This is a genomic window from Tolypothrix tenuis PCC 7101, assembly GCF_963874875.1.
In the GTDB taxonomy this organism is placed as follows: domain Bacteria; phylum Cyanobacteriota; class Cyanobacteriia; order Cyanobacteriales; family Nostocaceae; genus Aulosira; species Aulosira tenue.
Window position 1 is genome coordinate 4066794 of record NZ_CAWNJS010000001.1, and the last position, 57671, is coordinate 4124464.

Here is a 57671-nt window from a genome sequence, read left to right on the forward strand (position 1 = left end):
AGGCTAGCTTGGACTTTTGACTTTTGACCCTTGACAGCCCTAACGACAGAATATTTGATCTAGGCGCGTATCAGCTTATCAATTAATTTTCTTAACTGTAACTGTATTTGGATATAGGCGATCGCCCCAGAGAAATAGGTTTCAATCCCCTTTAGAGGAAGATACCTTTTCGCTTTACTTAAGAGCATTGCTAACTAAATTTACTCTTTGCTATCGTTACTCTGCCTGTATGCAAAGGATGGAAATTAATCAAAACACCGTATGGAACCTATTTTTGTTTATATTACCTGTAAAGACCGTGCCGAGGCTTTACAGGTGGGCAAAGCCCTAGTTGAAGAACGCCTCGCCGCCTGTGCCAACGTGATTGATGGGATGGAAAGCATTTATTGGTGGAAAGGTCAATTGGAAGTGGGTAAGGAAGCGGTTTTAATTCTCAAATCCCGCAATGATTTGCTGGAGGAGCTAACAAAAAAAGTTAAATTAGAGCATAGCTACGAAGTGCCTTGTGTGGTAGCTTTGCCCATCAAAGGTGGGAATCAGGACTATCTGAATTGGCTGCTAGGGGAAACAAAGAAAGAATAGGCTTTAAACCCCAATAAAGTTTAGATAAGCCTTTTTCTCTCCCTCTGCTGGCATAGCGTAAAGCCTACGGCATAGCTACGCTGAACGCGTAGCGTCCCGCAGGGATGGAATATTTTTTTAGTTGGAAGTTCCTTACTCTCTGCTTTCTGCCTCATCTGTCGAGTAAAACTGTTGGGCGTAAAAACGGGCATAGCGTCCTTCTTGAGACAGGAGGAAAGTGTGGGTACCAGCTTCCACTACCTGCCCTTGTTCTAGTACAAGAATGCAGTCAGCTCGCCGCACGCTGCTTAAGCGATGGGCGATAATAAACACGGTGCGGTTCTGCATAACTCGCTCCAGCGCTTCTTGGACAAGTGCTTCTGATTCTGAATCTAAGGCAGATGTGGCTTCATCTAGGATGAGAATTCGTGGATCGTTGACAATTGCGCGGGCGATCGCTAATCTTTGGCGCTGTCCTCCAGATAGATTAACCCCACGTTCGCCTACCCAGCTATGGTAACCTTGGGAAAACTGGCTGATAAACGAGTGAGCATTAGCAATTTTCGCTGCTGCTTCTATGGCGGATAAATCTAATTCTTCCTGACCGTAACCAATATTTTCGGCGATGGTTCCAGAAAAAAGAGTAATATCTTGGGGAACAATGCCAATTTGACGACGCAAGCTAGTGAGTGTGACATCGCGGATATCGATATCATCAATGAGAATTTCGCCTGCTTGCGGGTCATAAAAGCGAAGTAACAAATTAATTAAAGTCGATTTGCCCGCCCCAGAAGCACCAACTAAGGCAATGACATTACCTGGTGCAGCGTGTAGATTGAGATCCTTGAGGACTGGCTGACCGGGATTGTAGGCGAAATTGACATGACGATACTCTATCTTGCCAGCAATTCGCGGTAGTTCCTTAGCATTCGGTTTTTCGCTGAAACTGGGCTGCTGCGCCATCAATTCAAATATGCGTTCTACAGAAGCCTCGGTCTGTTTGTACTCGTTGTAATTGCTAATCAAGAGGTCGATGGGCTGAATCAGTATAGCTACAGCAGCTAAGAAACTGATAAAGCCTTGAGGTGTCAATTGATTTTGCGAAATCTGCCATCCGCCCAACAGAAACAGCAGCATAATGCTAACTGCTTCTAAAAAACCCACAACGGGAAACTGCAGCGATTTGAGTTGTAGAGCGCGATACTTAGCTTGGCGATGTTGTTCGGCTTCTTGATTGAATCGTTTGACCTCATACCCTTGGGCGGCAAAAGCCTGAACCACGCGAATCCCGCTAAATACTTCCGTTAGCAGCGCCGACAAATTAGAAACCTGATTTTGACTTTGGCGAGATAGCACGAGTAATCGCTGACCAAATGCGCCAATCAACCAAGCCATCAAGGGAGCTAAAATCAAACCAGCAAGGGTGAGTTGCCAATTCAAGTAAATCATGTAAATGGGAATGACAATTAACTGCAACAGATTGGAAAGAAACTGATGCGATAACTTGTCTACAATCTCACCGACGCGATCGATATCTTCAGTTAACCGATAAGTGAGGTCTCCTGTCTGTGTAGTTTCAAAGTAATCTAATCCGAGTTTGTGCAAATGTGCATAGACCTGCTTACGCAGATTTAAAACCATATTAAGAGCAGCCGCAATCATAAAGACATTCTGCCCGTACTGGCAAAGCCCTCGCAGCAAAAATACCAAAGTAGCTAGCCCCAGCCAGTAGGCAATCTGGTTAACATTACCCTGACCGACAAAAAAAGCCACCTGACCTGCTAGATAGGGCAGTGCTAGAGTGAGCAACACAAATCCTAAGATGCAAGCGAATCCCCGAACTAACAGCAGCCATTGGGGCCACAGATAAGGTAACAGATGCCAGTAGCTAGAGCGGACTTTCATAGTTTAATTTTTGATTGTTATCCTTATCTTGATGATTGAAGTTTGCCAGCATCAGCAATTTTGTCAGGGGCTGGTCATAAATCTCAAATTCGGTCACAATCTCCTGACAATTGATACCTTCTGCCCTCTGCCCGCTGCCTCCTGCCTTCTTGAATCAATTTCTCCTAGAGAGTTGAGCAAAAAGCGGGCTATTCTTTCAGATGCGCCGGGAGTGCCAAATCGCTCAGGGCCATTTTTTTGACATTTAGCGAGATAGTCTGCATCTTGTAAAGTCTCTACTACACGTTGAGCCGCTTGTTTGAGTGTCTCTGGAGTTGCTGGCCCAGTGCCAATGGTTTGAGCAGAAATGCCCAATAGCCGCGTTTGCGCTTCTGCAAATTGATAGGTAAATTGCGGCCCTTCGCCGGGAATTTGAATAATCGGTTTGCCGATCGCCACTGCTAAATCCACTGCCAAACCTGCCATACCAATGACGAGATTAGAGTGATATAAGATATCACTAAAAGCATCTGAGTAACATCTAACTTCTACCAACGGTAATTCCTCAGCAGAACTTCCTGACAGAGAATAGGTAAGTCTGCCTTGGGATAGTTGCCAACCTTGACTTTGAGCAATATTTTCTAGTTCACCCATCAAATTAGGAACCAACGCAGCGCGAAACTGCAATCCAGATTCAGGCATCACCTGGGCAATTTCTTTCACCAGTTGCAACTGCAAACAAAAATTTCTGGCGGCTTCTGGCATTCGTGATCCAGGGAGGAGTGCGATCGCAGGGATGTTTGGTTTGAGGTGCAAGTCTTTGCCAGCCGGAACGAGGCGATCTAAGGCCGGAATACCACCAAACTTAGCTTTAGCTATACCTTGCCGTTGCAGATCGAACGTTGTATGGGCATCTCTGGTAAAAACTGCCAAACAGCGAGCAGAATTCAAATCGTGCCACAACAAAGGATTGATCCGCAATCGCCCTTCATACAAGGCAGAAAGACAAGAAATAAATGACACGAAAGGGCGCTTTGTTAAATAAGCAAATGTTTGGGAGACAAAATCCCCAGTAGCCATAATCAAATCGCAGTTAGGAGCATACTGCAAAACCGCTTGTAACTGTCGCCACGTTAACCCAACTAATCCCGATTGGAAATCTTTGAGTAAATAGAGGCGCTTCATGTAAAAGAATCCGCCAGAGGGCATAGTTTGTGTTGGGCCAATAATCGGAATCTTCAGGCTGCGGTAAGCTGTTCCTTCCCCTACAATCGGCATTGCTGCCATCTCAATAGAAGGAGATAATTGCCGCAGGGTTTGAATAACATGAGAAGTGTGGTTATCCTCTCCGTGCCCGTTACTAATAAACAAGATTCGTTTAGAAGGCATCTTGGTATTTGGATAAATCTGTTCTTTTTTGGCAATCCTGCTAGGTCTCATGAGAGCAAACTAAACAGGAACCTCAATTGATCGAGAAAGCATTGCTGGTTTTGAAGATTATTGTAGTTAGCTGATTGATAGGGGCTTTCTCACATTTTTATTCAAAAAGAATCATACGATAAATTTGTAATTCATCGCATCAAGCGGATAGCAGCTCCATGAGGAATGAAGACCCAGCCGCAAGAACGTCAACCTAACACAACATTACAGGTATAGAGAATACCTTACACCAACTGAGGTGCGATCGCTTCTCCAAATATTTCTGCTCTGTAAGAGTTACAGCCGTTTTTATACTGCATGACTGGGTTAATTAATTTACACAGCAATTACCTCATTTTGGCTAATTATTTTGGCTCTTATAATATATTTTTTAATATTTTTATAATGGTTTTATTGTTAAGTATCGCTGTAAATTTAATAACAACAAAATGTTAATATGAGCATGAAAACTAATTAAAATCCCCGACTGATGATCTTATCAGGGATTCCTCAGCCAGGGATTAACTGTTAACTGTAATATCTGTCCGTTGGAAGTTAGCGCTCGTTCGTTAGGACAGCAGTTAACAGTTAAATAAATTATAGTTTCTTTGATTAAAACTAAGTATAAATACCAACAAACACACTACTGGCTATGAATGGTTGGTAGTAGGATGTGTTAGCAGCGAGATTACAACATCCGCGCCAAAGCTTTTCTTGCGTTACAGCTTACTGAAATTTGTTCAGAATAGGACTTACGCAAGTGTCACATTTTTCTCGTTTAGGCTGTCAAGAGTCAAGAGTCAAAAGTCCAAAAAACCTGAATTTTTGACACTTGACCCTTGACTGTTGACTCTTAAACCAGAAGTTTGGTGTACCAGTTGCGTAAGTCCTGCAGAAATCAAATCAGATTCCTATATTTTGAATTAGTGTTACGAGATTATTTGCAGTTTCAATCCCCTTGCGGGGTTGTAAAATGTTGAATTGCTATTTCAATCACAACTGAATTACATAATTTTGAATTCACACTGCTACTATTATGTCAAAAAACTAATTGTTAACTATTCTATGTTTAACCTAACATAATATTACAAATCTACAATGATGACTGAAGATGTTGGAAATGAAGCTAAAATAGTTTCTTCAGATTTATTTTAATTCCTTATGAAAGAAATATTACATCGAATTGAAAATTGGTTGAAAAATAATTTTTCTGAATTATTAGACACCTTAAATCCGGGAGCAACTGCAGAAGAAATTCAAGCGTTAGAAAAGCAAATACAAAGCGAGTTACCTTCATCATTTAAAGAATTATATAAGTGGCATAATGGACAGAGAAGCGGAACTTATCCAGGATTATTTTACGGCTTAGAATTCTTATCCTTGCTAGAAGTATCTGCAAATTGGCAAGTGTGGGCGCAACTTGTGGATGATGATATCAATAAGCATATTCTCTGCCAATCTTATAGTCCGGGAAAAGTTAAAGAAATATATGCTAACAAGAAGTGGGTGCCTTTTGCTTTCGATTGGGGTGGTAACCATTTAGGAATAGATTTAGATCCAGGAGAGCAAGGGATTAGGGGACAAGTTATCAATTTTGGCAGAGATGAAGAAGTTAAATTTATTTTCGGAGATAATTTAGAATCATTTTTAAATTGGTTTATTACTCAACTAGAATCAGGAAATTACATTCTCAGTGCTGAGGAAGATACAAAGAGTTTTAGTACTAAAAACCCTCAGATGATCCATTTTCTTGATTATTGGAAAGTGATTACTCAGGGCAAGCTTTAATCAATTGACATCTCAAGAATTTTAAATACTAGTATTTTTTAGATTTGTCAATGGAATGTAACATAAATTACGATGAAAAGGCGATCGCATGATTTATATTGCGTCGCCAACCCTATCAAATTATGGTGAGGTTTGATACTCCTCACCATCTGCATTCTTTGAAGACTGTATTGCAATCCAAATTATTTCTTGGCTGTCAACCCCCTAGATTGCTCTACTAGGCGAATAAACTCATCTCGATAACCTTCCTGGTCTTCGCCCTTACCTTGAGTTGCCAATTTCATCACCAAATCATAGTTTGCATTTCCCTTATACTCAGAGTCACGTAGCAACATCCCAAAGGTAGCTACCGCAGCAGCAAATTTCAGGTTCGTGGAAGTTAGCTGTTCAACGCTGACATCATTATCTTGGATGGTTTGGGTAATTAATTGACTGGTATTTTCTTGGGGTAATTTATATCGCAGTTTCACCTGCATCAACTCATTGCTAGCAGTATCTGCTGGTTTGATAGCAGAAGGCTGATATCGCAAGGGGTCTACTGTTGGCAGTTTAACATCGCTGTTAATGCCAGTAGGAATGATTTCATACAGCGCTGTCACAGAATGACCCGCCCCAATATCACCTGCATCTTTCTTATCGTCATTGAAATCTTGGTTTTGCAGTAGGCGGTTTTCGTAGCCAATCAAGCGATAAGCCTGAACTTTCGCTGGATTAAATTCCACCTGAATTTTCACATCCTTGGCAATGGTAAATAGAGTGCCCCTGAGATCGTTAACTAAAACTTTTTTGGCTTCCAATAGAGTATCGATGTAGGCGTAGTTACCGTTACCCTTATCAGCCAGTTGTTCCATTTTTGAATCTTTATAATTGCCCGTGCCAAATCCCAACACAGTCAGAAAAATACCTTGCTCTCGCTTCTGTTCAATTAATCTTGTCAGTTCGGCATCACTAGAAACCCCGACATTAAAATCTCCATCGGTAGCTAAAATAACTCTATTATTACCAGACTTAATCAAGTTTTGTTTAGCTATTTTGTAGGCGAGTTCAATGCCCTCACCACCAGCCGTTGAGCCTCCAGCCTCTAAACGGTCAATTGCTGCCAAAATTTTTGATTTCTGACTACCAGGCGTAGCAGGTAACACTAATCCCGCATTCCCTGCATAGACTACCAAACTCACCCGGTCTTCAGGACGTAGTTTCTCTACTAGCAATTTGAGGGACTGTTGCACCAAGGGTAATTTGTTGGGTTCACCCATAGAACCGGAGACATCAATCAAAAATACTAGGTTGCTAGGTGGTAAAGTTTGACTTTCTAAACGTTTACCTTGCAAACCTACCTGTACCAATTTGTGTTGCGAATTCCAGGGAGCAACCGCAACTTCTGTAGTAACAGAAAAAGGGCGTTGGCTCTGCCCGCCGTAGGCATCGCCTTTTGGTTGTGGATAATTGTAAGTAAAGTAGTTAATCAATTCTTCAATTCGCACTGCATCCTTGGGCGGTAATTCTCCCTGAGTAATAAACCGTCGCACGTTGCTGTAGGATGCTGTATCTACATCAATGGAAAAGGTGGAAAGAGGATCATTACTGACGCGGTGAAAGGGATTGTCATCAATCCGGTTGTAGTTTTCTGTGTTGAATCTACCCGTTTGTGGTTCAGGTGCAACCCTTCCTACATTCCTAACTGCTGAAAGTTTAGGGCTGGCGGGGCGGTTAACAACTTGCTCTTGAGCAGTTGCGCCAGAGGGAATCGTAGGGAGTGGAGGTATCAGTGTGGGTAAAGGTTGAGTCTTGCGATTGTCTTCAGCAGGATTGGTGTTACTAGCAGCATTCAATTCCTCTGTTTGTTGTTTCAGGGTTGCTAACTCTGGGGCGAATTCGGATTGCAAGCGTTGTAGGGTTTTGAGATCCGCTGGCGCAACTGTACTGGGATTAGTGGCTATTAGCTCATTACTCCGATTCACACAAGCATTTAAGACAGTGGCAAACTCAGTCCGAGTTATAGGCCGAGTGCCAAAGTTTTGGATGGAAACAACGCAACTATACTTTTGTACCAATGCTTGAAGTGATTGGTAGTCGGGGTTATTGGGTGGAATAGAGGCTGAATTTTGAGGAGTCTGATTAGCTGGAATCGCAACCGTAGGAGGCTGACGTAAAATTGCAATTCCCACTGATGGTATCAACAATAATATTGTTGCAATGCTGATTCGCTGCCAGATTTTGGATGGAATCGGGTAAGACATGGCTAACTTCTCACACTAATTCTGGTAATGCCGCAAAACTTCATAGAATGATGGCAACCCTGTTGAAATACACAGGATTGCTATTATCTAAAGTTTTTATTTATACCAATTAAAATGATGTTTGCAACAGATAGATCATTCGGAGGGCAAAGCAATGCCTTGCTCCTACAATCTGTCGCATTCTTTTTTAAAATGGTAATACCTAGAATAATCTGAAACCCCTGAGGATTTGCTCACCGTTACAGTTTTGGTAACTATAAAATTGCGATAAATTGCGATCGCCAGTCATTATAAAGTTACTCTGAGATCGCGCCTTAACGGCCAAGAAGGGAAGAGGTTTTTCAACTCGGGGATAATACAATCTTGAAAAGTGATGTTCTGGAAACTATTGATTACTGGTTATGACCCTTCAAGTCTACGGGATTCCCAACTGCGGCACTTGCAAAAAAGCTGTGACATGGCTGCAAGCCAACAGCATTGACTATGAATTTAATAACACTAAAGAAAATCCACCCACCCGCAAGCAGATCCAAAGCTGGGTAAAGTCTTTGGGTTCTGCTCCCATGCGGAATACCTCCGGTCAATCCTACCGTGCTTTAGGTGATGACAAGAAGACCTGGACAGATGAACAATGGATTGAGGCTTTTACTCAAGATGCAATGCTGCTTAAACGTCCGATTTTTGTCAAAGATGGAACAGCCTTAGCGGTAGGTTTCAAAGATGAAAAACTCATTCGCGAAAAATTAGGGTTTTAATCTCCATTGATCGGCGATGAATTTTTTCTAATCTAACGCACTATTTTAGTCTAGACACGCCAGTAGGTTGGGTTAAGCACAGCGCAACCCAACATTTGAACGCTTAAGCTAGATTTCGATGTTGGGTTTCCTTCTATCAAACCAACCGACAACTCTGGTGATAAATTCGGGTTATGATTTTTTCCCACAAATTATTACTCATGTTTTTTAGTATCTTTTGACAACCACAGTAATAGTTATCTTTAAAAAGCCTACAATTGCTAACAAGACTAGTAATTTTATGCTAATCAACCTTGAGCTAATAAATCTTTTAAAGTCAGGTATTATAAGTATTTTTTCTTATTTCAGGCTTCACTCAATATAACTTAATATTATTATTAGCAAAATTTTGATATTTTCATTTTTAGTTAACTGAATTAAACAATTAACTCTCAGCATCCTAAATTAATTGTGAAAAATATTCTTCAAATCGAACTAGAGAGCCGCAAAAAACATAGAGAGATGAGAAATATATACTTACACAATTGGTAGGGTTGCTTCATTTGTATACTTAGCAGAAATTTGTTATGAAAAAGAGACAACAGGTTTTTGGTGGTATTATCTTGTGGGTAGTACTGGCATTCTTAGGTGTCGCTCTCCAATATTTCTACAACGTTTTACAATATATTTTCTTTCTCCGAGTACCTATCATTGTTGGCTTAATGCTGTTTTTCTTGCCCAAGGTTGCTGTTGACACTGGTTTATCACCAATGTTGAAAAACTTGTTTGTCCTGCGTGCTAATAATCAATTAATTTTAGTAATTGGAGGTGCAGTTTTAGCAGGACTTTCGACAATTCAAGTTTTGGATGTAATTTGGTATAACTCCCAGATTCGTTTTGATGTACCTCGGTTACCAGAAATTACAGCAATTCCAGAAATTATCCAGTATTTATGCGCTATCATCTTGAGTCTTCCTATTATCATCAAAGCGATTCAGCTTTCTAAAAAAGAAATAGAAACAGGAGATAAAAGCCAGGAATTTTGGGGAATTATACTCGGCATAGGTTTAGGTATTTTAGTGATAGTCACAGACTACTTTGCTAAGATTTTCTTTAAATCCAATCAATCTTTAAAACAGGTATTATTGGCATTAATCGATTTTTTACCGAAAAGGATACAAAAAGGTTATATAGATGAAGCTGGGGGTTTATCTTACGGTATTGCTGAAATGGTAGGGTTTTCCTTACTGATACTAATGATTTATGGCTTTGGTTATATTATCTTTAAACCTCGTCCAATTACTAACAGATTAGAAATACCTGCGCTTTTTTATATCACTCTAATTTTGTCATTGATGGTTGTATGGCTAGGAGGAATTTCCTTCTTTAATGATGTGTCTCGCATTCCCACATTCTTATTATTCTGTGTTATTTCATCTGCATCTTATAAAATTTTTCAAGTAGACCATTTTTACAAAATCTACCCATTAAAAAATAAATTGCCAAAACCGACAGATGAAAAATGGATTGATATTATCCATAAACGGCTAGAAAATCAACAAAGTGATGAGAAAACTTTAGTAGTAGTTTGTGCAAGTGGCGGTGGTATTCAAGCCTCTGGATGGACAACTCAAGTTTTGACAGGTTTACAAGAAGCAATTGGAAATAAATTTACCAAAGCAATTGGTTGGATCAGTGCAGTTTCTGGTGGTTCTGTGGGCACAATGTTTTATTTGGATAGATTTGGAGCGCAAGGTTATCCAGATAAATGTGAATTAGCAAACATTTTTAAAAGCGCTACAGAAGATAGTTTGGATGCTACAGGATGGGGGTTAGCTTATCCCGATTTACTTCGTTTTATTGGATTACCTTTTGTTGTGCCAAAAGAAAAGGATAAGAATGATCATGCCGAAACTGAGCAAGATCGAGGTACAGCTATCGAAATAGACTGGAAAGGAGAAATGGAAAATCCCGATGAAAGTTTAGGTAGCTGGAGAGAGAAAATTGACGAAGGAATCATTCCTATTCCTATTTTTAATGCCACCTTAGTTGAAGATGGACGGCGTTTTTTAGTTAGTCCATTGACTTTTAGTAAAGAAAGTCAGCAAGAAAATCGCACCTCTATAGACTTTAACAAGCTCTATCCAGAATATGACATTGATGTGACTACAGCTGCTCGATTATCTGCTACTTTTCCTTATATTTCTCCTGTGTGCTGTCCTAGTAAAGAAACCAATTGGAATTATCATGTAGCTGATGGTGGCTACTTCGACAATTTTGGTATAGTTACTAGTATTGAATTACTGGATCAACTTTTAGAGTCATCTCACAATAGCCAAATCAAAAAAGTTATTTTATTACAAATAAATGCCTTTCCTGATAATGAGTTACCAAAACAAGAAGAAGGCGCTCCTGGATGGCAGATGGAAGTTATTGGTTCATTACTTGCTTTATTGAACGTACGTAGTTCTACACAAAATGGCAGTAATTCATTAAATATCAAACTTTTGAAAGATAAATATGAATGTGGTTACAATCATGCTGATAACGAAATAAGGCTGCAATTTTTGAAGGAAAAATCTTGTAAAAAAGGGATAGAAATTAACCACGTTAACATTACATTTCCGCCTGGCAAGATTAGTCCTCCACTTTCTTGGCAGCTAACTCAAGAACAAAAAGAAGCTATTCAAAATTCTTGGAAAGAGTGGGAGAAAAATAACTGTGATGTAATTACAAAAATCAATGAAGCTATCCCACCTGTAAAAGATATTCATTTAGAACATGATTTAGAATCATCTACAAACTGATTGTGGTCAGCTGTTACCGAACAAAGGCAGAGGGCAAGAGGAAAAACATTTTTGCCTTCTGCCATCGGTTTTAAAGCCCACGGCAGTTGACAGCAATAGTTGGGTTTATTCCAGCGACTTACTTAGCTTTCAAGATAGATGTTGGGTTGCGCTGCGCTTAACCCAACCTACATCTGCTATGTGTGCAGCTTGTGAGAAATACAGGTGATAAATTCGTAATTGAAAAGGTCAAATTTGCTCATCAAATCGGCTGCGAAAGCCTCCGTATTTTATCCAATATTGTTTCAAATTGTGGCAAGGTGTATGTAAACTGGCTCTTGCCTGATAAAGAATCACTTGACGATGAGCGCCCATCCAAATTTTGTCAATTGGCTCAACCGAAATCACAGTACCTCCTAATGCTCCTACACATTGGGAAAAGCGTTCGATAGCACTATAATCTACAGTTGCAAAAACAAAGAAATTACCCGAACAAATTAAATGCCGACTGCGAATCCAGCACTGCATTTTCTTCTGTGCTTCTGGAGGTAGCATATTTGCTTTTAGAGGCAGATTCGGCAGGGAAAAATCATAGGATATTTGGGATTTCATCTGCAAAACTCTCCCGCTTTTCAAACCGTAATGGCCCAAAGGTAGATCCCCAAACTTGTTGGTGTGTATTCACATCCATACCTTTATCTAGGCTTACCCACGTGGTTTCTGTAATTTCAACGTAACTATCTAGATAGGTCTGGCAGCCATTTTTCTCAATTAAGCATAGGTTTCCAGGTTCAACACCGCCGATAAATTTATCTCCCTCGCGTTTAAAAATCATCGAGCAATGATATCGGCGTTCAATACAATTTGGGGTAATAGTTTTGAGAATATTTAAGTCTCGTGCTGCACCTGCGTAATACAGTGCTTGTTTTAAGCTGTAATTTTCGATATAAATTTCATCGCCCTGATCGATAAGACGATGGACTCCCTGGCGATAAGGTCGCCACAAATCATAATCATATACTTGTTCCGAATAAAGCCCAATTCCTGAGAAGAATTCAAACGGTAATGGGCGAAAGAAAACATGAATATGGGCGTAATCTTTAGAATTTTCAAATGCCTGTTTATAGTTGCTGAAATCACCTGCCATCCAACGAGCCAGGGTGATTAAATTAGGCGATACAGTGTCAGAAATTTTTGGTAATGAAGAGGTCATAACTAGATGAGGATAAATAAACAATCCCAAAATCTTCTTGTCAAGTTGCTCCTCTTGGACAAAGCCCAAGACTATACTTTCGGCAAAATTCAAAATGATGACCTGAATACCAATTATCTAAAATTGAACAACAGATCCAAACTCATCAATGCTTTGGCTATGGCTTCCTAATTGTGAATTGCCATAACCTATGCACCAGTGTTTATGAAAAAATGGCATGGCAAAGCTAACGCGATCGCGTTTATATATAGACTGCACGCACTGAGGTTGTATCTATATGACTTGAAATATGGTCAGATATAGTTTATTTCTGAATATCCTGGCGGATTTCTGAAGAAAATGAAGCAGTAACAACTCCTGAACCAGCACTAGTTTTAATTAGGGAAACCCGACAACGAACATTGGGGTTAACAAACCAGATTTTCTCTTCAGCAGCGGCGCGATCGTAAGCGGTGACTAACACAAATGTGCCATCTTCCGTAAAGTAATAGTCGCCAGCAGCGGCGATTGTTTCTGCATAGCCTTGATCGCGTAGGAGTTTACCGCGATGGGGACGATCTGGATCGGGGATGGGAACTAAGACACAGGTGCCTTTGATTTCACTATCATCCCAATCTGATTGGCCTTCCCAAGTCATGCGAAATGGGGAAACCACAGTTTGAGGATCGATATTATAGCTTTTACATAAGTCAATCACTGCTGGATCGTCATCTGGAAGAGCAATGATATCTATCTCAGACTGTACAGCTTCAAAGTGACCGAATGCTAAATGATGGGCACTACGTTGCGATCGCCAATGCCCTATAGAATTTGCCACAAACTTTGTAATATTCATCAACACTTTGGTTTCCATTTTTAGCTATTTGCTTTGGGATAGGAGAAGGTTCCCATTGACCCCTAAAGATTTATCCAGTTCAGTTAAGGACATTTAGTGGGTTAGGCAGGGAATGCAGGGGGAGAAACAGAAGCTTATCTGAACTGTATTGCCATAGCTTGACTATTGACAAAATGTTAGAGGTGAGGAACTTCTCCATTGCTAGCGTTAAGCTATTTCCGCAATACTAATAATCTTGCCTCCTGTTTTCTGGATACTTTGAATTTTCTGGGATAGCTGATTGTATCCCACTTCAAAGGTAGCTACGCTCTTGGTCACCCTAGCACCAAAATTGGCTTTGGATACAGAGATTCGGAACCTCTTACCTGTATTGCTAGCAGCACCAGAACCAGCAGCGGGAGCAACAATTTTGGTGGCAAGATTAGAGCCAATATCGCTAATCAATTTTGCCGATTTACCTAGATCGTTGGCAGCAAATCCCCGCATTAACGCGAAGGTACGGTTAAAACCGACATTCTTAATCCCGGCTTGGGTACGATTACCACGAGCAGAGGGCACAATATGGTCGCCAAAACTCCTGATATATTCATCACTATCAATGTAGGAGTTGATTTCTGCTGCGTAACCTTGTGTGTTGTAAATTTGCACGTGTTCTGCAATTTCCGCTTGATCTTGCGGGGCGCGACCGAGCAAATGTTTAAAGTTCAATTCAATAAAACGATAGGGAGAAGAAGTTTCAAAAAACAATGAACGATATAGGTCTGATTGAGCCACTGCTCTGACGAAACCGGAAACAGTAATATCACCATTCCGCAATTGAGACTCAGCACTGGTCAGCCGTTGATTTTCAAATATATGAGCATTGCCCAAAACCTGGCGATATACGGCTCTGATCGTTGCTTGTAGATCCTCTTCGGTGGCGTTGGGGCGTAATTCAACGGACTCGGTTTCTATCCAAAGTGCCATATCAAATGCCTCCTAAATTTAGGATTTTTGTGGGTGTTTTTGAAAAATTGCAAATTAAAAAAGTTAATCATCATTACGAATTACTAATTCGTAATTCGTAATTCGTAATTCGTAATTCATAATTCGTAATTAAACTGAGGGTTTGAGTCCCTGACTTCTATAAATCTTGCTGTTACAGGTGGGATTTAAATTCCCATCCATAATGTAATTACGAATTAGTAACTACGAATTACGAGTTGTTAATACTAATCAGTTCAACATTTAGAACAGACCAGTATTGATGCCCACCTTGTTAAAGGTTAAACAATTTCAGTAATGCTGACGATTTTGCCAGAAGTACGATTAATCCGCTGAATTTGTGGAGTCATCTTACTAGCTGGAACAATGTACTCAGTGGTACTGATGCGTCGGGGACTGTCGAATTTGGAACCTTGCACCAAGATTTTGAATCGTTTTTCAGTTCCGGAGCCAATGACGGTGGATGAAGAAGCTTTAATCGCGTTGGCACTGTTAGTAGCAACAGCATAGACCAATTGAGCAGATTTAACTGCACTATCAATTTGGGCAGGGCCGCGATCGAGAGCAAATATGCGGTTGTAGCCGACTTGCTTGGAGTTGGCTTCGCTACTTCTACCACGATAGTAAGGTACTACGTTTTCACCAAAGGCTGCTTGATATTCACTGCTATCGATATAGGAGTCAATTTCCGCATCGTAGCCTTCAGCTACAGTCCGAACGATGTGTTCGGAAACTTCTCTTTGATCCTGGGGTGCGCGACCAAGCAAATGCAAGAAGTTAAGTTCTACAAATCTGTAGGGAGCGCAGGATTGGAAGTAGCGGTTGCGATAAAAATCAGACTTGGCAACGCTGCGGACAAATTCCCGCACGGTGATGGAGCGATCGCATAATTGTGATTCTGCTGTCACCAACCGCTCACTCTCCATAACATGAGGGTTGCCTAAAACTTGTTTGTAAACTGCACGGATAATAGTTTGAACTTCCTCTAAGCTACTAGAGGGCCAAAGTTCAAGAATTGTTTGGGATGCCATTAAAATTTCTGCTCCTCAATTTTTTAAGTTTGCACCTAATTTATACAGGAGTGATACTTGCGATCACGCCGCCTTGCTGGTGAATCCGTTGATACTCTTGAGAGAGCTTTTCGTAGGGCACCAGAAAGACTTGGTTAGAACGGCGAAACTTGGAAATATTATTGAAGGTTTTGGCACGATAACCTGTAACTTCAATGCGGTAAACTTTGCCACCAGCACTAGCATCGACTCCAAGACGGGTACGCGCACCAGTAGGTGGTGTAGAGAAGGTTGCTCCAGCGCTAGCAGGTGAAATTACTGCTGTTGGTGTGCTTTGAATCACTAATGCATTTAGCTTAGGAGCCTTGCCAGATAAGTCACCCTTTAGGCTGCTGCTAGAAGCACCTCGTACCAGTTGGAAAGTATGAGTAAATTGCACCATGCTCTGAAGCGCTTCGGTTTTATAGCCTCGGATGTAAGGCACAATGTTCTCACCAAAAGTAGATTGATACTCATCACTATCGATATAAGAATCAATCTCAGCTTCAAACCCTTGAGTATCAAGGATTGTGCTGTGGGAGCGCATTTCTTCCAAATCTAGTGGTGGACGACCCAATAGATGGCGGAAGTTGAGTTCAATGGCTCGGTAGCGCGCACAACTGGTGAAAAAGCGAGAACGATATAGTTCAGATTTAGCCACTGCTCTGACAAACTCGCGGACGCTCAACTCACCCCGCTTAAACTGGGATTCAGGCACAGCAAGCCGCTCACTTTCCATCACATAGGCATTACCTAATACTTGCCGATAGACTGCCCGAATGATTGTTTCTGCTTCTTCTTGTGAGCGACCTGGTACCCACTCAACGGGAGGAGTTTCATCAAATAGGCTGACTCCCAAGCGTGAAGCTGGTCCAAATGGCATTAATTGTTTCTCCTGTTAACGAAAGTTTAAGAAAAGTGTTTCGATTTGTAAATAAATTTCAGATTGCTCACCCAGGCTCATCAATTCTCTGGATTGATTTATGACAACCCAAATTATCAGCTTCCATAAGCATGAAAGCTGTGATTTCCTAGATGCTCAAGGTTTTAGGCGTTTTATACGCTTTGTTATGATCATTTTCTTATGAGCGCGGAAAGATGTACATCAAGATTTGTAAATCTTGATGAAATGAGAGGATTTTGCACTCAGTTTGCACAAACGATTTGTATTGGGCATGGGGCATGGGGCATTGGGCATTGGGTAATTGGTAATTGGTAATTGGTAATTGGTAATGGTTATTTCCCCTAGTCCCCAGTCCCCAGTCCCCAATCCCCAGTCCCCAGTCCCTAATCCCCAATCCCCAATCCCCAATCCCCACTTCACTCTGTCGCCCCTGCTTTGATTAATAAATCTACGGCTTGAGCAGATCTAAATGAATTACGGGCTTCACTCAATGCTGTCGCACTCCAGCGATTCTTGGGGCGGAAGTCTGCGCCATGTGCTAATAAAATCGTCATAGTTTCTAAATCGCCTCTGGCTGCTGCCATCATCAGAGGAGTCCAACCACCGATGTTGGCAGTATTGACCTCAGCACCCAGTTCAATCAATGCTTTGACTGTATAGGTATGCCCATTATCGGCTGCTAAGTATAATGCTGTGTCACCAATTTTATTGATGGCATTTATCTCAGCACCCATCGTCACTAGACGTTGCACAATATCTGTTTGACCACGCCGCGCCATTGTCATTAGCACAGTCTCTTCGTAGGAATTGCGATCGCCTATATCAGCACCACTATCGAGCAGCAAGGAAACAATTTGCGAGCGATCGCTTTCTGCAGCGAACATTAAAGCTGTGTAACCTGCGGGATTTTTCACATTCACATCAGCATTATGAGCTAGCAGTAATTCCACGATATCAAAATAACCCTCTGTAGCAGCCCACATCAATGCTGTATTACTGGCTCCCAAGGCTGTAACACCCCCGGTAGTATTAGCGTCTGCGCCCTGGGCTAGTAAGCTTTTGACAGCAGTAGTGTCACCTTTAACGATCGCGCGGATCAAATCTTCGTTGAGAGAAGCCATTGTTTAAGTAATTCGTAATTGATAATTCTTAATACCCTGCGAGTTCTCCGAAGGAGTACCCGCAGAGTAGACGCGTAGCGTCTACGTAGTTACAACGTTACCTGATTGTGCAGTTCAAGAAGCACTACTAAATCTTTGCTATCTTTGCTCGGTAGGTTGTTTGTACTAATTTTAATTACGAATTACGATTATTTTCTCAAGCTGTCTTTATTTCAACTTTGAATACACTGTCTGCAGGTTTCTGAGCAATAGTACTATCCCAAGCTATTTTCTGCAAAAATGCCTCACCAGAGGGAGTTTCTACTACATCTACACCCCAGTTTCCTGGTTGCAGGGCATCAGGAGAATCGCTAGTGGGAGGAGTGGTTTTTATACCACCTAAAACCAAAATTTCTGGGTTATTGTCTGCACTTAATTGATGCGATCGCCGTTTTTCTGCTAGAGCCTTAGCGCAGAGTTCACCAACTTGCTGCGGCGAAAATTCATCGGTAGGGAATAAAATTTCTACAGTCCAATGAGGATGATTCACCAACCTGCATTGTAGTTGTTCATAGACACTCAAGCTCGATTTAAATACTTCAGCAAATTCTTCCCGACTGAGGGCTGGTACTGTGTCAGGAATAACATCAAAGTTATGAGAGAGCAGCATTCGCCCTTGAAATTGATTCAACATTTGGATTCAGCATAATTACAGCTAGGGTTTCAGTGGCTTGAGACTTAGTAGCTAGTTTTGAGGATGGGTATTACATTTTGCTATGGAGAACTTTGTAGAACACTCAAGCCATTGCTATTTTCTAACCATAGTAGAATTAATCACCTAAAGAGGATTCGTTAAGTTTATTAACTAAATCAGCGCTGAACCCAAAACCTCAAATTTGCACCGTTAAGAAACAAGCCTCAAGCCCAACAAACCTGCAACAATTAAGCCAATACAAAAAAAGCGCTTCATCTCAGCAGGTTCTCCAAACAAAACTACACCCAGCAAAGCCGTACCTACTGCTCCGATACCTGTCCAAATTGCATAAGCGGTACCCACTGGTAAAGTACGGAGTGCTTTTGATAGCAACAAAAAACTCAGTATCATACAAGCAACAGTAACGACGCTAGGAGCTAGCTTGGTAAATCCTTGTGTATACTTCAGACCGATTGCCCATCCCATCTCTAGCAAACCAGCAATCAGAAGGTAAATCCAAGCCATTGTTTTTTCCCTTACCCACCCAAATGAGACACAATTTTATTCTGCTTGAATTATTACAGGGAAGAGGTAATCAGCCTGTCTTTCATAAGGAAGAATATTTTCTGTTATCCTAAACTCAAGTTTTTAGCAGCTATTTTTTAGCCAATCAAGACTAAAGTAACCCCGACTCGTAATTATCATCTCAAAGGATTTATCATATATAGCAATACAGTTCAGTGAAGCTCATTAGCGATTGATTTGTTACTTATGAAAGAAGCCAGATCATTTGGGGGATTCTCCCCCAAACCCCCGATTGGGTGACGGTTGCGTCCCCCAAACCCCCTCCAAAAATATTGTTCTGTTTTTTGTTGAGTAACTAGTAATCCATTTAAGATAATAGGGAATAGCACGGTATCGTAAGGGCACGGCATCCACAATCTTCTGGTATATACAATAATCGTACTGGTGCCGTGCCCCTACAGATAATTATTGTGTTGCGAATATAATTTTAATTGGTATTATTTAAACTTTGGCTATGGAATTAGTGGTTTACATTACCATAAACTTTCATAGGTAAGCTCTGGATTGTTCCAATGAGTTTCTGCTAAAAATTCGCTAAATGTAGTCAAAAGTCCGGGAAATTCTTGCCTTAATTGCTGAACATCAGCTTGATAACCTTGATGGCGATACCACTGAATTAAATTGAATAGTTCTTTTTGCCAAAGTAACAAGAAAATCCAAGCGGGTGTTTCTTTATGGATAACTTTTATTCCCTGCGCTTGCGAGAAAGCCTCAGCCATTTGTTTAGGTGTTAGCACATCACCAGCTAACTCAATTTCTCGCCCAATATATTGAGCAGGATGTTGAATTACATAAGCTGCTACACGCCCCATATCTTTAGTAGTAATTAAATGTAGCGGTTTGTCAGGCTGAATGGAAAATGGGAAAGTTCCCTTGAGGATAGAAGGACGGGTGTATTTTTTCCAAAACTCTTCCATAAATAAGCAAGCCCGCAACATGGTTGTGGGTAAACCAGCAGCTTTGAGAATTTGCTCGACTTGATACTTTTGCTCGATATGGGGAATACCAGAATTTCTTTCCGCCCCACCTGCAGAGTTGTAGACAAAATGTTGGATATTAGCTTGTTTTGCGGCTTGTGCAACTTGCTTTGCTCTTTCAACTTCTTGAGGATCGGCTTTGCTACTATCTCCAGATGTGGCGTGACAGTAAACAGCAGCAACTCCTGTAAAGGCTGCGGTAAGGGAATCTACATTATCTAAGTTAGCTTCTACTAACTCAACTCCCGCATTATTCAATTTTGCTAGAGAAGGACGGTTCAGGTCAATTTTCCTAGTAATGGCACGCAGGTTTGTTATACCCTGTTCCAGAAAGCCTTTGACAACATTTCCACCAGTTCCACCAGTAACGCCGATGAACAATATTTTATCGGACATTTTTTTACCTAGAGTTTAGTAATTTAAAAATATGCCTGATATAGAAGTTGTAGCAAATATTCAAGATTTGGTGTTCAATCTTGAGTCAGTACTTGCTGTACGCATAATGGTAGATATTAATAGAGCAGATAGATTTCAAAAAACGGCGTTAGGAAATTTTATTTCAAGCTCAGGATGTAATAATTGTCCAATCTTCTATCTGTAAATTAGGAGCTTTGGCAAAATCTTTACTATTGCGTGTAACTAAAATACCGTTTATAGATAATGCGATAGCTGCAATACGTAAATCTCTTGTGCCGATCCGAACTTTGTGGTTAATTAATTCTCGATAATAATTGTAAGCAGATTGATCAAAATCTAAAACTCTGAGCTTGTTAAGGTATTCAATACAATCCCTTAACCCTTTGTAAGCCATAATTAAATTTTCCGATTGTGGAGATTTATCATTATATTTATTAATGACATTTAGCCATCCTTTCATTTGCTCTTCTAGTGTGACAACTGTAATGGCTAGATTTTCAGGATTTATTTGATTAATCCGCTGTTGTAGAAGTGGATGTCCCCTTTGGAGAAGTGATAAATGGTCTGTATCTAGCACCCATACAAATGTCACTTGAGTTAAATCCTATATATTAATTTGATTCTAATCTTTTTCCTGTTCTGCGCTAATTATGTGGCGTTCGGCTTCTATTTCAGCTAACACTTCATCAAAAAGAGGATTATCTTTATACATTCCTGCTACTTTTATCCAAGGATTTTCAGTTTTAAGAGATTGTATTTGTAGAGTAACAAGTTTTGAATTACTCAAACGCGCTTGTAACATATCTTGTAAATTTTCTACAGCTTCTTTTTCCGTTTGACCTATACTTTTACAATCTGATAAGCCTATGAGGGTGGCGCTAAATGTACCATCTTGATTTTTTTCAATTAGCGCATTATAGCTATCATATGAAGCATTGATCAAAGAGTTAAAACTAACCATATCTTTTTACTTACATCGATATGTTTTCATGATAAACTATCTGGCTTCCTAATTTTGCTCAAAATCATTGAGCGAAAATGGCAGCTACAGCAATGCTTTCATGTCAGATTACAACAAAGATGCTTGTTGCGATCGCTCATGAAATGTTGGATCGGTGGCTAGTCTGGGTTGAAGAAGCTGAACCTGTACCAGAAAATGCACGCGAAGCCTTAGCCAATCGGGATTTATGGCTGCGTCGTAGCAGTGCAGAACGCGATCCAGATAACCAAATCGCTGTGCAGATGTTTGGTGAAGAATTAACAGATAAACTTGTGCGATCGCTCTGGGGTGCTGATCGTATTCTTAAAGGTGGTAGTTAAAATTTCCACCCCATAATCAGCATGACAGCCCACACTGATAATATAAACTCATACCGAGCTTTGGCACTGCAAGTTACTTGCCATGCAGTTAATCAAGCAAGCGATCGCACTGAAGCTCGTGCTTTAATGCAAGCTACTATTAACCGCTTGGCACAACAAATTGCTGCGAGTATTGCTTTTATCGGTTTTGACTGTCGGTTAATTGTTTTACCTGAATATTTTCTCACAGGTTTCCCTTTGGGTGAATCTTTGGCAGTGTGGTCAGAAAAAGCCTGTTTGGAAATGAACGGTGCTGAGTATGAATCTCTGGGTAAAATTGCTCAAAAGCATCGGATATTTTTAGCTGGTAACGCCTACGAAATCGACCCCAATTTTCCCGGGTTATACTTTCAAACCTGCTTTGTCATTGACCCTTCGGGCACAATTGTATTGCGTTATCGGCGGTTAAATTCGATGTTTGCGCCGACTCCCCATGATGTTTGGGATAAATATCTCGATTGCTACGGATTAGAAGGCGTTTTCCCCGTCGCCAAAACTGCGATCGGCAATTTAGCCGCTTTAGCATCAGAAGAAATATTGTATCCAGAAGTAGCGCGATGTTTAGCAATGCGCGGCGCAGAAATTTTTCTCCACTCCACATCCGAAGTTTATAGCAAAGCACTCACACCCAAAGACGCAGCTAAAATTACCCGTGCCGTAGAAAATCAAGCTTACGTAGTATCTGCTAATACCGCAGGTACCGCTAATAGCCCCATCCCCTTTGCTTCTGTTGATGGCGGTTCCAAAATTATCGATCATCGCGGCATAGTATTAGCAGAGACAACCACAGGCGAAAGCATGGCAGCATTTGCAGAGATAGACCTAGCAGCATTACGCCGCGATCGCCGCAGACCAGGGTTAAATAATTTACTTTCCCGCCAGCGATTTGAACTCTACGCCCAGAGTTATCTGCAGTCACAATTTTACCCACCAAACACTATGCTGGAAACAGAAGTAGACCGCAAACACTTTCTGCAAACCCAGCAAGCAACCATAGCGCGGCTAGCTGAATTAGGGGTGATTTGAGGGATTGGGGACTTGGGAAGGCAGAGGGGCAGGGGGCAGGGAGCAGGGGGAAATTGTTAATTCCAATTACCAATTACCCATTACCAATTACCCATTACCAAATGACAAATGACAAATAACAAATAACAAATGACCAAATCAATAGATGTTCGTAATCCTCGGACGGGAAAATTTGATTATGTGATTATACCGCCGCCGCCGAAGTTGCTGGCGCAGTTGTGTAATCGGTTGCGGCGATCGCAAGTTCGTTGGCAACAGATAGGTATTGAAGGGAGAGTAGAAGCCTTACAGGAATGGAAACAAGCGATATTAGCAGGACGCGATCGCTTGACTGAGGCTTTGGTGAATGATACAGGAAGATTATCTGTCTCGGAATTAGAAATTGACTCGTTTATTTCTAATATTGACCGTTGGTGTCGGTTAGCACCAGAACTATTACAGGAAACTGCTAAAAATACATCGATCCCGTTTATCGCTCTGCAACAAACATCTGTTCCTTATCCCCTTGTAGGGATAATCAGCCCCTGGAATTTGCCATTATTGCTGTCTACGATTGATGCTATTCCTGCATTGCTAGCAGGTTGTGCTGTTGTCGTCAAACCTAGTAAAAATGCTCCCCGCTTTGTCGCGCCATTAATATCAACCATTAATGCTGTGCCACAATTGCGCGATGTGTTTACTTTTGTAGAAGGATCTGGGGAAACAGGAACAGCTTTAATTGATCATGTCGATTTAATCTGCTTTACAGGTAGTACCAATACAGGACGCAAAATTGGCGAACTTGCAGCCAAAAAGTTTATTCCGGCTTTATTAGAATTAGGGGGAAAAGACCCGGCAATTGTTTTAGGATCGGCTAATTTAGATTTAGCAACTTCAGCAATTTTATGGGGTTCAGTTGTTAATACCGGACAGTCTTGCCTTTCCCTTGAGCGCATTTACGTTGCCGAATCTATATTTGAGAAATTTGTCGCCCAGTTAGTAGCTAAAGCCCAAAAAGTAAAATTAGCTCATCCCACATTAGAAAGTGGAGAAATCGGGCCGATTATTTCCGAAAAACAAGCAGCAGCAATTAGCGATCATCTTTTAGATGCAATCGAAAAAGGTGCTGTAATTCACTGTGGTGGTAAAGTTGAAGAATTGGGCGGGGGCTGGTGGTGTCGCCCTACAGTGTTAACTCGGGTGAATCATTCCATGAAAGTGATGACTGAAGAAACCTTTGGCCCCATTATGCCTGTAATGCCATTTTCTAACATTGAGGAAGCAATTGAATTAGCCAATGACTCTATATATGGATTAAGTGCGGCTGTATTTGCACAACCAGAAGAATTAGCCATAGAAGTTGCCCAGCGAATTGATGCAGGCGCTATTAGTATTAATGATGCAGGCCTGACCTCAATCATGTACGAAGGAGAAAAAAATTCTTTCAAATTATCTGGTTTAGGTGGCTCACGCATGGGTGCAGCAGGTTTAAAAAGATTTATGAGGAAAAAAGCCTTTTTAATCAAAACCAATTCTGCAAATGACCCTTGGTGGTTCGAGAATAGTTAAGAAAAAATTCAAATGTGGTAATTTAACATTCAAACCTGATAAGTGATATCAAGTCCGGTTAATTAATTATGATGCAGGCATCTATGCGAAAACAGTGGTATCAACTTAACGTGAATTGCAAGGTTTCGCCCTCACCCCCAGCCCCTCTCCCACAGGGAGAGGGGAGCAAGAGATTGAGTTCCCCTTCTCCCGGGGGAGAAGGGGTTAGGGGATGAGGGCGCGATGTATTTGTACAACGCCCACCCTATATAGCTTTTAGCTTAAGTTGACACTAATGATTGAAAATAGGGTAACTCTCAATACTTGTCGGTTAAGAGCAAAAGGGGAAGGGGAAAAGGGGTAAGAAAAAACCTTTAACCCTTACCCTTTCACCTTTTCCCCAAACAAAATTAAGAGTTGAAAATCCTTAACCGAGCAGTATTGGGGTAACTCTCTTTTCCCCTGCCCCTGCGGTCTTCATTATAAGTTTTTAACCGAACACAATATGATTCCTAGCAGCTAATTTCAAGGAGCTTTGTATGTCTACAATCCGAGAAGGAATGCCCGTGCTTGTCCGTCACGAAGGAGATTGGGTAGGCACGTATACAATAGTAGATAATGCGGGGAATATTCTCGATAAGCATGAATCTCACCTCAGCTGCCAGTTTCCAGAAGATTCCACCTATCCTTACTACCAAATTAATCGCTATAAATGGGCTAACGGCAAGCAAGAAGAACATCAATTTCCTGGCACTTATAAAGATAAAACCCTGTTTTTTGATACCGAGCGCATTTTAGGCAAAGCCTGGGAAATAGATGATTCCACAGTAATTTTGTGGTTTGCTTATAAAACAGCCCCAGACATGAATTTATATGAAATGATTCAAATTAGCCCCGATAACAACTATCGTGCCCGTACCTGGCATTGGTTTAAAAATCATCAAATTTACCAACGGACTTTGATACAAGAGGAAAGGTTGCGTTAAGGGGAATGGGGAATGGGGATTGGGTAATAGTAATTTCTCCCTGTACCCTTGCCTAGTCTATTGGTGTCAACTTAACGTGAAACCCTCTTGGTTGCAAGGTTTTGCCCTCACCCCCAGCCCCTCTCCCACCAGGAGAGGGGAGTAAGAGATTTAGTTCCCCTTCTCCTGCGGGAGAAGGGGTTAGGGGATGAGGGCGCGAAGGATTTGTACAACGCCTGCCCTATATAGCTTTTAGCTTAAGTTAACACCAATGGGCACTGCCGTGACCTCTAGAATATTATTGATGTGTCGCAAACATTATTTGATTTGGTATGAGTTTTGTATTCGTGCAAGAAGTCTAATTTATTGGGACTAAAAGCTAGACAAGATTTGTAAGTGGTTTTATCATTATGATGAATTTAACAGCTTGATGTTTGGCAAGTCGAAGTGAGGGCGAAAACCCTGGGGGATATGCCAAAATCGCCAGAACCTTGACAAGTGAATAATTACAGCGTTTTAGCAATCAAAAAAGTTGCAAATTAGTTTCAATAAGGTGGGCTGAAAATGATTAAAATTTTCGATCTGCCAAAATGCTTTCCAGGAAGCTTGCTCTGGTTAGGTTTCAATACCGAGCTGTTTCCACAACCTATTCCCCCGCAAGGGGATTGAAACTCTTTTCTCTGACACTTTATAATTTACAAAGCATCTGTTTCCACAACCTATTCCCCCGCAAGGGGATTGAAACCTCCTTCTGGAACACTAAATATTACTTCTGCATTAGGTTTCCACAACTTATTCCCCCACAAGGGGATTGAAACTCTGATGCTAACTCCATTAGCTTTGCAATAATCGGATCGTTTCCACAACTTATTCCCCCATAAGGGGATTGAAACAAGAAATCTACTAGTGTAGAACCATTCATCCTTGAGTTTCCACAACTTATTCCCCCGCAAGGGGATTGAAACCCATCTTCATACAAAGAAACCAGAACGTTTCCATTCTGGGTTTCCACAACCTATTCCCCCGCAAGGGGATTGAAACAGCTACTGCGCCGAAATCGATAATTGAAGTTAACATTGTTTCCACAACCTATTACCCCGCAAGGGGATTGAAACGCGAATGTGTGACGATTAACGTATGGCTTACGATATGTTTCCACAACTTATTCCCCCGCAAGGGGATTGAAACATAAAACTATTACTCATTCCCAAAATCTCAGCGATGTTTCCACAACCTATTACCCCATAAGGAGATTGAAAGGATAAACACCATCTGTCAAAGAAAGTCTTCGCCTTGTTAAAGAAAGTCTTCACTTTGTTAAAGAAAGTCTTCGCCTTGTTAAAGAAAGTCTTCACTTTGTTAAAGAAAGTCTTCGCCTTGTTAAAGAAAGTCTTCACTTTGTTAAAGAAAGTCTTCACTTTGTTAAAGAAAGTCTTCGCCTTGTTAAAGAAAGTCTTCACTTTGTTAAAGAAAGTCTTCACTTTGTTAAAGAAAGTCTTCGCCTTGTTAAACAAAGCTCTAATTTTTGCAAATACGGTGTTCAAGTGCGATCGCCTCACCAGTCATCAACAATTCTGGGTGAGGGAATGCGATCGCATCACCCTAAAGAGAATGAAAACACTTGAGTAGCAACGTTTCCGCTTGCAAGGCTGATACCATTTTGAAAAAAGAACGCGACAGATGAGTAGGGGCACGGCACCAGTAAGATATTTGATATGCCAAAAGATTGAGGATGCCGTGCCCTTACAAAGAATTTATCTGTCGCAAACATTATTTGAATTAGTATGACTTTGCGATCGCATTTCCCCGCAAGATGATGAAAATTTAGCTAAAAATTCTAGGCGATTATAAAAAAAGGGGCACAGCACTGCTGTACCCTCAAGAATCATTTATCTACCGCAAATATCATTTAAAGTTCACGTAGGATGCGTTACGCTATCGCTAACGCATCAGTTAACGTAGGATGCGTTACTAACGCATCCGTGCCAAAGCTGAGATTTTTTCAAAAATCAAATCGGATTTTTATACATTTTGTTAGAGTAGTGAATTTGTCATTAATTTACCGATGAGGAGTCATTACAAGAACTGTTGCTACTTTCTAACGTTGACAAATCATTATCTACAACTCCATCCCATGAATAGTTACAGATTTTAGTGCGAAGTAATGTACCAAGTGTCACGTTAATTGCGATGGCAAAGGAATCAATAAAAACGAGATTCACAAAGCGATTAATCATTTAACCCTCTTGAGGTAACGGGAGCATCCAGTGATACTTGCCCTATGACTACAAATTGTACAATGGCTTTTCCAGAAATATACGGGCTAAATTCTAAAATTTACAACATATCGTTGAGTAATATCACTCATGATACCCTATAACCCCTGTGCTGCAACCATCTTGAGCGCAACATATATCAGATAGCGGTTCATCTCAATTTTATTTTTGGAAGTCCCTAATTAAAAACTCATACTAATTCAAATACTGTTTGCGACAAATAAATTCCATGTAAGGGCACGGCACAAGTAAGATAATTGAATATACCAAAAGATTGTGGATGCCCATTGGTGTAAACTTCAGCTAAAAGCTATATACGGCAGGTGTTGTACAAATACCTCGCACCCTCATCCCCTAACCCCTTCTCCCTCAGGGAGAAGGGGAATTGAATCTCTTGCTCCCCTCTCCCTCAGGGAGAGGGGCTGGGGGTGAGGGCAAAACCTTTGCACAAAGCGGTTTTCACGTTACGTTGATACCAATGGTGTATGTTCCCTACTCATCTGTGGCATTATTTTTTCAAAATGGTATCAGAACTCAGCACTTTCAATTCAATGGCGAACGGATATAACCCCATTTTCCCCCGTCAAAAGTGTAGTCAATAACAGGAATATTAGAACTATCAAAGCCAATATTTTTTATCCATGTGCCAGCTACATTTACCATAGCCATACCATCCTGAAAACTCAAAGCATTAGGCAGTTCTACCTTGATAATTGACTTGCCATTTTTATCTATATAGCCAAATTTATTGCCAATTTTCACCAACGCTAACCCTGATGAAAATGAGCCTAATTCTGAGATAAAGTTACCCGCATTAGAGGCTAATTGACTACTCGAAATGACCAATTTCCCTGTTTTATCTATAAAACCAAAACCTTGTTCTGAATATATGCACGCCAACCCCTCAGAAAAATTCTTAGCATCATAAAATTGCGGTGCAATTATTGTTTTACCAGTAGAGTCAATATAACCCCAATTAGAAATCCCATTTGCACTAAAATCTACTGCTGCTAATCCTTCAGTAAATGGCTTGGCGTTATTAAATTGAGGGGAAATTACCACTTTACCAGTTTTATCTATATAGCCATATTTATTATTTACCTTAATAGCTGCCAACCCAGAAGCAAAATCTGCAATATTATAAGGTTGTGGTTCAATCACAAATTTACCAGTTTTATCAATAAATCCTGTTCTTTCTGAGTCAATTCGCACCGCCGCCAGCCCATCGGAAAAATTATTCACTTGTAATGAGTTAGCACCAGGATAGGTAACTGTGAATAAAAGCTTACCAGTTTTATCAATAAATCCTATTTTATCTTCTACCTGAACTTGTGCGACTTCCTCAATAAAATCTGCTGGTTGTTGGATAAATTGTGCTGGGATAACTAAGTTACCTATTTTGTCGATATAACCCCATTTATCCCCAATTTTCACAGGTGCTAATCCAGAAGAAAATTTCTGAATTCCATCAAATTTAGCAGCTATCACTAATTCACCTGTTTTATTAATAAATCCATACTTTCTATTAACTTCTGCACCCGCTAACCCTTCAGAAAAATTAGTAAATCCTCCCATTTCTGGCGGAATTGTAAATGGTGCTTTACCACCAGCAATGTATTCTAAAGGTATAGTTCTGGCTAAGTTTAAAGATTGACAGATAATTGCTGCTGCTTCACCTCTAGTAGCACCTTTATTCGGTTGTAGTTGTTTAATATTGGGGTAGTTAACTACTATCCGCCCAATTGTACCTGCAGCTAGGGATTTTCTTGCATAATCTGGAATCTGTGCTTCATCATTAAAATGCTGTTTGAGTATGGTTTCTGGATTATCTGGAGTACTGAAATTGAGATGGTTGCTCAGAATTGCGATCGCCTGTACTCTGGGGATAGCTTGAGATGGTCTAAAAGTACGGTCTGGATATCCGCTAAAAAATCCCCGTTGATAAGCAGCTTGAATGGCTTTATATGCCCAGTGACTATTGGGAACATCTTTAAATTGCATTCCTGGGTGTTTGACTTCGCTATTAGGAAAAGCATTTAATAATAAAACCGCAAACTCAGCCCGATTAATAGTTGACTGGGGGCGGAATGTTTGATCCGCATATCCTCTAATTACATTGCGTTCCGCTAGTTGGGTAATACAATCTTTGGCTATTTGATTTTTAATATCAGAAAATGCTGCAGCTTTAGATATGAATATATGACCTAATAATGTAACAATCAGTGAAGTGTTGGCAATTAATTTTAAGCTGGTATTCATCTAGTATTTTGTAATAGCTAATATAAATGACATTCCTGGTTTACCCTTATCTGTGAAGTAAAATCACAAAACAAACTATTCTGCATTAAAGGAAATATATTAACTGTTGTCAATAGTCAACGAATTAAAGTAGGATGCGTTAGGCGTGAGCCGTAACGCATCTCAATTGAATGAAATTTTATTACCAATTAAATAATATCTAAAAATATTAGCTTTTCAGCCTTTTGTTTATAATACTTTCTAACCACAATACTGTGGCGCTACCTATGGCATAAGCAATTATATCCTTCCAATCAAATGAACTGCCCAATACTACAACCGCAACCTTATAGTTTTCTAATCCTAAAACCTTGACAAAATTAAAATATTGCAGAATTTCGATAACACAAGCAAATACAAAAACAGATAAAGCTAAAATTCCTGGTTTTATCTGCCAAAAACTTTTCACAAAGCAATAAATTAATATAACTACTAAAACATCACCGACAAAAGGACGTATAAAACTGTCATTAAAGAAAACAGCAATACACACCTCTATTACAAATAGTAAGAGCGTTAGATATAAATATTTTTTATCGAATTTAAGCATCTGAGTAGTAAAAAGTAAATCTGTAGTATTGTTTAATTTTATGCTTATACCAATTCAAAAAATGTTGGCGATAAATCAATTCTTTGTAGGGGCACGGTACAGCGCGAGTTGTACAAAAACCTCGCGCCCTCATCCCCTAACCCCTTCTCCCTCAGGGAGAAGGGGAATTGAATCTCTTGCTCCCCTCTCCCTGAGGGAGAGGGGCTGGGGGTGAGGGCGAAACCTTGCAACTAAGCGGGTTTCACGTTAAGTTGACACCAATGGGCATTGTCCCCGCCCTTACCAGCCTATTTGTATCAAAATAAAAGTCAAATCACAATAAAAGCGCTAAAATGAACCCCATTTGACTGTTTGCTGGTCTTTTTTGGCAGTCTTAACTACTCGATATCCTTTAGAAGTCGCCCAATCTTGAGCAGCTTTTTCTAATGTTGGTTCGCCACAATTAAGATAGGCAAGAGCTAAATTTTTATTGCCGTCTTCCTTCAAGACTTTAACCAAAGTTTCTGTCGTATCTTTGCCACCAATACTAATAAAAGAATATAGGGCATAAGATAAAGTCCGGGGGTCTTTTGAATCTAAATCTTTGAGCAAAACGCCTTTTGTCATCTCCCAATTATTACGTAATTCTTCTCCTTTACTTTTAGCGATTAATAAATGCACTTTATCTGCATCTGATACTGCTTGCCAGTTAAGCTTTTCTAAAGCTACACCAACCATTGGGCTAGATGCCCAATCAGTTAAATTTTTGGTTAATGGTTCAATTGCTTTCGGATCGCCAATATCTGCCAAAACGCTAGCCGCATTCGTCCTCATCCTCGCGTCGGGTTCTTTTAGTGCTGCTAGCATTGGTTCTAGCGCAGGTTTACCGATCGCACCCATAGCAATTACAGATGCAGGATCGTCCTTTTTAAAGCCAGGTAGCACTTGATCGACAATCTTGGGATTTGTGGCGGCGATATCTTTCAGCCCAGTTTTAGCAGCGATCGCAATGCGGGAACTAGGATGGTTGACATTGGCAACTAAAGGCTTAACAGCACGGGTATCTTTAAGTTTTCCCAGTGCGATCGCAGCTGCTGCATGTGTTTTAATTTCTGCAGAAGATGCTGATGCTTTCACTGGAGTATTCAGCACAGCAATTAAAGGTTCGACAGCTTGCTTATCTCCTAAATTTCCTAATGCTTCGGCTGCTTGATCTGTGCCGAAAGTTGGCGGCTTTTGGATATAACCAGCTATCAGTTCTTTGACATTTTTTTCATCTGCTAGACGCTGAACTTTAGAATCCTTTACAGAGTCTAGATTGCAAGCGCTCAGAGTCAAAACCAACAGGCTAGTACCGCAAGGCGGAATTCAAAATTCAAAATTCAAAATTCAAAATGAATACAGCATAGGCGTTTCATTGATTTGGAATGGGTGGTTTATTTACGCCGACTTGTACTAGTTGCAATTATATGTTGTTTCATAAGATTATTTTGTTGGTATCTCGGTTACATAGTTAAGATATTTAAACCCTGTCACAGTCGATAACTGAAGTTTTTCCATAGGGAATAGATTAATGTCACTACAACATCTAGCTGCATTTTTTCGGAAAACAAATTTGCCAGATTGAAGTCAAATTAATTAGAGATTTTTTTGATACTCTTTTTGTACATAAATTACACGCATCAATGCTAGTTAGGAGCATTTACTAACCTGCTCGTTTGTTTAGTAAGTATCAGCCTTTGAGCCGCAAAGGTGTATTGCCTACTTTATGGTTAATTTTTAGAAACAATCTACTCTATTAACCTGCAATACACTATAAATTGACGCTAAGTATTTTGTGTATTACAATAAATATATCTTTGTAGTATAGTATTGTAATTACAATCAAATGAACGATTCTCGCTTGCTAAAAATCAGCAAGTTCCTTAGCAAACATCTGCGGCATAAACCCGCAGATATTGGCATAAAACTTGCCTCTGGTGGCTGGGTTGAGATTAATCAACTACTAACTGCTTGCGCGAAAAACAAGTTTCCTATCACTCGCCAAGAATTACAGCTAGTAGTAGAAAGCAACGATAAACAACGCTTTTCTTTTGACTCCACAGGTACGCTAATTCGTGCTAACCAAGGGCATAGTGTAGAAGTTGATTTGCAATTAGAACCTGTCGTACCTCCAGATGTACTTTATCACGGTACAGCGAAACAATCTGTAGAATCAATTTTACAAACGGGACTCAGTAAAATGTCTCGTCATCATGTGCATTTATCAAAAGATATTGCTACAGCTAAGAATGTGGGTGCAAGACATGGAAAGCCGATAGTTTTTGCTGTTAATGCGGCTGCGATGCATCAGGCTGGCTATATCTTCTACTGTTCTGATAACGGTGTTTGGTTAGTAGATAATGTCCCACCTGAGTATTTACAAATAATTTAAATTTTTAGTAATAACAGTTAATTTATATCAAAAATTAAACAAAAAAATATGCAAATTCATCTTTATGCCCAACAGGGAGATATTGCCGGAGTTGCAAACCAAATTAGCAATGGTGTTGCTATTGATTCTCTAGACGAAGATTTTCAGAAAACGCCATTAATGTTTGCAGTTAGTAGCTCTGATGCAGGCATAGATATGCTGCAGTTTCTTGTAGAACATGGCGCAAATGTTAATGCTATGGAACCAGAATCTGAACATACTATACTCGACTTGGCTGTACAGTCAGGAAATATAAATAAAGTCCAATTTATTCTCGATGCGGGAGCGGATATTAACTATCAAACAGAGAATGGATATGATGTCTTAATTCAAGCAATGTATGGTCGAGATATTTTGCAGGATCAAAATTTAATCTCGATTTTAAATTTACTTATATCTAGAGGTGCGGCTGTTAATGGCAGAAGTAGCTATGGTGAGACTGCTATTAAAGTAGCTGCTCATGTAGGTAGATTTGATGCTGTCCAATTACTATTAAATGCAGGCGCTAACCCAGAGCAGTTGGGATGGACAGAATTAATGCACGCTATAGTTTTTGGAAATTTAGAACAATTAAAATTACTACTAGAAAAAGGCGCAAAACAAGATGTGTGTGATAGTTGGCAGAGAACCCCTTTTTTATTAAGTATTCAAGTGGGTGAACTAGCAAAAACAAAATTACTGCTAGCAATGGGAGCAAACCGCAATGATGTGGGAATCTCTGGAAAAACGCCTTTAATGTATGCCATAGAAAACAATCGGCACGATATCTTACAGTGGCTAATTGCTGAGGGATTTGATATTGAAGCCACTGATGATTTTGAGAACACTACGTTAATGATGGCAGCAGAAATGAGCGCCACTGATTGCGTCAAAATTTTACTAGAGGCTGGGGCAAATCCTAGCAGAATCGATAAGTACAATAATACAGCTATTAAAGTCGCTAATAATCTGGATATTGTCAGAATGTTAGTGACAGCAGGGGAAAATTTGAGCGATATTAACGATAATATGCGGCGATCGCTCACCAAAATTGACAACAATAAATTTTCATTATCACAATTATCTCTAGAGCAATATTTGGCTGGCAAACATCCGCGCTTTGGCAAAACAAATCCAGAGTTAATGGACATACCTTTTTGGCAAGCGATGATTTGTGAAGGTTGTTCTGCTTATAGAGCAAAAAATATTTTTAACGATACTGATAATTGGCAAGATAAAGCATGGTGCTATCAACGCTTTGGCAGAACTATTACACAATTACCAGATGGCAGAATTATAGAAATTGCTGGCGAACATGAAGACTATTATGACCCTGATTTTTGTATCTATAACGATGTTGTAGTTTACCAACCTGATGGCAGCTTCCAAATTTTTGGTTATCCTCAAGATGTGTTTCCGCCAACAGATTTTCACTCTGCCACCTTAGTTGGCGACTACATATATATTATTGGTAATTTAGGATATGCTAATGCAGCCATATCCGATGAGACTCCTGTATATCGATTAGATTGTCATACGTTCAAAATAGAAAAAGTAGAAACTACTGGCGATAAACCAGGCTGGATCAGCCGTCACAAAGCTTACTATAAAGAACCGGGGGAAATTTATATTACTGGCGGGAAATTGTTGGTAATTCAGCAGGAAAAATCAGAATATATAGATAATTTGGATAGTTACTTCTTAGATTTAAACAACTTCACTTGGAGTCGAGTTATTCAAAATAATTAATTCTTGGTAATATAGATTTGACTTAATACCAATTCAAATAATTATTGCTACAAATAAATTCTTTGTAGGGGCACGGCATCCACAATATTTTGGCATATCAAATATCTTACTGGTGCCGTGCCCTTACTACCCATCTGCCGCGTTCTTTTTTCAGAATGGTAGAATTTTTGGCATAATTGTCGCTGATCCAAACTGCAAATTAAAAGACTTCAGCCCGTGAACATAGCTAGAGCATCCAGTTCATACTAGAATTTTTATCAGTAATTAAAGAACTATCATGAAATATCATCACCTCAAAACTAGTATTTTGAAAATTTAACTGCGATAAAAAATCTCTTGCCAACTGTTCTACAGTAGTGCTTTGATAATCAGCAGCAAGATGCAAACCCAATACTAAACGCGCAGTATTCTGCATCTTTTGAATACCTGTCCAAGGTCGCACAAAAATACCAAGTTGCTCAAGCTGAATAATTAAACCAATGATGTAACCTGCTAAAATACCGCAGGATTTTTCTAGCTCATGCTCATCTTGATTACTCACCTTTAATATCAAGAATATCTCTGATTCTTGGTTTAACTCAATTGGTTCAAATAAAGCTGTCCACTTCTGTTCACCAGCTAAAATTTGCTCAGTCAGTGTTGCACCTCTAGCAAATTCGCTTTGCATTATCTGTGCAGTAGAACGGGTGACATTCCGAGCAGTATTCTGACATGGTTCTATTGATGTGACTACAGGTAGCCAGTCTCGTGGTGATTGTACCTGATATTGTCTACCTACATTTGTAAGTGCAACCACCTGTTGCCAATCATGATGGTGCAAAATTTGGAAAAAATTAGCCAGTAATTTCTCTAAGCTTAGTTCTGACTTTTTGTCAAATTTACAACAAAAAGCGCAGAGTAACGCCCAGGAAAAACCACCCAGGAAACCCCAAGCATTACCGTAAATATCTCTGGCTTTAGCCCAGGCGCGTACTGCTCGCAATAGCTGCCGGAAGGTGTCAAGTGATACATATTTACTAACTACCTCAGCAATTAAATCTGCTTCCCAGCAACCAACAATAGCTTTTAAGCTGATGGGGTCAAGGTTTTGCGGATTTTTCCTCGCCAATTGGTAGTTTTCTGCCCTTGCATAAAGCAAATCTAAGGATATTCCTTCTAATTGCAGGCGCAATACTGGGACTCGTGCATCTAATACTAGTTGAGTTTGGCACAATCCTTGCAAACGTTCTTGGACGCTAACTAGAAAAGCTTCCCCAGATAAATAAGTGGGAATCACACACACAGCATCCAAATCGCTGTCGGGACTTTGTACACCAAGACGCGCTGAACCTAATAACTGTAGTGATGGTTGAAAACCCAAACATTCTGCACAAGCTTGAGTCACAACTTCTAACACTGTGTCACGCTGTAATTGCTGTGCTGGAGTTAGTTCTGGTTCCAAGTTATTAACCAACTTCCCCAATTCGGAAGAATGGGTGACTCTGCTTCCTCCCAAATATATAATATGTCTCACCACAAAAGGCTCATCACCCCTACGGCTAATTAAGGCGATAGAGTCAACTGTAAAACTAACTGGATGCCATTGCGGTAACTCAGCCAAAGCTGCTTCCGGACTGGGGAATTGTCCGACGCTGAGGTGGGGTGTAAAACCTGCTTTTGTTTTGCTGCTTTGTTCGTTACATTGCGGAAACAGATTTTGCAGTACCTTCTGTAACTCATGCAATGCGTTTTCTGGCTGGACAACAGGACGCAACCATGCTGTAGAACTTTTGCGGTGTGTAAATGTTTGAAAGTCGGTTAAGGTAATTTGAAATGGTTGTAGTTGAGCAAGTGCAGGCGCAATAATTTCTACGGCCTCGGCAAAATAAGATTCTGGCAGAAAACCGTAAAGTAAATTAATATGAGCCATCCACCGCTCAACTCTGGCATCATAACGTTCACGGATGGCTTGGATTGCAGGTAAAACATTGTCTGGCGGAATCACAACTACAGCACTTTGATAAACTGGGCGGACTGTAGATAGAGGAGACACATCACTCGGATTCAGAAACACAGGCTTCTGTGTACTTAGCCCAGTCTCTGTTTCTCCTTGTGTTTTTGCTCTGAGAACTGCACGAAGACCAAAATGATCTGATGGATAAATTTTCCCCTCTGTATCTGCTATTGGTTCACAAGCAAATAAGTTAATTGATTGCGCTTGCCAATCATGGTTTGGATTGAGCAGTAAAATGCGATCGAGCCTAACTGGTATTCCTGTTAAACTCATCAACGCTGCTAAGGCGTTGCGTTGCGGGTCAAATGTATAACCTGCTGCATCTGGATGTAGTTGTTGCCAGATATCAATATATCCAGCACCCATTAATATCTCTTCTTGTTCGTTCCCTCGGGTATTGAAGTCACCAGCTATTAAGCTATTTCCTGGTAGAGTTTGCAGATATGCAACTATGGTAGATAGCTGATGCTGGCGTTTTTCTAGGGCATTTTGCGCGTAATCGCTGGTTAAATGCACGACTGCAATGTGCAATAATTGACCGTTAATTTCACAACTCCCTACCAGTACCCGCTTGTGTCCAGAAAATTGATGTTCAACGAGTGTAAAAGGCAGACGCGACAATAATAAATTACCGTAAGGTCGCACTTTTTCGGCTGTGCTGGATTCGGAAATATAATAATTACGTACCCAAGTTTGCGATAAAAGTAACTCTACTAAAGCTGGTGTCGCTTCTTGGATGGCGATGATATCTGCGTTACATTGACGTAACTGCTCAACAATTGCTGGTAATCTTTTTTCAGTTGCGATTTTCTCCTTGTCGTAGAGGTCACAAAGCACGTTAAAACTAGCAATTGTCAAAGTTTCTAAATTGATGGCTGCGGCTTTTTGTGTATTTATTTGCCAACCTTGGATATCGTATTTATAAACGGGTCGCGGAGTAAATATTGCTGTACTATCTAATACAGTGATAACTTTTTCCCCTGTATTTTCTCTAGTCTCGCTTTTCCACGCCGCCGCAGGTAACTCTCCACTGGAAATTAAATCTAAATGCTGTTCCCGATCCCAAACAACCACGTCTTGGCAACGGATATAACGGATGCGATGCCAAGGTATATCCCCATCTGTCGCCCATTGGGTTAGAGGTTTTTCTCTGATTCCTGTAGATGCAAGGCGTTCTTGATAACCGACAACAAAAGCACTGCTTTTAAGACGCACATCCCAGATAATGCGATGGTAAACTTCGCGACTGGTTGCCATTTTTTTCTTTTCTGATTTTGACATCTTCCCTTTTTCTGTAATCAAATAATTTCGTGACGAAATTAAACAAATAAGCAAGTTAACATTCGCCACTTGCACCGAATTTGATTGAGACGAGGGACTACATATACTTTTACCGTAGGTTTTTAATGTATTACTTTTATAATACATTATACTTCACAAGGTGCGGCAATGGCAAAACTGCGATCGCTAGTTTCATCAAAACTCTTACCACCTCCTATTAATGGATCAAACCCTGTCAACTATATTTGCGGTGTGACGCTGCATAGATAGCTGAGGCGAAACTACATCAGGAAAGCTGGCAAAATTACGGCGTACCCAATCCATACCCACTTCATTATTGAGTTTAATTTTCTGAAGTGTATCTGGATAAATTTTGCCAAGAATATCTGCATCTTGATCCACTACAACCTTGCCAAACTTGAGATAGGTACTGCTAAATACCTTAAAAGCCGGGTGCTTGGCTTGACCAAACAGTAAAATGTAAGTTCTGGTGCGATTTTCAGCTTCTGGCACAAAGATGTGACATTGTGCTGCTTTACCCAAGGGCATTTCTCCATGAAAAATCACCAAAGCAGGGAAATGATTTTCCAAGTGTGCCTTAATGCTGGTGGGTAGCAGAAATAAATCTGGTTTTCTGAGCTTTTCTACTAAACTGTAGGGGGCTGTGGGCATATCATAAAAGGCATGGGAGTGATGCCCATGATCAATGAATTGATGAAAATTGACTTCGGTAATCCGAAACAATTCCCGGTGGGTACCATTTTGATGATTGTAATCGTGCATATTCAGCAACATAGTTAATAGATCTGTCTCTACGCTTCTATCTGCGGTATGCCCAATAAAGTTGTGAGTGTTGGCAATGTCATTCAGCACGCTGGGAACAGGTATTTTTGGCTCGTATCCTCCATAAGACCAGATAAAATCCCCTTGAATGATTAGTTCTAAGGGTTTGAGTAGCGGTAATGTTTTCTTGCTCGATCCAGGTAAAACAGTGCAGCCGGAACTATCAAATTTCAGCGCATGAAAAGGACAAACTACGGTACTTGTGCTATCGCTTTCGGCTTCACACCATCCTGCTGATAGCATTGCGCCCATGTGTGGACAGGCATTCGGTAAAGCATGGATATCTCCATTCCCATCCTTCCACATCACATAGTCAGCACCATACAAAGATATTTTCTGGGGTTGATTCACTGCCAGCATAGACTTGTGCGCTAATAACCAAGGCGCACCGGGAAGCATAGACTGCATAGAGTTCTCCGCAAGCAAGATATAAAATTGTGAAATATCCGTCGTGTTTTTAAAATATGACAGAAAATTCACATTTGTCAAGTAATCTTCGTCGTCAACCCAAACAGCAGCGAGGTAAAGAACGAGTCGAAAAAATTTTGGATGCAGCAGCAGTAGTATTTGATCAGATGGGCTATGAAGCGGCTACTACTCATTTAATTGCAGCAAAAGCAGGGACAGCGATCGGTTCTCTATATCAGTTTTTTCCTGATAAAGCTGCCATTTTTCATGCAATGGAATTACGCCATATCGAGCGAGTTCAGGTTTTATGGGCACAGCTAAACACACCAGAAATTATCGCTTTACCTCTGCGGCAAATGGTACATAGGCTTGTAACCGCCGTAGCAAAGCTGTTTGAGCATCCTGTATCAAGGGTAGTGTTTGTGCAGTTTTATATGAAACGCGAGGTTTTTCAGTCGATTGATGACAGTATGACTCAGGAAGCAATTGACTTTACTTCGAGTCTTTTGCAGCCGAGAAATCCAAATTTAAGTGAGGCACAGCGTAATCTCTTAGCAGAGGTTTGTGTTCACAGCAGTAATGCTCTGATTTTGTCAGCACTGCGTAACCCCGATCAACAGCATCGCCAACAACTAGTGCAGCAGATTGAGGATTTGTTGGTGTCGTATTTAGAGCCGTATGTAGGGGATAGTCGGTTGAGTCATGTAATGAAAGTAATGAAATGTCCTCATTGTCGATCGCAGCAGTTGTCTAAAAATGGCTATCGAAGAGGGAAGCAGTGCTATCTCTGTAAAGAATGTGGTAAACAGTTTGTAGCGAATTAAGAGCGATTTAAATATCTGCTGATTGAGTACCGCCTGTAACTGTATCTCATGGGCAATACTTGTCGGTTAAGGGGGAAAAGGTTAAGGGGAAAAGGGCAAGAAAAGACCTTTAACCCTTACCCTTTCACCTTTTCCCCAACCAAATTAAGAGTTGACAATCTTTAACCGAGCAGTATTGATCTCATGGGGTGCGATCGCGCTAAAAACCGCAAATCATTCTTTTAACTTCCACAACAGAGTAGTACCGCAAAATTTCCCTATAATTCAGGGCTTTGTTCAATACTTGTCGGTTAAGGGGAACAAGTGGGCAAAGGGGAAAAGACAAAACCTTTCACCCAGCTAGGCTTGACACTGCAATTGCTGTCAAGACCGGCACAAAACTTCATTAAGTTTCTTTACTTTTTGTTGCAAATCGTTAATACTACTAAATAGATTTACACAAATAAAGCTGTAAACGTCAGTTAAGCGTTGAGCTTGATCATCCATAAACTCTTAATTAAGGTTCACTTATGCCGTTTACCATCGATTCAGCTCGCGGTATTTTTCCTGAAACACTGACTGCCGATTCAGTCCCAGCAACCATTGCTCGCTTCAACCAACTGAGTGCTGAGGATCAGTTAGCGCTCATCTGGTTTGCTTACCTAGAAATGGGTAAAACTATTACCATTGCTGCTCCTGGCGCTGCAAATATGGTATTTGCAGAAAACACCTTGAATGAACTCAAGCGCATGTCTTTCCCGGAACAAACTCAGGTAATGTGTGACCTAGCAAACCGTGCGGATACGCCTATTTGTCGTACCTATGCAATTTGGTCTGTAAACATCAAACTTGGTTTTTGGTATCGGCTTGGAGAGTGGATGGAGCAGGGTATTGTAGCTCCCATTCCACAAGGTTATCGACTCTCGGCAAATGCAGCAGCAGTTCTGCAAGCAATTAGGGATCTAGATGCAGGACAGCAAATTACCGTGCTGCGTAATTCTGTAGTTGATATGGGGTATGACCCTAGCAAATTGGGCAGTTTTACCAAGGTTAGTGAACCTGTGGCTCCACCCAAAGAAATGGCTAAACGGACTCCTGTCACTATCGAGGGGATAGATAATCCAACCATCTTAAGTTATATGGATAACTTAAATGCCAATGACTTTGATGCGTTGATTGAGTTATTTACTCCCGATGGTGCCCTGCAACCTCCCTTTCAAAAACCAATCGCAGGTAAGGAAGCAGTCTATAGATTTTTCCGAGAAGATTGTCAGAACCTCAAGTTAATACCACAGAGAGGTGTGTCTGAAGCCGTAGAGGATGGTTACACTCAGATCAAAGTTACAGGTACAGTGCAAACTCCCTGGTTTGGAGCTAGTGTGGGTATGAATATGGCTTGGAGATTCTTGCTAACTCCTGAGAATAAAATCTTCTTTGTAGCAATAGACTTACTAGCATCTCCCAAAGAGTTACTGAATTTGGTTCGCTAGTAATAGAAAGAAACAGACTTAGGAAATGAGGTGATAGGGCAATACTTGTTGGTTAAGGGGAAAAAGGGGAATGGGAAAAGGAAAGAAACAACCTTTAACCCTTAACCTTTAACCTTTTCCCCAAAACCTATTTTGAGTTCAAAACGCTATCCCTTGTAGTATTGGGTGATAGGGTGATCAATCCTCTTAGAGGGCAAAGCCCTACACCTCCACAAATGATAAATCTGCGGTTTGATGCAGTACACTATCAAAAATTGTATTAGAGACTTCCAAGTAAAAAATATTCCATTACTATTGTTGACGGTTGACGGTTAACTGTGAACTGTCAACCGTTAACGACTTTAACGGAATAATTTATTTTTTGGAGTTCCCTTATGAAGTGAATTTGCTCTCTTGGAGGAGAGTATTTTGGGATGGGAGCATGAAGGTAAACGAAGTTAGCTGGTCTGATTTAGAACAAGAAGTTGCTCAAGCCGCCTTTCAAAAAGCATACGAGCGAGAAATCAACGCCCTGATTCAGGACGTTCGCGACAACGCCGTTCAGATTTCCGAATTGGAAGATATCTGGCGTTTGCATAACTTTCTGAGTGCCAAAAGACACGAGATTGATGGTAAGTATGATTACAACTATTCAGTTCTCGTATTTGTTTTTGCAACTCTGATTAAACAGGGATGGTTGCATCTAGATGAACTCAAGGGGCTGGATCAGGATAAACTTACTAAGATTGGCTCTCTTTCCCGGATGTAGCTATTAGTAATATCAAGTCTGGCATTAGGGCTGATGCAGGGAGGTAGACATGGGGAGTTTTTTGATCAGCAATTAGACTGGTATGATATTTCTTGTGCAAGTGATCTTATGCTGATGTGACTTCGCGCGTAGATGTGGAGTGGCTTGTCGTCAGCAGCGAGATCGCTCAACAATATTTCTCTTTGATGGATAAAACCTTGTCCGCTATATTGAAAGTGTATCGCCTACTCCTAAATTGAAATTACTCTGCATGGATATCACGGCTACATTGAATGAGATTGCAGCCCTCAGTGTTGAAGAGCGAATTCGTCTTGTGCAAGCGATATGGGATAGCATTGCAGCCGAGCAAGCTTACCCTGAATTGACCCAAGCGCAAAAACGGGAGCTTGATGATCGGATTGAGGACTATGAAAAAAATCCAGATAATGTATTGACTTGGGAAGACATCAAAGCATCTGTTAAAAGACAACGATGAATTATGCATTAGTATTTCGTCCAGAGGTTCGCGAAGAACTAGATGAGGCTTATACTTGGTACGAAAGCCAACAGCCAGGGCTGGGTGACGAGTTTTTGGACTGTGTGGACGAAATACTCAATCGAATTTGCCAAATGCCAGAGTCTTACGCAGTCGTATATAGAGACATTCGACGGGCAGTAATCCAACGCTTTCCTTACGCTGTATATTATCGGGTTGTATCGAGTCGGGTCATTGTGATAGCCATTTTTCATGGTCGGCGCGATCCAAAATCTTGGCAGACGCGAACCTAACAACCCCAATACAGCAAATCAGTAAGATATCTTGTTACCAATCATCTTCATTGGATTGGCGCTCAATTTGCGCGATCGCTAATTTCGTCAAAACGCGCACTACTTCCTGCTCATCATTAAGTAGTGCTTGTAATGGTTCTAAAGCGGCGCGATCGCCAATTTTACCGAGTGAATTAATTGCGGCTTTCCTCACATCTAAATCGGTATCATGAATTGCCAGAATTAAATGCGGTACAGAGGGAGGATAATTAACTTGTCCCAAGGCTGCGGCCGCTTCGGTGCGAATCAGCGCTTCTGGATCAGTTAAAGCAGAAACCAACAGGTTGCAGGATTTTTCATCTGACTGCTCTTGCGCCACATGACCAAGCGCCCCAATTACAGCACATCGTACATCTAAAGAGGCGGCGTTCAATGCTTTATATAAATGGTCTGCAGCTTCCGAACCAATAAATGCCAACGCCCATGCAGCATGACCTTTAATATCTTGTGGATGTTTGTCTGATGCCAGAATTTCTAGTAATGCGGGTACAGACGCTTCTCCTGTCCTAGCTAAGGCCCCGGCTGCTGAACTTCTGACTACTGTATCTTCATCATTCAGGAAAGCATGAAGCAAGTTTGGCACAGCGCGAGGGTCAGAGATGATCGTGAGTGTCTTCGCAGCCGCCCTCCGCACAACTACATTGCTATGATTTGCTAATGCTTCTACGAGAAATGGCGTTGCTGGTTCACCAATTTCACCCAAGGTTTCCGCAAATCGCAGTCGCACCAATCCTCGTGGATCTCCTAAACCCTCCACGAGTTGTTTGAGAACTGTTTTATCTGTAGCATCGAAGGTTTCGAGTGTAATCTGCTCGTTTACCCTCTGAACCAAAGCATCATTTTCAGCTTGCACTTGCAGGATGGGATCTTCCGTTGTTGGAGCTTCTGAGTTGAGTGATTGACTCATCACAAATTCCTTATCACCGCTATTTTTCAATCCTCTAATTACCAGATGTCAGACTAGACTGCTGCTGGCGAAGTGACTCAAGGGTTGCGTCTAGTTGAGCCAGCTGAGGTTGCAAGCTAGCAAGTGCTTGTGCCTTCATCACTTTAGCCTTTTGTGCCATTGACAAGGTATCGTTAACTAGACGTTCCCGATATTCTTCTAATTCTGCGATCGCTAAATTCAGTTCTTCAGAGCTTGCTGGAGCGTTGGCGGTGAGTTCTGTAGTATCAGTCATCTTGATTGTGTTTCCTAAAATTAGATTTAAAATACCCTTGTTAGATTTTCTCAGATTCAGTTACCAACAAACAAAAGTTTTTGAAAATGGGCATGGGGCATTGGGCATGGGGCATGGGAAATTTGTTTGCTGATTCTCTTATTAATTTCTAACCTTAGAGTTTTTGCTTTATTTGATAGCTGATGTGAGCTTTCTTTCTAAATCAAACAAAAAGCCGTGGATATATTCTTCTGTCCACTCAGTACCGTAAAAACGGGTGAACATTCCTCTGGCTGGGTCTTTTTCGGCACGATAGCGGAGATAACGCAGTTGCGCCTGTTCAATTTCTGCTAAATATTTAGAGTTCGTTACAGGTTGTGCTTGGTCAACAAAATCTAGGTAGGCTTGTAGATAGTCTTTAAAGGCTGCAAATACATGAGTTTCTACTACCTCTGTTTGCTGTGGGCGCGTCCAGAGAAAGGCTGGTGAGAAAAAGGGTTGGGCTTCTTCGGGAAAGTCGCCCCCCCAAGGTAGATGCTGCTGATGTGTCTGGAAAATTGGCAGAATAGGCTGGGTATATTTCGCCTGATAGTCCAAATCATCCCGAAATAAAGGTTGCATATCGAGGGCTATTAAGTGCCCTCCAGGTAAGGTGACTAAATCTGCACCAAAGAAGGGTAAATCGTAATTCAGGTGCGGGAAAATCACAAAATTTAACACCTGAAGTGAGTTACCACCTTGTACATGGGCAGCTCGAATTTGGCGGAGTTTGGGGCTTTGATAAGCATAACTAGTTGTTAATACTTCCTCTTGATGCTTGCCTTTGCCTACTGTTGCTTGCTTAGACTCAAACCCAGTGGGGATGGGATAAGGCTGCAAATTCAACCTTTCTTGCAACAGTGCGATCGCATAATCTAAAAATGGCTGATAGAGAGTCAACTTCGCTTCGCTCCGAATTCAAAATTCAAAATTCAAAATTCAAATATCACCAAGGTTATGTTGGGAGGATATAGATGTAAATTCTTATTTGGCTACAACAGCTGCTAATGGCACAGCATCTTCAAACAAAAATTCATACAAAAATCGCTCTGACCATTGATGTCCAAAGTAGCTGCTGAACAAACCAGATGCGGGATCGCGATCGGCACTATATTGATCGTAGTCTTTTTGAGCTTTGACAATCCGTTGAATGTCTGACTGATCAATCAGAGGTTCGGCTTGCGCTAACATCTGCCAGTACAGGTTTAGATAGTCTTTAAATGCCTCAAATACTCTCGTTTTGACTGTTTCTGGATCGGTTTTGGCAAACAATAGATATTTGGAGAAATATTGATTAGCATCATAAAATTTCATTTCCAAACCTTGTGCTAAGTCTGGATACTTATCATGCAAGGTTTGCAATGGATGGATGTACTTCCTCAAGTAGGCTTCATCTTGAAATAAAGGCTGGAAATCCATCACAATCAGATTCTTCACCTGACCGAAAGACAGAAAGTCAATGCCGAGTAGAGGCAAATCATAGTAATGACTGGGATAAATCACACTATTCATAATCTGGGCGCTTGCACCTGCATCGATGTATGTATAGCGAATTTTCCGCAACTCTGGGCACTGATAGCACCAACTCTGAATTGTGGCGGGATTTCTGCCGCGATCGCTCACCTGATAGTCTAGTCCTGGGGGAATGGGGCGACTCTCCAATGTAAACCGTTGCAAAAGCGATTGTTCCAGATGCTCAAGGAAGCACTTATACATAAAAGTTAGAGACTAATTTGCCTTAATCCCAGAGAATACGGGATTCACAAATTCGCCGTCTCGAATATGTTAAACAAAGTAACGATCCTTAACGTTAGCCAGAGGTGCATAGTGCAATACCTAGAGGATGCGATCGCCAGAATAATTACTTAGTAGGCCTCGCCAGTTCTTGAAGATTATGAGTGACCAGAAAAATCATGGGAGGTAGTCACCTTTTGCTTTCTGCACTTGCAGCTTTTCCCAAGCAACTGCCAGATCTGGTTTCTGTTGACGTTTGAAATTTGAAAATCCTATTTTTTGTGTCTAAACTATCATCAAATATGCCAAACTCTTATTTTTACGTTGATTGATGACATATAGACAGCCTTGAAAACCCTTGTAAAGAATGGTTTATAACTCTTCGGACAAGTCTAGTCACATAATTTATCAAGATTGCTGCTGGCGCGGGGGTACAAATTTCCAATCACTGATGATATCTTCACATTCCTTGTAAATATCTATTAGCTCTTGCTCAGAAGACAGCCCTCCCAAAAACTTCATCAAACCAACATTGAGATGTCTAGTAGCACGGCGAAAGTTATTTGCTTTTTCGCCAAGATTGATTGAGTTTACCACTCCAAATGACAAAGCGCTAATAAAAGCAAATATGCGTGTGTAAAAGTCTCCTAGCTCATGTGTAAAAGTCGCAACGATAAGTGATGAGCCGATCGCTAATATCCCTAAAGAAATATGAACAAATTGTAAGCAATTAGCCCCAAAATTCCAGGTACGCTGATATCTTTGCATTTTTGAAAGCAGATCTTTGTTATTACTCATATTTTCTTCTTGCCATCAGGCAAATAAAGTCTGCCCATAATATATATCAGCCATCCTAGCTGATGATATCGCTTATAGACTATAGCAATCCTATTTCAGTTGTAAAAAATATCAGTTTTGGCTGTTGGCTGTCAACGGTTAACAAACTTTTAGGCAATAGTTGACACATCATTTAGGAGTGCTACACATCAACTCAGCACTAATAAACTAATCCGATTAATATTGATTACAAAGTCACCTTTAACCACCCAAAAATCTCACCTACGGTCAACTCTAACCCACTACAAAAATCTGGTACTGGCAAAACAGCAGCACTATTTTCAAAAGGTAAAGGTTGTCGTCCAGCAGGATAAGCAGCTATGAATCGTTCATCAGGGTCAATTAACCATCCCATTTGTGTACCGTGGTTGAGAGCATATAAGATTTTTTTTGTAACTTTTGTATGGCTTTGCTCAGGGGAAAGAATTTCGATTATCCAGTCGGGTGCGATAGTGAATGTATTGGCAATATCACCATTTTCATCTACAGGAAGTCTTTCCCAAGAGAATACAGCAACATCAGGAACTATAGAAAGTCCACCAAATGTGCAGCGTAATTCTGGAAAAGCCCAACCCATCTTTTGGATTTTTACAACAGAATTGATTCTCGGACATAGTTCTCCTTGAATCGTACTATGTTTTCCTTGGGGCATGGGTTTTTCAATGATTTGTCCGTCGATATACTCTAGGCTAGGCTGAGTTTCTGGTAGTTTAAGAAACTCTTCTAAGGTAAATATTGTATTTGTAGCTTGTACCATTGCGATCGCATCCTCAAATTAGGATTATTTTTTTTACATAATTAAGTCCTAAAACTTCTAAAATCTTTGGTAAAGTTACCAACTCGCATATCATGATTTTTCTGAATATGAGGGGAATAAAGTGCTTTTTACATTTTAACTTGCTGTACATTTGCTCCCAATTATCTATGTGAAAATCATGATGAAACTCTAGATAAATTTTGTTGTACCATTTGGGCTAAATTTGCCTCTGTCAAATAGCGTCGTTCAGAACAATAGGTCATTAAATACACACCATTCATCATCCGTACTGTACTGACACGCACTCTAAAATCATCGGTCATAAACCAGCAGCGTTCTTGACCTTGGTTGGTTTCATACTCAGTATCGATGGTCAAAATACCATCTTGTCCAAACCAGTAACGGCTAACTACTGGAATTCTTTCTACATAGCCTTGGTTCCGCAGCAATTTTCCCGATCGCCCAGTCTCATCATCTGGGACATCAACTAATACAGCAGCACGATCCGGATCAGGTTCGCGATCGTCGTCGTGTTCTTGCCACATAAAGCTAGCGCCTCCCTTCGCACTAGCTGGATCGATACCTTGAGATTCGCAGATGGTTTTCACCCGTGGATCGTCGAGCGTAATGACTTGCACATAAAGCTTTGATTCTCCCGATTGATCTGCTACTGCATCAAAGTGATGCACTGAGCGCTGGGTAAACCATACTCCTTCACTCTTTTGAAAAAACTCCATCATAGTCATTGGTTGTACAAAAGGCATAACTGCTCCTTTAATAAAGTGAGAAGTGGGTTCGCGTAGCGTCTCCGTAGGAGTAGGTCGCGGTACAATACCCTAAATAATCTCACGATTTCAATCCATGATCAGCACGGAGACTCATAAGACACCCCAAGAGGTTTTGGCTGTCCTCAAGGCTGGGGTTGCTCTCATCCAGAAAGATTTATATCAATTCAACCTCAGTGGTTTAGAACTACAAAGAGCCAATTTGCATCAAGCTACTTTGATTCGGGGGAATCTTAGTAAAGCAGATCTGAGTGCAGCAGATCTCAGTAGTGCTGATTTACGAGCAGCAGATCTGTGCCAAGCAATTTTAAAGGATGCCAATTTAGAGGGAGCTTGTTTGTACCGAGCCGATTTGAGTGGCGCAGACTTACGCGGAGCTAATTTGACCGCCACCAAGCTATTAGGTGCAAGATATGATAGCCAAACTTTATTTCCTGAAGGCTTTAATTACAAATCCTCTGGGGCGATTGGGCCAAATGCCTATCTGAATGGTGCTCAACTGAATACAGCTAACTTGCGTCATGCGGATTTGCAGGGTGCAAGTATGTTAGGAGCATATTTAGGTGGGGCGGATCTAACTCAGGCTAATCTTCAAGGCGCACGGCTAACTCAGGCTGACTTACGGAAAGCCTGGCTAACTGGAGTATCTTTACGCAATGCTCGGTTAAATGGAGCTAACTTAGCAGGGGCCGATTTAAGAGCAGCAGACTTGACTGGCGTTGAGTTCGAGCAACTAGAAAGCATTGCTGGAGCAGATTTTACCCATGTTCAGGGGCTAAGTGACGAGATGCGATCGCGCCTCCTTAGTCAACCTGCACAAGAGCTAGATACACCTCATGCTTTAACTCGTCGCACTACACGCGCCAGTCTGGAAGTTTGATGATGGGAGCAAAGAGGACAAAGAATTCAAACGTCTCTCCTGCTCCCCTCTTATGATTTAATCGCTGTCCAATCTTTTTTCAACAAAGCGAGAAAGGTAGCAATACCTTTAGAAAATCCTTGGGGGTCAGGTAGAACATACTGCGGAAATTCCTCAAACGGCCGCCAAGGCTCTGACGAATTATGACGCAGGTACAAAGCGCGATCGTCTCCCTCTAATTTCCAGAGCATTTGACCGCCAGTAGGAATTTCAGCCATTTATTTCTCCTATGTTGCAAACAAAAATACTGAGTTACAGTTTGCTCTTTCCCAATTCTGCCAGTCCTAATATTAATTAATGTCAAAATTGCTACATTTTTGCTAGACTTTTTGATTGAGTTGCTGTAAAGCATGAATAAATTATAGGTAGCCATTACTGAGTTAGGTACAACTCAAAGACAGATTTTTCTTTTCCACCTGGCGAGGGAGTTGTCGTTTTTCGTTTAGCCCTCTGCTCCCTACGTCAAGAGATGAAATTTTCGGCATTGCTGATTGATGGGATGATTTTTATCTCACGCATTCGACATTCGCGCAGCGTTGCGTAGAGAAGTAGTTCTCGTAGAGTAGGCGCATAGACACGAAGTGGCGGAGGGTAGACGCAAAGAATCGACTTTCAGCTTTTTCTAGAAGTATGAATTCATCTTGCAAATATGCAACACCAATCAAGATGTAGGTGGGGTCAAAGCCTTGCGGAAAGCAGGGCAAACGCATCTAAATATTGACAAAGTGGTGGTTAAGATGTGTATAAAGTAGTACAGATAAACTATTAAGGTGTTGAGGGGGCGATCGCTGACTGAGTGGGGGTAAGCCATCGGACTTTAATGGTAAAGTCATTCTAAAAGTAGAATAAAGACCCATAAAGCGTGAAGCTCAAGCCCAAAATCACCATTACTGACCACTTTGCACAGATGTCAGATCCCAGAGTAGATCGTACAAAACGGCACAAGTTAATTGACATTATTACAATTGCCTTGTGTGCAGTGATATGTGGAGCAGATAGTTGGGTGGCAATTGAACTGTATGGCTGCACGAAGTATGAGTGGTTAAAAACGTTTTTAGAGTTACCAAATGGGATAGCATCTCCTGACGGAGACGCTACGCGAACACAAGATACATTTGCGAGAGTATTTGCACAGTTAAACCCGCAACAGTTCCAAGAATGTTTTTTGTCATGGATGAGATCAATACAAAAGATAACATCAGGGGAAATAGTAGCAATTGATGGCAAGACTTTATGCGGTTCATTTGATAAAGCATCTGGGCAAAGTGCCATGGAAATAGTTAGTGCCTGGGCGACTAAAAATAGAATTTTACTAGGTCAGGTAAAAGTAGATTCTCAGTCAAATGAAATTACAGCAATTCCCGAACTATTAAAAGTGCTAGAACTGTCTGGATGTATTGTGACAATAGATGCAATAGGCTGCCAAAAAGAGATTGTGAAGTTGATTAACCACAATTGGCAGTAACAATAATCACAGTATATATTAGAGAAATCAAAAAATACTAGCTAATCTATCCTGCTCCTCTTGCCTAATAAAACTGAAATTGAACTAACCATCTACTAATTTTCAAAAGTTTTGTCGCTCAACTCAGAAGAAGTATGACGCATTTTTTTATTTCAATTAACAACAGAAAATATACTTATAGTTTAGTATTTTTTGTAACTATAATTTTTAGTGCGATCGCTTTCAGTAGGGTTATCATCTCACCGATACTGGGGAGTAATGAAGCAGTAACACCTCAGCCAGTAGTTGCAACTCCAGTAGTACAAGCAGTAGCCGCTTTGGGGCGTATAGAACCGGAAGGAGAAGTCAGGCAAGTGTTTCCGGCTTCTACAACAGAATCGGCCCGTATCCAAAGACTACTGGTGAAGCAAGGGGACAGGGTAAAGGTGGGGCAAGATCTGGCAGTGTTAGATAATTATGCCCGTCGTTTAGCATCTGTGAAAATGGCAGAGGAAGAAGTGCAGGTGGCTCAAGCCCGCTTAATGCAAGTAAAAGCAGGAGCAAAGCAGGGAGATTTACAAGCTCAACAAGCAGAAATCGCTCGATTGGAAGCAGAATTGCACAATGCCCAAGTCGAGGAATCACGATATCACATTTTGTATAAAGAAGGGGCGGTTTCAGCTTCGCAATACGATAGCAAACGCCTACAGATGGAAGCTGCACAACGATATCTGACTCAAGCCCGTGCTGCGTTGAAGAGTTTGGCAGAAGTACGTACAGTGGATGTGCATTTGTCTCAAGCAGAGGTAAAACAGGCAAAGGCCAAGGTGGTGCAGGCTCTGGCAGAGCTGGACTTGAGTATAGTACGAGCACCACAAAATGGACAAATCTTGAAAGTGCAAGCTTTTCCCGGTGAATTGGTAGGGACTCAAGGCATCGTGAGTTTAGGTAATACAACGCAAATGGTAGCGATCGCAGAAGTTTACGAAACGGATATCCGCAAAGTACATCTAGGACAAACAGCAACAATTACCAGTCCTAGCCTCACCAAACCGCTCTCTGGAAAAGTCTCTCAAGTAGGTTTAGAAATTGGTAGCCGAAATGTATTAGATACAGATTCCCCAACAAATGTAGATACTCGTGTAGTAGAAGTAAAAATTCTCTTGAATCAAGAAAGTAGTCGTCGTGTAGCAGGAATGACGAATCTCAAAGTTGATGTATCTATAGAAATGAAAGATTAAAATCCCCTTTTATCAGGTATGAGTATAACGATTTGCTGGAAATAAAAAAGTTAAAACCGCGAAGCATAGCTAACATTCAACTCAAAGTATTTTTTAGCTTGTTAGAGAAGTATCAGGATTTTATAGTTCATGATTCAACGTTATTTAATTGAACTGCAAAAAATTCCAATTGCTTGGTTACAATTAAGCTATCAACGCAATCAAACTATTGCGGGAATTATTGGCATCCTTTGCATTACATTTCTATTATTTATTCAAATAGGACTGAGAAACGCATTTTTAGAGGGGGCATTACAATTACCTTTAAACTTCGATGCAGATATTGTTTTAATTAGCTCTCTCTCTTCAACGGCACTGCAACCAGTAACTTTTTCTTCAAGACCTTTATATGAAGCACTAGCATTGAAGCAAGTTCAATCTGTTGCACCAGTTTACATCACATCAACCCAATGGTACGACAGAAACAACTCCCTTTATCGTATTAGAGTTAACGTTCTAGGTATTCCTTTAAATGTATCAACACTTAATTTGCCAGGAGTAAAAGAAAATCTGCAAAAACTACAGAAGCAAAAATTTGCTTTATTTGACCGTAATGCCAGAAATGAATTTTATCCCATCATTGCCGAATTTCATTTAAAAGGAGAGTCTTCCGCAGAAATCCAAGTGGGAAATACTAGCTCGTTGAGAGGACTTAGGGTTGTAGGATTTTTTGAATTAGGGGTTAATAATGCTTACGATGCTAGTTTTATTATCAGTTCAACAACTTTTAGTGAATTATTCGGACGTGACAATACCAAAATAGATATTGGTTTTATTAAATTAAAGCCGGAGTATAATTCAGATGTAGATATAGAGCAAACTATTACAGAATTAAGGAGTTATCTACCTAGAACTATTAAATTATTCTCTAAATCTGAATTAATCAAACGAGAAAGAATCTTCCATGAAAACAATTCTCCAATGGGTTTTATCTTTCGTTTTATTTTGATTATTGCTGTTGTTGTCAGTATTTTTATTTTATATCAAATTCTTTATGTAAAAGTTACGCAAAACCTGCGTAACTATGCAACATTGAAGGCTTTAGGCTTTAGTCAAAAATCTTTAATTTCTGTAGTTATCCAGGAAGCATTTATTTTAGTAATTGCTGGATACATTCCAGGGATAATATTATCTAATTTAGCATATTCATATCTAATTAATGTAACAAAAATATTTATTAAAATGAATTTACAAACAGCTTTGTTTGTTTTATTATTAGTATCTTTAATTTGCTTAATATCATCAGGTTTTTCTTTAATAAAGGTTAAAAATGCAGACCCAGCGGATGTTTTTAAATAAGTTCAATTTAATTTAACACAATTTATGAGTCAAGTTATTCAAATTAAAGAACTTAACCATTATTATCAGGAAGGCAAGAGAAAAAAACAAATTTTATTTAGTATTAATCTTGAAATCCACTCCGAAGAAGTTGTGATTTTAACTGGAGCGTCTGGTTCAGGGAAAACGACACTTTTATCTTTGATGGGCTGTCTACGTTCTGTGCAAGAAGGTAGTCTTAAATTGTTTGCTCATGAATTAAAAGGAGCTAACGAAATCGAGCGGATGCAGATACGTAGACGAATTGGTTACGTTTTTCAGCATTTCAACTTATTAGATTTTATGACTGTTCGTCAGAATGTCATGCTGTCTCTAGAACTACAGGATAATTTCACACTTCAAAATGCAATTAGCAAAAGTACAGAAATTATCAAAGCTGTAGGTATGGAAAAGCACATGAATGCTTATCCAAGGGATCTTTCTGGTGGGCAAAAACAACGGGTAGCGATCGCCCGCGCCCTTGTCCACCGTCCGCAATTAATTTTGGCAGATGAGCCAACATCTTCTCTAGATGGACAAACAGGAAAAGAAGTCGTCGAACTGATGACAGAACTGGCGAGGGAACAAGGGAGTGCTGTTTTGATTGTCACCCATGATAACCGTATTTTTGGCGTGACCAATCATATTCTGCGTATGGAAGATGGCAAACTAGATTTAGACTATCAGGGCCGACTATCTGTCGCTCTACCGACCTTAACTGATAAGCAATTAATTGAGTTACTTCCTCAATTAAAAATGTTGACCTTCCAACCTGGTGAAATTGTCATCCACCAGGGTGACTTAGCTGATAAATTCTATATCTTGATGGAAGGAGAGGTAGAGGTAATTCAAGAAGATTCGGATTCAGAACCAAAATTATTAAAAAGATTAGGGCCTAATAGCTATTTTGGTGAAATAGCGTTACTTCACGAAACTACACGGACAGCAACAGTACGGGCGGCAAGTTACACTCCAATAAAAGTTATAGTTTTTGAACGAACAGATTTTGAGAAGATGGTCAACAGTTCCGAAATGACCCATGCAGTTTTGAATTACCAAGCAATGAAAGCTGGACGGACGCAAATACAAACTCCTGATAGTGCATCTATACAACTTCGCCAGAAAAAATTAAAAATCCTTGAGGAATACTGTAGGGAAGCCTCAAGGACTGAACTTGATGTGTTGAACGAGTTGATTAACGAGCTATCCCAGCAAGCTAGGCATAGTAAATAATGCTTGTTCTTTAACTAGGAAAACTTTTCATTCTAAAGAACATTTGTCTTAATATTTTTGGTAGCCAGAAAAAATAATCATATACTTGTTGTGCCTGGCTGTACAGCGAAAATAACTGTGTTTCACTCAATAAAGTATATGGTTGGACTGCTTTCAAAATTCCTGCAAATTTATCTGTTGCTACAGCTGTAATTGCACCACTAACTACATGAGATTGTAAGTGTGGAGGTAATCGCCAGTTGATTGTAGTATCTGGCTGATGTATCACAGGCTCAACATTTCCCCGCCATGCAACTCCCATAAGTTGCATAGTTTGATAAACCATTGTATGCCAACCCTTAGCTTTCAAATAGTCTAATCCTTGGGCTACATCGGGAGAACTCAAATCATGAAATAAAATTAGAGCATCATCTTCTGCAAGTTGTTCGCAAACTATTGCATCATTGAGTGGTGCTGGTGCTTCATGATGACCATCTATAAATATTAATGACCATTTCCGTTGCAACTTATTAGCTATCTCTTCTACTGTTTGAGGGCTGTATCCTGCTATTAAATTCACCGATTCCTTAACACCTGCCCGCTTCAATGACTCTGTGACACTTTCATTAAATAATTGTTCGGATAACATAGGATCGATGACATCTAGCTTTACTCCTCCTAGTGCCAAATGACAAGCTGACCAACCCATCCAACAGCCTATTTCTAAAGCTTTCTTACCTTGAAATTTTAAAGCTGTGTTGTAGAGAATATGAGCTTCATCTCGGCTAACAAACCCAACATAAGACCATCGCCGATCTACATACCAGTTATGAGAAATATCCCGTCGCAGGTAAAGCCAAGTAGAATCATATTTATTTCCTAAAACCATATTAGGAAAACATGAATCTGGCTGAACAGTATAAAACCCTGGCGACACATAATCTCCCTTGGGAAATGAGGTAGATTCAATGTCTTTTACTGTTATTTCACTCATTTAGCACTTTCATCTAATGTTTGAACTTACTGAGGCAGGCAAATCTACTAAGATTCACATAAAAATAAGGATTCCCAAGCACAACCTGAAAATATCAAATCTCAAAAATTAACGGTTCGATGTTATTGCAGGGTTGGATAAATGGTTGTGCTTGGGCTTTATCTTGATAAATTTAAACATTCCACCTAATTAGGAAAAAGTGGAATCGCCAACTGAAAGTGCTTCTAAGTCTGCAATATCTCATTGCAGACTTAGAAATTTTTTTATGAATGCTTGGTCGCCATGACTATCCCACAGCAGATATTCATTGCTCCCTATGCCCAGGGAGTAGGAGATAGCGATCGCTTTGCACAAGCCACAGGATTGGATTATGTAGAAGAGTCATCAGTAGGAGAGTTTGTGCTGGGGTCACTACCCCCTAGAGAGGTTAAGACGAGTGGGGTTGAATCAGTGGAAGTTGATGAAGCCCAAGTTCCCCTAGTGCGTGAGGCTTTGAGCAATTTCCTCCACCGAGTTTACAACGATTTACGCAACGTAGGAAAGACATCCCGCGATCGCGCCCTTAACTTTGCGGCTACCAATATTTTCCAAGCGGCTGCCACTTTTGCCCAGGCGATCGCTCAAGATCGTCAACTCGATATCATTACGGTTGAAAAAAGTCCGTTCTGTCGCCTCAATAGCGATTGTTGGGACATCAGGCTGGAGTTTTATGATCCAGACAGCAGTCGTCGAGGACGCAAAGTTTTTTGCTTTACCATTGATGTGGCGCTAATTATGCCAGTAACTATCGGTGAAATTAAAAGTTGGTCTTTACCGTCTCGCTCAAAGGAAAGTTAGGTCTTAGACTGACTTTCCTCTGTGTAGATATACTAAACAAATGTCAAGAGATGAGATTTTCCATTGCCGCCCCTACCACCCGGTGATCAGCATCTTGTCGCAGTTGTGCCAGCGCTTGCTTGGCTTCAGGAGTATTAAAATGCTTGAGGGCATAGGCAACTCGTACCCGGATATATTCATACTCAGCGTTTTTCAGGTTTAGGAGTTGAGACAAAGCGGCTTCAGACTGACGAGAATTCGCTAACCACCCTAGCCCATCTATAGATGCTTCTTGAACTGCGGCATCGTCACTTTCTAGACCTAGCATACACACTTCTAGAACTTCTTCTGGGCAATCCATTTCTACTAAGGCTGCCAAAATACTGCGACGTACCAACCAGTGATCGTCTCGTAAAAACGTCTGCACTAGATGAGAGGCAGAAATTTGTCCAAATAAGGATAGAGAATTAGACGCTTCGGCGCGGACATTGGGGGTGTTATCAAACTTCATAATTTGCAACAGGGCAGCAAAGGATTCTGAGGTTTTTTGCTTACCCAACTCCCTAGCAACAAAGGTTCGTACCAAAAACTCTGGATCTTGCACATGGCGGTTGAGTAAAGGAACAGCAACATCGGCCGGATAATCTTGTAGGGCAGAGATTGCCTTGAGGCGGTATTGAAAATCAGGGTTTTGCAGATTGGTTTCGATTTGACTGAGATCCATAGAATCTTAATTTTGAATTTTGAATTGGTATAAGCAAAGTCTCAAACCGTTCTCAAACCCATTCGGGAATGGGAAAGCGTTCTCCTTTGAGATAAGCGTCAAAATGCTGCTTAAAGTACAGTGTACTGGTCATGTTTGCTTCGTTACTCTGGTCAGGAGTAAATTCATATATTGGCACTTGTGCGCGAATCAGTTTAATCAGGTTGGGATGCAGTTGCTCAAAGGATTCAACCCGAGTTGTTGTGGTCTCAAATCGTAAGCGAGCTGGATGAGCATAACCTAGTTTCATCCAAGGTAACCAAGGACAATCTCTTGCCCAGGTAGCGGGAGGTAGATTCTTCACCCCTGGTCGGGCAATGTGGCTGGTGAAGTATTCTGTGCCATTAAAGGTTTCACCAGGACAATAATCTCGATATTGGGGATCTGCTGCTAATGGATGAGGATAAGTGAGGGGAATTTCTACAACAGAAGTAACATAATCTTGTCCTTGGGGAATTACCGTCGTTTTCGGTCGCACAGCCCCCTGGACTATGCGATTGGCAATATGGACTATCGCCACAGCCGGACGAGTCGAATCAGGTTGCCATGTATGCAGAATTTCTTGGGTATGCGGATCGCAAAATAGACCTAACTCTCGATTGATCCGATAACCCACCTGGCCAAACTCAGGATCGGGACGAATGAACACTTTGGTTGCATTCATCCCAATAATCGAGAATAATTTCTCCCGTTGATGCTTACTTGTTTCTTGCCAAAAGACTTCTCCCTCCCAGCGATAATAAAGCTGCTGACCATGATTATTTCTATAGAAATCTAGGTTATTAACTGTGTAGTCTTCGGAATTGTTCATACTTTGCCTGTTGAGTTTCGCAACAAGTTACCGCTAAAGTTTTACTAATAGCTTACTTATGAGGCTATTTGCCATAGCC

At 40.7% G+C, this 57671-nt stretch carries 50 protein-coding genes and 4 pseudogenes; 23 read left to right on the plus strand and 31 right to left on the minus strand.

Features of this window, described 5'->3' with window-relative positions; translation table 11 throughout:
• The first annotated feature begins 261 nt into the window (after positions 1 to 261).
• Positions 262 to 582, plus strand: coding sequence for a divalent-cation tolerance protein CutA (gene cutA / locus AACU25_RS16575; protein ID WP_096577392.1), 321 nt, complete (start codon positions 262 to 264; stop codon positions 580 to 582).
• Positions 583 to 714: 132 nt separating this feature from the next.
• Here cutA and AACU25_RS16580 read toward each other — a convergent pair whose 3' ends face one another.
• Both AACU25_RS16580 and AACU25_RS16585 read right to left on the minus strand, forming a co-directional pair.
• The gene (locus AACU25_RS16580) at positions 715 to 2466 is read right to left on the minus strand and encodes an ABC transporter ATP-binding protein (RefSeq protein WP_096577394.1); all 1752 of its coding nucleotides are present in this window, start codon (positions 2464 to 2466) and stop codon (positions 715 to 717) included.
• Between the two features lie 93 nt (positions 2467 to 2559).
• A complete protein-coding gene (locus tag AACU25_RS16585) occupies positions 2560 to 3834 on the minus strand; it encodes a lipid-A-disaccharide synthase-related protein (RefSeq protein ID WP_096583827.1) in 1275 nt (424 codons plus the stop codon).
• Positions 3835 to 5025: 1191 nt separating this feature from the next.
• Here AACU25_RS16585 and AACU25_RS16590 point away from each other — a divergent pair.
• Positions 5026 to 5652 carry an SMI1/KNR4 family protein gene (locus AACU25_RS16590; protein ID WP_096577396.1) on the plus strand — a complete coding sequence of 209 codons (627 nt, stop codon included), beginning with the start codon at positions 5026 to 5028 and terminating at the stop codon, positions 5650 to 5652.
• A 182-nt stretch (positions 5653 to 5834) separates the two neighbouring features.
• On the opposite strand, the gene AACU25_RS16595 is transcribed toward AACU25_RS16590, so the two are convergent.
• Positions 5835 to 7892: a vWA domain-containing protein gene (locus AACU25_RS16595; RefSeq protein WP_096577398.1), complete on the minus strand. Its 2058-nt coding sequence runs from the start codon at positions 7890 to 7892 to the stop codon at positions 5835 to 5837.
• Positions 7893 to 8293: 401 nt separating this feature from the next.
• On the opposite strand from AACU25_RS16595, the gene AACU25_RS16600 reads away from it, so the two are divergent.
• Both AACU25_RS16600 and AACU25_RS16605 read left to right on the plus strand, forming a co-directional pair.
• The gene (locus AACU25_RS16600) at positions 8294 to 8647 is read left to right on the plus strand and encodes a Spx/MgsR family RNA polymerase-binding regulatory protein (RefSeq protein WP_096577400.1); all 354 of its coding nucleotides are present in this window, start codon (positions 8294 to 8296) and stop codon (positions 8645 to 8647) included.
• A gap of 566 nt (positions 8648 to 9213) precedes the next feature.
• The gene (locus AACU25_RS16605) at positions 9214 to 11433 is read left to right on the plus strand and encodes a hypothetical protein (protein WP_096577402.1); all 2220 of its coding nucleotides are present in this window, start codon (positions 9214 to 9216) and stop codon (positions 11431 to 11433) included.
• Positions 11434 to 11661: 228 nt separating this feature from the next.
• Here AACU25_RS16605 and AACU25_RS16610 read toward each other — a convergent pair whose 3' ends face one another.
• The 12 genes from AACU25_RS16610 to AACU25_RS16665 all read right to left on the minus strand — a co-directional run bounded on the left by AACU25_RS16610 (position 11662) and on the right by AACU25_RS16665 (position 21131).
• Positions 11662 to 12024 carry a CpeR family transcriptional regulator gene (locus tag AACU25_RS16610; protein ID WP_096577404.1) on the minus strand — a complete coding sequence of 121 codons (363 nt, stop codon included), beginning with the start codon at positions 12022 to 12024 and terminating at the stop codon, positions 11662 to 11664.
• A complete protein-coding gene (locus AACU25_RS16615; protein ID WP_096577406.1) occupies positions 12002 to 12625 on the minus strand; it encodes a chromophore lyase CpcT/CpeT in 624 nt (207 codons plus the stop codon). Before AACU25_RS16615 ends, AACU25_RS16610 begins: the two co-directional genes overlap by 23 nt.
• Positions 12626 to 12929: 304 nt before the next feature.
• The gene (locus tag AACU25_RS16620) at positions 12930 to 13478 is read right to left on the minus strand and encodes a phycobiliprotein lyase (RefSeq protein WP_321206897.1); all 549 of its coding nucleotides are present in this window, start codon (positions 13476 to 13478) and stop codon (positions 12930 to 12932) included.
• Between the two features lie 189 nt (positions 13479 to 13667).
• Positions 13668 to 14426 (minus strand): phycobilisome rod-core linker polypeptide, encoded by a 759-nt coding sequence (locus AACU25_RS16625; RefSeq protein ID WP_096577408.1) that lies wholly within the window; start codon positions 14424 to 14426, stop codon positions 13668 to 13670.
• 299 nt (positions 14427 to 14725) lie between these two features.
• Positions 14726 to 15475 carry a phycobilisome rod-core linker polypeptide gene (locus tag AACU25_RS16630; RefSeq protein WP_096577410.1) on the minus strand — a complete coding sequence of 250 codons (750 nt, stop codon included), beginning with the start codon at positions 15473 to 15475 and terminating at the stop codon, positions 14726 to 14728.
• A gap of 40 nt (positions 15476 to 15515) precedes the next feature.
• Complete coding sequence (locus tag AACU25_RS16635; RefSeq protein WP_096577412.1) at positions 15516 to 16376, minus strand: phycobilisome linker polypeptide; 861 nt, start codon at positions 16374 to 16376, stop codon at positions 15516 to 15518.
• A gap of 437 nt (positions 16377 to 16813) precedes the next feature.
• Complete coding sequence (locus tag AACU25_RS16640) at positions 16814 to 17518, minus strand: ankyrin repeat domain-containing protein (protein ID WP_096577416.1); 705 nt, start codon at positions 17516 to 17518, stop codon at positions 16814 to 16816.
• A 196-nt stretch (positions 17519 to 17714) separates the two neighbouring features.
• Positions 17715 to 18191 (minus strand): DUF2656 domain-containing protein, encoded by a 477-nt coding sequence (locus tag AACU25_RS16645; protein ID WP_321206896.1) that lies wholly within the window; start codon positions 18189 to 18191, stop codon positions 17715 to 17717.
• A gap of 210 nt (positions 18192 to 18401) precedes the next feature.
• The gene (gene sugE, locus AACU25_RS16650; RefSeq protein ID WP_096577418.1) at positions 18402 to 18716 is read right to left on the minus strand and encodes a quaternary ammonium compound efflux SMR transporter SugE; all 315 of its coding nucleotides are present in this window, start codon (positions 18714 to 18716) and stop codon (positions 18402 to 18404) included.
• Between the two features lie 533 nt (positions 18717 to 19249).
• The gene (locus tag AACU25_RS16655) at positions 19250 to 20149 is read right to left on the minus strand and encodes an NmrA/HSCARG family protein (RefSeq protein WP_096577422.1); all 900 of its coding nucleotides are present in this window, start codon (positions 20147 to 20149) and stop codon (positions 19250 to 19252) included.
• 169 nt (positions 20150 to 20318) lie between these two features.
• Positions 20319 to 20762 (minus strand): type II toxin-antitoxin system VapC family toxin, encoded by a 444-nt coding sequence (locus AACU25_RS16660; protein ID WP_096577424.1) that lies wholly within the window; start codon positions 20760 to 20762, stop codon positions 20319 to 20321.
• Between the two features lie 30 nt (positions 20763 to 20792).
• Positions 20793 to 21131: a type II toxin-antitoxin system HicB family antitoxin gene (locus AACU25_RS16665; RefSeq protein WP_096577426.1), complete on the minus strand. Its 339-nt coding sequence runs from the start codon at positions 21129 to 21131 to the stop codon at positions 20793 to 20795.
• A gap of 131 nt (positions 21132 to 21262) precedes the next feature.
• Here AACU25_RS16665 and AACU25_RS16670 point away from each other — a divergent pair.
• From AACU25_RS16670 to AACU25_RS16690, 5 genes and pseudogenes are all read left to right on the plus strand, one after another.
• Positions 21263 to 21490, plus strand: a pseudogene (locus tag AACU25_RS16670) (red chlorophyll catabolite reductase); the annotation flags it as partial.
• A gap of 21 nt (positions 21491 to 21511) precedes the next feature.
• Complete coding sequence (locus tag AACU25_RS16675) at positions 21512 to 22555, plus strand: nitrilase-related carbon-nitrogen hydrolase (protein WP_096577428.1); 1044 nt, start codon at positions 21512 to 21514, stop codon at positions 22553 to 22555.
• A gap of 129 nt (positions 22556 to 22684) precedes the next feature.
• Positions 22685 to 24103, plus strand: a complete 1419-nt coding sequence (locus tag AACU25_RS16680; protein WP_096577430.1) for an aldehyde dehydrogenase family protein — start codon at positions 22685 to 22687, stop codon at positions 24101 to 24103.
• Positions 24104 to 24621: 518 nt separating this feature from the next.
• The gene (locus AACU25_RS16685; RefSeq protein ID WP_096577432.1) at positions 24622 to 25068 is read left to right on the plus strand and encodes a DUF3598 family protein; all 447 of its coding nucleotides are present in this window, start codon (positions 24622 to 24624) and stop codon (positions 25066 to 25068) included.
• Between the two features lie 1272 nt (positions 25069 to 26340).
• Positions 26341 to 26676, plus strand: a complete 336-nt coding sequence (locus AACU25_RS16690; RefSeq protein ID WP_190446035.1) for a hypothetical protein — start codon at positions 26341 to 26343, stop codon at positions 26674 to 26676.
• 1190 nt (positions 26677 to 27866) lie between these two features.
• On the opposite strand, the gene AACU25_RS16695 is transcribed toward AACU25_RS16690, so the two are convergent.
• The 3 genes from AACU25_RS16695 to AACU25_RS16705 all read right to left on the minus strand — a co-directional run bounded on the left by AACU25_RS16695 (position 27867) and on the right by AACU25_RS16705 (position 31488).
• A complete protein-coding gene (locus tag AACU25_RS16695; RefSeq protein WP_096577434.1) occupies positions 27867 to 29582 on the minus strand; it encodes a WG repeat-containing protein in 1716 nt (571 codons plus the stop codon).
• Between the two features lie 208 nt (positions 29583 to 29790).
• On the minus strand, positions 29791 to 30171 hold the full coding sequence (locus AACU25_RS16700; RefSeq protein WP_096577436.1) for a ribosomal maturation YjgA family protein: 381 nt from the start codon (positions 30169 to 30171) through the stop codon (positions 29791 to 29793).
• A gap of 327 nt (positions 30172 to 30498) precedes the next feature.
• The gene (locus AACU25_RS16705) at positions 30499 to 31488 is read right to left on the minus strand and encodes a HEAT repeat domain-containing protein (RefSeq protein WP_190445793.1); all 990 of its coding nucleotides are present in this window, start codon (positions 31486 to 31488) and stop codon (positions 30499 to 30501) included.
• A gap of 550 nt (positions 31489 to 32038) precedes the next feature.
• Between AACU25_RS16705 and AACU25_RS16710 the strand changes: the two genes are divergently transcribed.
• Both AACU25_RS16710 and AACU25_RS16715 read left to right on the plus strand, forming a co-directional pair.
• Positions 32039 to 32584: an RNA 2'-phosphotransferase gene (locus tag AACU25_RS16710; protein WP_096577440.1), complete on the plus strand. Its 546-nt coding sequence runs from the start codon at positions 32039 to 32041 to the stop codon at positions 32582 to 32584.
• Between the two features lie 48 nt (positions 32585 to 32632).
• A complete protein-coding gene (locus AACU25_RS16715; RefSeq protein ID WP_096577442.1) occupies positions 32633 to 34351 on the plus strand; it encodes an ankyrin repeat domain-containing protein in 1719 nt (572 codons plus the stop codon).
• 226 nt (positions 34352 to 34577) lie between these two features.
• On the opposite strand, the gene AACU25_RS16720 is transcribed toward AACU25_RS16715, so the two are convergent.
• Positions 34578 to 37601, minus strand: a complete 3024-nt coding sequence (locus tag AACU25_RS16720) for a poly(A) polymerase (protein WP_321206730.1) — start codon at positions 37599 to 37601, stop codon at positions 34578 to 34580.
• Between the two features lie 249 nt (positions 37602 to 37850).
• Positions 37851 to 38867 (minus strand): Rieske 2Fe-2S domain-containing protein, encoded by a 1017-nt coding sequence (locus AACU25_RS16725; protein WP_199347343.1) that lies wholly within the window; start codon positions 38865 to 38867, stop codon positions 37851 to 37853.
• Positions 38868 to 38932: 65 nt separating this feature from the next.
• Here AACU25_RS16725 and AACU25_RS16730 point away from each other — a divergent pair.
• The 6 genes and pseudogenes from AACU25_RS16730 to AACU25_RS16755 form a co-directional block, all read left to right on the plus strand.
• Positions 38933 to 39535: pseudogene (locus tag AACU25_RS16730) on the plus strand (TetR/AcrR family transcriptional regulator); the annotation flags it as partial.
• Positions 39536 to 39592: 57 nt separating this feature from the next.
• Positions 39593 to 39697 (plus strand): annotated as a pseudogene (locus tag AACU25_RS16735) (IS1/IS1595 family N-terminal zinc-binding domain-containing protein); the annotation flags it as partial.
• A 512-nt stretch (positions 39698 to 40209) separates the two neighbouring features.
• Positions 40210 to 41169: an orange carotenoid-binding protein gene (locus tag AACU25_RS16740; RefSeq protein WP_096577450.1), complete on the plus strand. Its 960-nt coding sequence runs from the start codon at positions 40210 to 40212 to the stop codon at positions 41167 to 41169.
• A 421-nt stretch (positions 41170 to 41590) separates the two neighbouring features.
• Positions 41591 to 41917: a hypothetical protein gene (locus AACU25_RS16745; RefSeq protein WP_045871545.1), complete on the plus strand. Its 327-nt coding sequence runs from the start codon at positions 41591 to 41593 to the stop codon at positions 41915 to 41917.
• Between the two features lie 250 nt (positions 41918 to 42167).
• Complete coding sequence (locus tag AACU25_RS16750; protein WP_096577452.1) at positions 42168 to 42392, plus strand: addiction module protein; 225 nt, start codon at positions 42168 to 42170, stop codon at positions 42390 to 42392.
• Complete coding sequence (locus AACU25_RS16755) at positions 42389 to 42685, plus strand: type II toxin-antitoxin system RelE/ParE family toxin (protein ID WP_096577454.1); 297 nt, start codon at positions 42389 to 42391, stop codon at positions 42683 to 42685. The genes AACU25_RS16750 and AACU25_RS16755 overlap by 4 nt, the downstream gene beginning before the upstream one ends.
• 34 nt (positions 42686 to 42719) lie before the next feature.
• Here AACU25_RS16755 and AACU25_RS16760 read toward each other — a convergent pair whose 3' ends face one another.
• The 7 genes from AACU25_RS16760 to AACU25_RS16790 all read right to left on the minus strand — a co-directional run bounded on the left by AACU25_RS16760 (position 42720) and on the right by AACU25_RS16790 (position 48015).
• Positions 42720 to 43631 (minus strand): HEAT repeat domain-containing protein, encoded by a 912-nt coding sequence (locus tag AACU25_RS16760; RefSeq protein ID WP_096577456.1) that lies wholly within the window; start codon positions 43629 to 43631, stop codon positions 42720 to 42722.
• 34 nt (positions 43632 to 43665) lie between these two features.
• Positions 43666 to 43905 carry a hypothetical protein gene (locus AACU25_RS16765; RefSeq protein WP_096577458.1) on the minus strand — a complete coding sequence of 80 codons (240 nt, stop codon included), beginning with the start codon at positions 43903 to 43905 and terminating at the stop codon, positions 43666 to 43668.
• 168 nt (positions 43906 to 44073) lie between these two features.
• Complete coding sequence (locus AACU25_RS16770) at positions 44074 to 44823, minus strand: phycoerythrobilin:ferredoxin oxidoreductase (RefSeq protein WP_096577460.1); 750 nt, start codon at positions 44821 to 44823, stop codon at positions 44074 to 44076.
• Between the two features lie 84 nt (positions 44824 to 44907).
• Positions 44908 to 45639 (minus strand): 15,16-dihydrobiliverdin:ferredoxin oxidoreductase, encoded by a 732-nt coding sequence (locus tag AACU25_RS16775; RefSeq protein WP_096577462.1) that lies wholly within the window; start codon positions 45637 to 45639, stop codon positions 44908 to 44910.
• A gap of 426 nt (positions 45640 to 46065) precedes the next feature.
• Positions 46066 to 46455, minus strand: a complete 390-nt coding sequence (locus AACU25_RS16780; RefSeq protein WP_096577464.1) for a hypothetical protein — start codon at positions 46453 to 46455, stop codon at positions 46066 to 46068.
• Positions 46456 to 46681: 226 nt separating this feature from the next.
• Positions 46682 to 47251, minus strand: coding sequence for a Uma2 family endonuclease (locus tag AACU25_RS16785; protein WP_096577466.1), 570 nt, complete (start codon positions 47249 to 47251; stop codon positions 46682 to 46684).
• A 176-nt stretch (positions 47252 to 47427) separates the two neighbouring features.
• A complete protein-coding gene (locus AACU25_RS16790; protein ID WP_096577468.1) occupies positions 47428 to 48015 on the minus strand; it encodes a phycobiliprotein lyase in 588 nt (195 codons plus the stop codon).
• Between the two features lie 97 nt (positions 48016 to 48112).
• On the opposite strand from AACU25_RS16790, the gene AACU25_RS16795 reads away from it, so the two are divergent.
• Positions 48113 to 48916 carry a pentapeptide repeat-containing protein gene (locus AACU25_RS16795; RefSeq protein WP_096577470.1) on the plus strand — a complete coding sequence of 268 codons (804 nt, stop codon included), beginning with the start codon at positions 48113 to 48115 and terminating at the stop codon, positions 48914 to 48916.
• Positions 48917 to 48966: 50 nt separating this feature from the next.
• On the opposite strand, the gene AACU25_RS16800 is transcribed toward AACU25_RS16795, so the two are convergent.
• The gene (locus AACU25_RS16800) at positions 48967 to 49173 is read right to left on the minus strand and encodes a hypothetical protein (RefSeq protein WP_045871556.1); all 207 of its coding nucleotides are present in this window, start codon (positions 49171 to 49173) and stop codon (positions 48967 to 48969) included.
• A 644-nt stretch (positions 49174 to 49817) separates the two neighbouring features.
• Between AACU25_RS16800 and AACU25_RS16805 the strand changes: the two are divergent.
• The 4 genes and pseudogenes from AACU25_RS16805 to AACU25_RS16820 form a co-directional block, all read left to right on the plus strand.
• Positions 49818 to 50402: pseudogene (locus tag AACU25_RS16805) on the plus strand (ISAs1 family transposase); the annotation flags it as partial.
• Between the two features lie 152 nt (positions 50403 to 50554).
• Entirely contained in the window at positions 50555 to 51640 is a 1086-nt protein-coding gene (locus tag AACU25_RS16810) for an ABC exporter membrane fusion protein (protein ID WP_096577472.1), read from the plus strand.
• A gap of 129 nt (positions 51641 to 51769) precedes the next feature.
• Positions 51770 to 52978 (plus strand): FtsX-like permease family protein, encoded by a 1209-nt coding sequence (locus AACU25_RS16815; protein ID WP_096577474.1) that lies wholly within the window; start codon positions 51770 to 51772, stop codon positions 52976 to 52978.
• A 24-nt stretch (positions 52979 to 53002) separates the two neighbouring features.
• Entirely contained in the window at positions 53003 to 54229 is a 1227-nt protein-coding gene (locus AACU25_RS16820; protein ID WP_096577476.1) for an ATP-binding cassette domain-containing protein, read from the plus strand.
• A 10-nt stretch (positions 54230 to 54239) separates the two neighbouring features.
• Here AACU25_RS16820 and AACU25_RS16825 read toward each other — a convergent pair whose 3' ends face one another.
• The gene (locus AACU25_RS16825; protein ID WP_096577478.1) at positions 54240 to 55202 is read right to left on the minus strand and encodes a class I SAM-dependent methyltransferase; all 963 of its coding nucleotides are present in this window, start codon (positions 55200 to 55202) and stop codon (positions 54240 to 54242) included.
• Positions 55203 to 55484: 282 nt separating this feature from the next.
• On the opposite strand from AACU25_RS16825, the gene AACU25_RS16830 reads away from it, so the two are divergent.
• A complete protein-coding gene (locus AACU25_RS16830; protein ID WP_190445792.1) occupies positions 55485 to 56039 on the plus strand; it encodes a cyanobactin maturation protease PatG family protein in 555 nt (184 codons plus the stop codon).
• Between the two features lie 43 nt (positions 56040 to 56082).
• Here AACU25_RS16830 and AACU25_RS16835 read toward each other — a convergent pair whose 3' ends face one another.
• On the minus strand, positions 56083 to 56742 hold the full coding sequence (locus AACU25_RS16835) for a HEAT repeat domain-containing protein (protein WP_096577480.1): 660 nt from the start codon (positions 56740 to 56742) through the stop codon (positions 56083 to 56085).
• Positions 56743 to 56794: 52 nt separating this feature from the next.
• Positions 56795 to 57592: a DUF1838 family protein gene (locus tag AACU25_RS16840; protein WP_096577482.1), complete on the minus strand. Its 798-nt coding sequence runs from the start codon at positions 57590 to 57592 to the stop codon at positions 56795 to 56797.
• Positions 57593 to 57671 lie beyond the last annotated feature (79 nt).

Excerpts from the sequence above, each read along its gene's own strand:
- AACU25_RS16755 (WP_096577454.1), top strand. The coding sequence starts at position 42,389 with ATGAATTATGCATTAGTATTTCGTCCAGAGGTTCGCGAAGAACTAGAT.
- AACU25_RS16600 (WP_096577400.1), top strand. The coding sequence starts at position 8,294 with ATGACCCTTCAAGTCTACGGGATTCCCAACTGCGGCACTTGCAAAAAA.
- AACU25_RS16655 (WP_096577422.1), bottom strand. The coding sequence starts at position 20,149 with ATGTCCGATAAAATATTGTTCATCGGCGTTACTGGTGGAACTGGTGGA.
- AACU25_RS16765 (WP_096577458.1), bottom strand. The coding sequence starts at position 43,905 with ATGACTGATACTACAGAACTCACCGCCAACGCTCCAGCAAGCTCTGAA.
- AACU25_RS16645 (WP_321206896.1), bottom strand. The coding sequence starts at position 18,191 with ATGTTGAATCAATTTCAAGGGCGAATGCTGCTCTCTCATAACTTTGAT.
- AACU25_RS16815 (WP_096577474.1), top strand. The coding sequence starts at position 51,770 with ATGATTCAACGTTATTTAATTGAACTGCAAAAAATTCCAATTGCTTGG.
- AACU25_RS16675 (WP_096577428.1), top strand. The coding sequence starts at position 21,512 with ATGACAGCCCACACTGATAATATAAACTCATACCGAGCTTTGGCACTG.
- AACU25_RS16605 (WP_096577402.1), top strand. The coding sequence starts at position 9,214 with ATGAAAAAGAGACAACAGGTTTTTGGTGGTATTATCTTGTGGGTAGTA.
- AACU25_RS16615 (WP_096577406.1), bottom strand. The coding sequence starts at position 12,625 with ATGACCTCTTCATTACCAAAAATTTCTGACACTGTATCGCCTAATTTA.
- AACU25_RS16825 (WP_096577478.1), bottom strand. The coding sequence starts at position 55,202 with ATGAGTGAAATAACAGTAAAAGACATTGAATCTACCTCATTTCCCAAG.
- AACU25_RS16710 (WP_096577440.1), top strand. The coding sequence starts at position 32,039 with ATGAACGATTCTCGCTTGCTAAAAATCAGCAAGTTCCTTAGCAAACAT.
- AACU25_RS16720 (WP_321206730.1), bottom strand. The coding sequence starts at position 37,601 with ATGGCAACCAGTCGCGAAGTTTACCATCGCATTATCTGGGATGTGCGT.
- AACU25_RS16795 (WP_096577470.1), top strand. The coding sequence starts at position 48,113 with ATGATCAGCACGGAGACTCATAAGACACCCCAAGAGGTTTTGGCTGTC.
- AACU25_RS16665 (WP_096577426.1), bottom strand. The coding sequence starts at position 21,131 with ATGGTTAGTTTTAACTCTTTGATCAATGCTTCATATGATAGCTATAAT.
- AACU25_RS16620 (WP_321206897.1), bottom strand. The coding sequence starts at position 13,478 with ATGGAAACCAAAGTGTTGATGAATATTACAAAGTTTGTGGCAAATTCT.
- AACU25_RS16760 (WP_096577456.1), bottom strand. The coding sequence starts at position 43,631 with ATGAGTCAATCACTCAACTCAGAAGCTCCAACAACGGAAGATCCCATC.
- AACU25_RS16695 (WP_096577434.1), bottom strand. The coding sequence starts at position 29,582 with ATGAATACCAGCTTAAAATTAATTGCCAACACTTCACTGATTGTTACA.
- AACU25_RS16610 (WP_096577404.1), bottom strand. The coding sequence starts at position 12,024 with ATGAAATCCCAAATATCCTATGATTTTTCCCTGCCGAATCTGCCTCTA.
- AACU25_RS16810 (WP_096577472.1), top strand. The coding sequence starts at position 50,555 with ATGACGCATTTTTTTATTTCAATTAACAACAGAAAATATACTTATAGT.
- AACU25_RS16835 (WP_096577480.1), bottom strand. The coding sequence starts at position 56,742 with ATGGATCTCAGTCAAATCGAAACCAATCTGCAAAACCCTGATTTTCAA.
- AACU25_RS16630 (WP_096577410.1), bottom strand. The coding sequence starts at position 15,475 with ATGGCATCCCAAACAATTCTTGAACTTTGGCCCTCTAGTAGCTTAGAG.
- AACU25_RS16625 (WP_096577408.1), bottom strand. The coding sequence starts at position 14,426 with ATGGCACTTTGGATAGAAACCGAGTCCGTTGAATTACGCCCCAACGCC.
- AACU25_RS16780 (WP_096577464.1), bottom strand. The coding sequence starts at position 46,455 with ATGAGTAATAACAAAGATCTGCTTTCAAAAATGCAAAGATATCAGCGT.
- AACU25_RS16820 (WP_096577476.1), top strand. The coding sequence starts at position 53,003 with ATGAGTCAAGTTATTCAAATTAAAGAACTTAACCATTATTATCAGGAA.
- AACU25_RS16680 (WP_096577430.1), top strand. The coding sequence starts at position 22,685 with ATGACCAAATCAATAGATGTTCGTAATCCTCGGACGGGAAAATTTGAT.
- AACU25_RS16840 (WP_096577482.1), bottom strand. The coding sequence starts at position 57,592 with ATGAACAATTCCGAAGACTACACAGTTAATAACCTAGATTTCTATAGA.
- AACU25_RS16715 (WP_096577442.1), top strand. The coding sequence starts at position 32,633 with ATGCAAATTCATCTTTATGCCCAACAGGGAGATATTGCCGGAGTTGCA.
- AACU25_RS16785 (WP_096577466.1), bottom strand. The coding sequence starts at position 47,251 with ATGGTACAAGCTACAAATACAATATTTACCTTAGAAGAGTTTCTTAAA.
- AACU25_RS16700 (WP_096577436.1), bottom strand. The coding sequence starts at position 30,171 with ATGCTTAAATTCGATAAAAAATATTTATATCTAACGCTCTTACTATTT.
- AACU25_RS16590 (WP_096577396.1), top strand. The coding sequence starts at position 5,026 with ATGAAAGAAATATTACATCGAATTGAAAATTGGTTGAAAAATAATTTT.
- AACU25_RS16635 (WP_096577412.1), bottom strand. The coding sequence starts at position 16,376 with ATGCCATTTGGACCAGCTTCACGCTTGGGAGTCAGCCTATTTGATGAA.
- AACU25_RS16585 (WP_096583827.1), bottom strand. The coding sequence starts at position 3,834 with ATGCCTTCTAAACGAATCTTGTTTATTAGTAACGGGCACGGAGAGGAT.
- AACU25_RS16750 (WP_096577452.1), top strand. The coding sequence starts at position 42,168 with ATGGATATCACGGCTACATTGAATGAGATTGCAGCCCTCAGTGTTGAA.
- sugE (WP_096577418.1), bottom strand. The coding sequence starts at position 18,716 with ATGGCTTGGATTTACCTTCTGATTGCTGGTTTGCTAGAGATGGGATGG.
- AACU25_RS16580 (WP_096577394.1), bottom strand. The coding sequence starts at position 2,466 with ATGAAAGTCCGCTCTAGCTACTGGCATCTGTTACCTTATCTGTGGCCC.
- AACU25_RS16740 (WP_096577450.1), top strand. The coding sequence starts at position 40,210 with ATGCCGTTTACCATCGATTCAGCTCGCGGTATTTTTCCTGAAACACTG.
- AACU25_RS16790 (WP_096577468.1), bottom strand. The coding sequence starts at position 48,015 with ATGCCTTTTGTACAACCAATGACTATGATGGAGTTTTTTCAAAAGAGT.
- AACU25_RS16800 (WP_045871556.1), bottom strand. The coding sequence starts at position 49,173 with ATGGCTGAAATTCCTACTGGCGGTCAAATGCTCTGGAAATTAGAGGGA.
- AACU25_RS16725 (WP_199347343.1), bottom strand. The coding sequence starts at position 38,867 with ATGCTTCCCGGTGCGCCTTGGTTATTAGCGCACAAGTCTATGCTGGCA.
- AACU25_RS16830 (WP_190445792.1), top strand. The coding sequence starts at position 55,485 with ATGACTATCCCACAGCAGATATTCATTGCTCCCTATGCCCAGGGAGTA.
- AACU25_RS16745 (WP_045871545.1), top strand. The coding sequence starts at position 41,591 with ATGAAGGTAAACGAAGTTAGCTGGTCTGATTTAGAACAAGAAGTTGCT.
- AACU25_RS16640 (WP_096577416.1), bottom strand. The coding sequence starts at position 17,518 with ATGGCTTCTCTCAACGAAGATTTGATCCGCGCGATCGTTAAAGGTGAC.
- cutA (WP_096577392.1), top strand. The coding sequence starts at position 262 with ATGGAACCTATTTTTGTTTATATTACCTGTAAAGACCGTGCCGAGGCT.
- AACU25_RS16685 (WP_096577432.1), top strand. The coding sequence starts at position 24,622 with ATGTCTACAATCCGAGAAGGAATGCCCGTGCTTGTCCGTCACGAAGGA.
- AACU25_RS16595 (WP_096577398.1), bottom strand. The coding sequence starts at position 7,892 with ATGTCTTACCCGATTCCATCCAAAATCTGGCAGCGAATCAGCATTGCA.
- AACU25_RS16775 (WP_096577462.1), bottom strand. The coding sequence starts at position 45,639 with ATGTATAAGTGCTTCCTTGAGCATCTGGAACAATCGCTTTTGCAACGG.